53 protein-coding genes (1 of these 53 running past the window's edge) are annotated in these 56,291 nt (G+C 73.2%); 30 read left to right on the top strand and 23 right to left on the bottom strand.

The genetic code is table 11. The annotated features are described in order from the left end of the window. Both IF45_RS0125375 and IF45_RS0125370 read right to left on the bottom strand, forming a co-directional pair. Positions 1 to 1,300 carry the 5' portion of an acyclic terpene utilization AtuA family protein gene (locus IF45_RS0125375; RefSeq protein WP_030309777.1) on the bottom strand. Its footprint begins 425 nt before the window's first position, so the window shows 1,300 of its 1,725 coding nt (coding positions 1-1,300); the start codon lies at positions 1,298 to 1,300; its stop codon lies off the left edge, out of view. After that, positions 1,297 to 2,094: a TIGR03084 family metal-binding protein gene (locus IF45_RS0125370; RefSeq protein WP_030309775.1), complete on the bottom strand. Its 798-nt coding sequence runs from the start codon at positions 2,092 to 2,094 to the stop codon at positions 1,297 to 1,299. Before IF45_RS0125370 ends, IF45_RS0125375 begins: the two co-directional genes overlap by 4 nt. A gap of 283 nt (positions 2,095 to 2,377) precedes the next feature. Between IF45_RS0125370 and IF45_RS0125365 the strand changes: the two genes are divergently transcribed. Continuing rightward, positions 2,378 to 3,640, top strand: coding sequence for an RICIN domain-containing protein (locus tag IF45_RS0125365; protein ID WP_030309774.1), 1,263 nt, complete (start codon positions 2,378 to 2,380; stop codon positions 3,638 to 3,640). A gap of 28 nt (positions 3,641 to 3,668) precedes the next feature. Here the strand turns inward: IF45_RS0125365 and IF45_RS0125360 are convergent, their stop codons facing one another. Both IF45_RS0125360 and IF45_RS0125355 read right to left on the bottom strand, forming a co-directional pair. Next, positions 3,669 to 4,265 carry a TIGR03086 family metal-binding protein gene (locus IF45_RS0125360; protein WP_010643277.1) on the bottom strand — a complete coding sequence of 199 codons (597 nt, stop codon included), beginning with the start codon at positions 4,263 to 4,265 and terminating at the stop codon, positions 3,669 to 3,671. Positions 4,266 to 4,588: 323 nt separating this feature from the next. After that, positions 4,589 to 5,587, bottom strand: coding sequence for an EamA family transporter (locus IF45_RS0125355; protein ID WP_030309773.1), 999 nt, complete (start codon positions 5,585 to 5,587; stop codon positions 4,589 to 4,591). 187 nt (positions 5,588 to 5,774) lie between these two features. Between IF45_RS0125355 and IF45_RS0125350 the strand changes: the two genes are divergently transcribed. Together IF45_RS0125350 and IF45_RS0125345 are read left to right on the top strand one after the other, a co-directional pair. Further along, a complete protein-coding gene (locus IF45_RS0125350; RefSeq protein ID WP_008404051.1) occupies positions 5,775 to 6,653 on the top strand; it encodes a LysR family transcriptional regulator in 879 nt (292 codons plus the stop codon). 78 nt (positions 6,654 to 6,731) lie between these two features. Further along, entirely contained in the window at positions 6,732 to 7,187 is a 456-nt protein-coding gene (locus IF45_RS0125345; RefSeq protein ID WP_003950064.1) for a PH domain-containing protein, read from the top strand. 56 nt (positions 7,188 to 7,243) lie between these two features. Here the strand turns inward: IF45_RS0125345 and IF45_RS0125340 are convergent, their stop codons facing one another. Beyond that, a complete protein-coding gene (locus IF45_RS0125340) occupies positions 7,244 to 10,075 on the bottom strand; it encodes an FAD-binding and (Fe-S)-binding domain-containing protein (protein ID WP_030309771.1) in 2,832 nt (943 codons plus the stop codon). A 518-nt stretch (positions 10,076 to 10,593) separates the two neighbouring features. Between IF45_RS0125340 and IF45_RS0125335 the strand changes: the two genes are divergently transcribed. The 7 genes from IF45_RS0125335 (at position 10,594) to serC (ending at position 17,624) form a co-directional block, all read left to right on the top strand. Beyond that, the gene (locus IF45_RS0125335) at positions 10,594 to 12,234 is read left to right on the top strand and encodes a sensor histidine kinase (RefSeq protein WP_003950062.1); all 1,641 of its coding nucleotides are present in this window, start codon (positions 10,594 to 10,596) and stop codon (positions 12,232 to 12,234) included. Next, positions 12,231 to 12,647 (top strand): roadblock/LC7 domain-containing protein, encoded by a 417-nt coding sequence (locus IF45_RS0125330; RefSeq protein ID WP_003950061.1) that lies wholly within the window; start codon positions 12,231 to 12,233, stop codon positions 12,645 to 12,647. Before IF45_RS0125335 ends, IF45_RS0125330 begins: the two co-directional genes overlap by 4 nt. Then, complete coding sequence (locus tag IF45_RS0125325) at positions 12,647 to 13,000, top strand: DUF742 domain-containing protein (RefSeq protein WP_030309766.1); 354 nt, start codon at positions 12,647 to 12,649, stop codon at positions 12,998 to 13,000. Before IF45_RS0125330 ends, IF45_RS0125325 begins: the two co-directional genes overlap by 1 nt. Next, positions 12,981 to 13,640: a GTP-binding protein gene (locus IF45_RS0125320; protein WP_008404062.1), complete on the top strand. Its 660-nt coding sequence runs from the start codon at positions 12,981 to 12,983 to the stop codon at positions 13,638 to 13,640. The genes IF45_RS0125325 and IF45_RS0125320 overlap by 20 nt, the downstream gene beginning before the upstream one ends. Further along, positions 13,637 to 14,983 carry a cytochrome P450 gene (locus IF45_RS0125315; protein ID WP_030309764.1) on the top strand — a complete coding sequence of 449 codons (1,347 nt, stop codon included), beginning with the start codon at positions 13,637 to 13,639 and terminating at the stop codon, positions 14,981 to 14,983. Before IF45_RS0125320 ends, IF45_RS0125315 begins: the two co-directional genes overlap by 4 nt. Positions 14,984 to 15,080: 97 nt before the next feature. Continuing rightward, positions 15,081 to 16,382 carry a cytochrome P450 family protein gene (locus IF45_RS0125310; protein WP_030309762.1) on the top strand — a complete coding sequence of 434 codons (1,302 nt, stop codon included), beginning with the start codon at positions 15,081 to 15,083 and terminating at the stop codon, positions 16,380 to 16,382. Positions 16,383 to 16,505: 123 nt separating this feature from the next. After that, positions 16,506 to 17,624 (top strand): phosphoserine transaminase, encoded by a 1,119-nt coding sequence (serC, locus tag IF45_RS0125305; RefSeq protein WP_008404070.1) that lies wholly within the window; start codon positions 16,506 to 16,508, stop codon positions 17,622 to 17,624. 85 nt (positions 17,625 to 17,709) lie between these two features. On the opposite strand, the gene IF45_RS0125300 is transcribed toward serC, so the two are convergent. The 3 genes from IF45_RS0125300 to IF45_RS0125290 all read right to left on the bottom strand — a co-directional run bounded on the left by IF45_RS0125300 (position 17,710) and on the right by IF45_RS0125290 (position 20,754). Beyond that, positions 17,710 to 18,678 (bottom strand): pyridoxal-phosphate dependent enzyme, encoded by a 969-nt coding sequence (locus IF45_RS0125300; protein WP_003950055.1) that lies wholly within the window; start codon positions 18,676 to 18,678, stop codon positions 17,710 to 17,712. A gap of 103 nt (positions 18,679 to 18,781) precedes the next feature. Then, complete coding sequence (locus IF45_RS0125295; protein ID WP_010643292.1) at positions 18,782 to 19,666, bottom strand: ABC transporter permease; 885 nt, start codon at positions 19,664 to 19,666, stop codon at positions 18,782 to 18,784. Beyond that, positions 19,663 to 20,754: a daunorubicin resistance protein DrrA family ABC transporter ATP-binding protein gene (locus tag IF45_RS0125290; RefSeq protein WP_030309760.1), complete on the bottom strand. Its 1,092-nt coding sequence runs from the start codon at positions 20,752 to 20,754 to the stop codon at positions 19,663 to 19,665. Before IF45_RS0125290 ends, IF45_RS0125295 begins: the two co-directional genes overlap by 4 nt. A 122-nt stretch (positions 20,755 to 20,876) precedes the next feature. Between IF45_RS0125290 and IF45_RS0125285 the strand changes: the two genes are divergently transcribed. Then, positions 20,877 to 21,677, top strand: a complete 801-nt coding sequence (locus IF45_RS0125285) for a TetR/AcrR family transcriptional regulator (RefSeq protein WP_003950052.1) — start codon at positions 20,877 to 20,879, stop codon at positions 21,675 to 21,677. A 12-nt stretch (positions 21,678 to 21,689) separates the two neighbouring features. Here the strand turns inward: IF45_RS0125285 and IF45_RS0125280 are convergent, their stop codons facing one another. Continuing rightward, on the bottom strand, positions 21,690 to 22,736 hold the full coding sequence (locus tag IF45_RS0125280) for a hypothetical protein (protein ID WP_030309758.1): 1,047 nt from the start codon (positions 22,734 to 22,736) through the stop codon (positions 21,690 to 21,692). Positions 22,737 to 22,840: 104 nt separating this feature from the next. Here IF45_RS0125280 and IF45_RS0125275 point away from each other — a divergent pair, with 104 nt between their 5' ends. From IF45_RS0125275 to IF45_RS0125250, 6 genes are all read left to right on the top strand, one after another. Beyond that, the gene (locus IF45_RS0125275) at positions 22,841 to 23,530 is read left to right on the top strand and encodes a GDSL-type esterase/lipase family protein (RefSeq protein WP_003950050.1); all 690 of its coding nucleotides are present in this window, start codon (positions 22,841 to 22,843) and stop codon (positions 23,528 to 23,530) included. Positions 23,531 to 23,747: 217 nt separating this feature from the next. Beyond that, positions 23,748 to 24,623 carry a nitroreductase/quinone reductase family protein gene (locus IF45_RS0125270; protein WP_030309755.1) on the top strand — a complete coding sequence of 292 codons (876 nt, stop codon included), beginning with the start codon at positions 23,748 to 23,750 and terminating at the stop codon, positions 24,621 to 24,623. 197 nt (positions 24,624 to 24,820) lie between these two features. Then, entirely contained in the window at positions 24,821 to 25,162 is a 342-nt protein-coding gene (locus IF45_RS0125265) for a hypothetical protein (protein ID WP_018896247.1), read from the top strand. Continuing rightward, a complete protein-coding gene (locus IF45_RS0125260) occupies positions 25,162 to 26,658 on the top strand; it encodes a C2 family cysteine protease (protein WP_030309753.1) in 1,497 nt (498 codons plus the stop codon). Before IF45_RS0125265 ends, IF45_RS0125260 begins: the two co-directional genes overlap by 1 nt. Next, complete coding sequence (locus IF45_RS0125255) at positions 26,648 to 26,950, top strand: DUF6406 domain-containing protein (RefSeq protein ID WP_030309751.1); 303 nt, start codon at positions 26,648 to 26,650, stop codon at positions 26,948 to 26,950. Before IF45_RS0125260 ends, IF45_RS0125255 begins: the two co-directional genes overlap by 11 nt. Continuing rightward, positions 26,943 to 27,722 carry a hypothetical protein gene (locus IF45_RS0125250; protein ID WP_030309749.1) on the top strand — a complete coding sequence of 260 codons (780 nt, stop codon included), beginning with the start codon at positions 26,943 to 26,945 and terminating at the stop codon, positions 27,720 to 27,722. The genes IF45_RS0125255 and IF45_RS0125250 overlap by 8 nt, the downstream gene beginning before the upstream one ends. A 34-nt stretch (positions 27,723 to 27,756) precedes the next feature. Here IF45_RS0125250 and IF45_RS0125245 read toward each other — a convergent pair whose 3' ends face one another. Together IF45_RS0125245 and IF45_RS0125240 are read right to left on the bottom strand one after the other, a co-directional pair. Then, on the bottom strand, positions 27,757 to 28,755 hold the full coding sequence (locus IF45_RS0125245; RefSeq protein ID WP_370443961.1) for a hypothetical protein: 999 nt from the start codon (positions 28,753 to 28,755) through the stop codon (positions 27,757 to 27,759). A 23-nt stretch (positions 28,756 to 28,778) separates the two neighbouring features. Beyond that, positions 28,779 to 29,444 (bottom strand): hypothetical protein, encoded by a 666-nt coding sequence (locus tag IF45_RS0125240; RefSeq protein ID WP_030309745.1) that lies wholly within the window; start codon positions 29,442 to 29,444, stop codon positions 28,779 to 28,781. Positions 29,445 to 29,736: 292 nt separating this feature from the next. Here IF45_RS0125240 and IF45_RS0125235 point away from each other — a divergent pair, with 292 nt between their 5' ends. After that, positions 29,737 to 30,090 carry a hypothetical protein gene (locus IF45_RS0125235; RefSeq protein ID WP_165394051.1) on the top strand — a complete coding sequence of 118 codons (354 nt, stop codon included), beginning with the start codon at positions 29,737 to 29,739 and terminating at the stop codon, positions 30,088 to 30,090. Between the two features lie 66 nt (positions 30,091 to 30,156). Here the strand turns inward: IF45_RS0125235 and IF45_RS0125230 are convergent, their stop codons facing one another. Both IF45_RS0125230 and IF45_RS0125225 read right to left on the bottom strand, forming a co-directional pair. Then, positions 30,157 to 30,594 (bottom strand): hypothetical protein, encoded by a 438-nt coding sequence (locus tag IF45_RS0125230; RefSeq protein WP_008404102.1) that lies wholly within the window; start codon positions 30,592 to 30,594, stop codon positions 30,157 to 30,159. Positions 30,595 to 30,934: 340 nt separating this feature from the next. Then, positions 30,935 to 32,161, bottom strand: a complete 1,227-nt coding sequence (locus IF45_RS0125225) for an RNA-guided endonuclease InsQ/TnpB family protein (RefSeq protein WP_030309741.1) — start codon at positions 32,159 to 32,161, stop codon at positions 30,935 to 30,937. Between the two features lie 45 nt (positions 32,162 to 32,206). Between IF45_RS0125225 and IF45_RS32625 the strand changes: the two genes are divergently transcribed. Further along, complete coding sequence (locus tag IF45_RS32625; RefSeq protein WP_078503893.1) at positions 32,207 to 32,371, top strand: YlcI/YnfO family protein; 165 nt, start codon at positions 32,207 to 32,209, stop codon at positions 32,369 to 32,371. A 45-nt stretch (positions 32,372 to 32,416) separates the two neighbouring features. Here the strand turns inward: IF45_RS32625 and IF45_RS0125220 are convergent, their stop codons facing one another. After that, entirely contained in the window at positions 32,417 to 32,743 is a 327-nt protein-coding gene (locus tag IF45_RS0125220; RefSeq protein WP_008404106.1) for a YkvA family protein, read from the bottom strand. A gap of 31 nt (positions 32,744 to 32,774) precedes the next feature. After that, entirely contained in the window at positions 32,775 to 33,278 is a 504-nt protein-coding gene (locus IF45_RS0125215) for a hypothetical protein (protein WP_008404108.1), read from the bottom strand. A gap of 88 nt (positions 33,279 to 33,366) precedes the next feature. On the opposite strand from IF45_RS0125215, the gene IF45_RS0125210 reads away from it, so the two are divergent. Then, positions 33,367 to 34,362, top strand: a complete 996-nt coding sequence (locus IF45_RS0125210) for an aldo/keto reductase (RefSeq protein WP_008404110.1) — start codon at positions 33,367 to 33,369, stop codon at positions 34,360 to 34,362. 219 nt (positions 34,363 to 34,581) lie between these two features. Here IF45_RS0125210 and thpR read toward each other — a convergent pair whose 3' ends face one another. The 3 genes from thpR to IF45_RS0125190 form a co-directional block, all read right to left on the bottom strand. Further along, entirely contained in the window at positions 34,582 to 35,172 is a 591-nt protein-coding gene (gene thpR / locus IF45_RS0125200; protein WP_030309739.1) for an RNA 2',3'-cyclic phosphodiesterase, read from the bottom strand. Between the two features lie 78 nt (positions 35,173 to 35,250). Continuing rightward, the gene (locus IF45_RS0125195) at positions 35,251 to 36,597 is read right to left on the bottom strand and encodes an MFS transporter (protein WP_008404115.1); all 1,347 of its coding nucleotides are present in this window, start codon (positions 36,595 to 36,597) and stop codon (positions 35,251 to 35,253) included. A gap of 103 nt (positions 36,598 to 36,700) precedes the next feature. Further along, positions 36,701 to 37,138 (bottom strand): MarR family winged helix-turn-helix transcriptional regulator, encoded by a 438-nt coding sequence (locus IF45_RS0125190; protein ID WP_003950034.1) that lies wholly within the window; start codon positions 37,136 to 37,138, stop codon positions 36,701 to 36,703. A 198-nt stretch (positions 37,139 to 37,336) separates the two neighbouring features. Between IF45_RS0125190 and IF45_RS0125185 the strand changes: the two genes are divergently transcribed. Further along, entirely contained in the window at positions 37,337 to 37,600 is a 264-nt protein-coding gene (locus tag IF45_RS0125185) for a hypothetical protein (protein WP_008404117.1), read from the top strand. Positions 37,601 to 37,673: 73 nt separating this feature from the next. On the opposite strand, the gene IF45_RS0125180 is transcribed toward IF45_RS0125185, so the two are convergent. Next, positions 37,674 to 39,119 carry an NCS2 family permease gene (locus IF45_RS0125180; RefSeq protein WP_003950032.1) on the bottom strand — a complete coding sequence of 482 codons (1,446 nt, stop codon included), beginning with the start codon at positions 39,117 to 39,119 and terminating at the stop codon, positions 37,674 to 37,676. 357 nt (positions 39,120 to 39,476) lie between these two features. Between IF45_RS0125180 and IF45_RS0125175 the strand changes: the two genes are divergently transcribed. Both IF45_RS0125175 and IF45_RS0125170 read left to right on the top strand, forming a co-directional pair. Next, entirely contained in the window at positions 39,477 to 39,743 is a 267-nt protein-coding gene (locus IF45_RS0125175; protein WP_030309737.1) for a DUF2530 domain-containing protein, read from the top strand. Positions 39,744 to 39,911: 168 nt separating this feature from the next. Continuing rightward, positions 39,912 to 42,350 carry an HAD-IC family P-type ATPase gene (locus IF45_RS0125170; RefSeq protein WP_030309735.1) on the top strand — a complete coding sequence of 813 codons (2,439 nt, stop codon included), beginning with the start codon at positions 39,912 to 39,914 and terminating at the stop codon, positions 42,348 to 42,350. Positions 42,351 to 42,454: 104 nt separating this feature from the next. Here the strand turns inward: IF45_RS0125170 and IF45_RS0125165 are convergent, their stop codons facing one another. Then, positions 42,455 to 43,315 (bottom strand): hypothetical protein, encoded by an 861-nt coding sequence (locus tag IF45_RS0125165; protein ID WP_008404125.1) that lies wholly within the window; start codon positions 43,313 to 43,315, stop codon positions 42,455 to 42,457. Positions 43,316 to 43,660: 345 nt separating this feature from the next. On the opposite strand from IF45_RS0125165, the gene IF45_RS0125160 reads away from it, so the two are divergent. Then, on the top strand, positions 43,661 to 44,920 hold the full coding sequence (locus IF45_RS0125160) for a cytochrome P450 family protein (protein ID WP_030309734.1): 1,260 nt from the start codon (positions 43,661 to 43,663) through the stop codon (positions 44,918 to 44,920). A 594-nt stretch (positions 44,921 to 45,514) separates the two neighbouring features. Here IF45_RS0125160 and IF45_RS0125155 read toward each other — a convergent pair. Together IF45_RS0125155 and IF45_RS0125150 are read right to left on the bottom strand one after the other, a co-directional pair. Then, positions 45,515 to 48,733, bottom strand: coding sequence for a sacsin N-terminal ATP-binding-like domain-containing protein (locus tag IF45_RS0125155; protein WP_030309732.1), 3,219 nt, complete (start codon positions 48,731 to 48,733; stop codon positions 45,515 to 45,517). A gap of 635 nt (positions 48,734 to 49,368) precedes the next feature. After that, on the bottom strand, positions 49,369 to 50,229 hold the full coding sequence (locus IF45_RS0125150; protein WP_008406155.1) for a DUF3027 domain-containing protein: 861 nt from the start codon (positions 50,227 to 50,229) through the stop codon (positions 49,369 to 49,371). Positions 50,230 to 50,640: 411 nt separating this feature from the next. On the opposite strand from IF45_RS0125150, the gene IF45_RS0125145 reads away from it, so the two are divergent. From IF45_RS0125145 to IF45_RS0125130, 4 genes are all read left to right on the top strand, one after another. Then, the gene (locus tag IF45_RS0125145) at positions 50,641 to 52,098 is read left to right on the top strand and encodes an MFS transporter (protein WP_103487895.1); all 1,458 of its coding nucleotides are present in this window, start codon (positions 50,641 to 50,643) and stop codon (positions 52,096 to 52,098) included. Between the two features lie 29 nt (positions 52,099 to 52,127). Then, entirely contained in the window at positions 52,128 to 52,652 is a 525-nt protein-coding gene (locus tag IF45_RS0125140; protein ID WP_008415563.1) for a hypothetical protein, read from the top strand. 20 nt (positions 52,653 to 52,672) lie between these two features. After that, complete coding sequence (locus tag IF45_RS0125135; RefSeq protein WP_008415565.1) at positions 52,673 to 53,398, top strand: futalosine hydrolase; 726 nt, start codon at positions 52,673 to 52,675, stop codon at positions 53,396 to 53,398. A 67-nt stretch (positions 53,399 to 53,465) separates the two neighbouring features. Next, positions 53,466 to 54,362: a 1,4-dihydroxy-6-naphtoate synthase gene (locus IF45_RS0125130; RefSeq protein WP_018469941.1), complete on the top strand. Its 897-nt coding sequence runs from the start codon at positions 53,466 to 53,468 to the stop codon at positions 54,360 to 54,362. Between the two features lie 116 nt (positions 54,363 to 54,478). On the opposite strand, the gene IF45_RS34310 is transcribed toward IF45_RS0125130, so the two are convergent. After that, a complete protein-coding gene (locus IF45_RS34310) occupies positions 54,479 to 54,862 on the bottom strand; it encodes a cold-shock protein (protein ID WP_003950021.1) in 384 nt (127 codons plus the stop codon). Between the two features lie 141 nt (positions 54,863 to 55,003). On the opposite strand from IF45_RS34310, the gene IF45_RS0125120 reads away from it, so the two are divergent. Further along, on the top strand, positions 55,004 to 55,255 hold the full coding sequence (locus tag IF45_RS0125120; RefSeq protein WP_003950020.1) for a hypothetical protein: 252 nt from the start codon (positions 55,004 to 55,006) through the stop codon (positions 55,253 to 55,255). A gap of 275 nt (positions 55,256 to 55,530) precedes the next feature. Then, positions 55,531 to 56,274 (top strand): response regulator transcription factor, encoded by a 744-nt coding sequence (locus tag IF45_RS0125115; RefSeq protein ID WP_008415570.1) that lies wholly within the window; start codon positions 55,531 to 55,533, stop codon positions 56,272 to 56,274. The last annotated feature ends 17 nt before the right edge of the window (positions 56,275 to 56,291 follow it).

Below are 56,291 nucleotides of genomic sequence, written 5' to 3'. Positions count from 1 at the left end.
CGGTCACGCGCTCCCCGTCCGGCAGCACGGCGGTGTGCGTCACCTGGTCCCGCTCCACCGGAACCGCCTCGAACACCCCGTACGGGGAGCCCTTGCCGGGCGGCGCGGTGAGGTGGAACCCGGGGTACCCGGCGAGCGCCAGCTCCACGGCGGCCCCGCTCACGACCCGCCCCACCTTCTCCGCCTCCGGGTCCCGGACCACCAGCCGCAGCAGCGCGCTGGCGGTCTCCTCGGTGGCGGCGTCCTCGTGGTCGGTACGGGCCAGCTCCCAGCGGACCTCCTTGGGCCCCGCGGCGGCGAGGGCATCCCCCAGCTGCGCCTTGACCAGCTCCGCCTTGGCCTCGATGGCGAGCCCGGTCAGCACGAAGACGACCTCGTTGCGCCACCCGCCGAGCCGGGTCAGCCCGGCCTTGAGGGTGGGCGGCGGGGCCTCACCGCGTACGCCCTCGACGCGGACCCGGTCGGGGCCCTGTTGGCCGAGGCGGACGGTGTCGAGGCGGGCGGTGACGTCCGGGCCCGCGTACCGGGGGCCGCTCGTCTCGTAGAGGAGCTGGGCGGTGGCGGTGCCGACGGTGACGACGCCGCCGGTGCCGGGGTGTTTGGTGAGGACGCTGCTGCCGTCGGCGTGGATCTCGGCGAGCGGGAAGCCGGGGCGGCGCAGGAGGGCCGGGTCGTGGTCGGTGAAGAAGGCGTAGTTGCCGCCGGTGGCCTGGGTGCCGCACTCCAGCAGGTGCCCGGCGACGACGGCCCCGGCGAGCTGGTCGTGGTCGTCCGGGCTCCAGCCGAAGTGGGCGGCGGCGGGCCCGGAGACGAGGGCGGCGTCGGTGACCCGCCCGGTGACGACCACGTCGGCGCCCGCCTCCAGACAGGCGGCGATGCCGAACCCGCCGAGGTAGGCGTTGGCGGTCAGCACCCCCTCGCCCCAGCCGCCGGGCCGGTGCAGCAGATCGTCCCCCTCGACGTGCGCGACCCGCGTGGGCAGGCCGAGCGTCTTCGCCAGCTCCCTGATCCGGTCGGCCAGTCCGGCCGGGTTCAGGCCGCCCGCGTTGGTGACGACGCGCACCCCGCGCTCGTGGGCGAGGCCCAGGCACTGCTCCAGCTGGCGCAGGTGGGTGCGGGCGTAGCCGCGCTCCGGGTCGGCGAGGCGGTCGCGGCCGAGGATGAGGAGGGTGAGTTCGGCGAGGTAGTCGCCGGTCAGCACGTCGAGCGGCCCGTCGGACAGCATCTCGCGCAGCGCGTCGAACCGGTCGCCGTAGAACCCGGAGGCGTTGCCGATCCGCAGCGGCGCCGGGGCGCTCACGCCGCCTCCCCGCGCGGGGCGCGCGGCGTGCCGGGCGGCCCGGCGAACGCCTGCGCCAGGTCCAGCCACCGCTCCGCGTCCGGCCCTTCGGCCCGCACGGCGAGGTCGTCGCGGTGGGCACGGCGGGTGACGAGCAGGCAGAAGTCCAGCGCCGGGCCGGTGACCCGCTGGGGCGCGTCCTCGGGCCCGTACGTCCAGAGCACGCCCCCGTCCGGCGGCGTCAGCTCGATGCGGAACGGGACCTCGGGCGCCGCCGTCCCGTTCATCGCGTAGGCGAAGTCCCTTGTCCGCCAGCCGAGTCGGGCGATGTGGCGGAGCCGGGCGGTGGGCTCGCGGCGTACGCCGAGGGCGTCGGCCACGTCCTGGCCGTGCGCCCAGGTCTCCATCAGCCGGGCCGTCGCCATCGACGGCACACTCATCGGCGGCCCGTACCAGGGCACCCGGGTCCCCGGCCCGACCGCGCGCAGGGCGGCGTCCAGCGCGGCCCGGTCGGCGCGCCACCCGGCGAGCAGTGCGGCGGTCGGCTGCGCGGCCCCGGCCTCGGCGCCCTCGTCCACGAAGGTGAACGGCCGGGCAGCCGCCTCGGCCAGGTGGGCGTCGAAGGCGGCGGGGTCGGTGAGGGCGGTCAGCGCCGCCCGGTCGGTCCAGGCCAGATGGGCGATCTGGTGCGCGACGGCCCACCCTTCGGCAGGCGTCACCGCCTTCCACTCGGCATCACTCAACTCGGCCACCAGCGCGTCGAGTTCCTCACTCTCGGCAGCCAGGTCGTCCAGTACGGGCAGGGGATCGGACACGGCTCGTTCCTCCCGGGCACGGCGGGCAGTGCGGCGTGGTCGGAGCATGGCAGCGCGAGAAGAAACAAGCAAGCGTGCTTGCAGGTTTTTTCGCGGGGCAGCCACGGAGAACAGGCCATTCCGCCCTCCGCGACCACCCCTTGGCCGATTCGGCCGTCGCACCGCCCTGCCCACCCGCACTAGGTTCACTCGGGCTCACCACCGGACCGGCCGACCACCGGACCGGACCCGCGCCCGCACGCGGGTGACCTGTCCGAGCACCACACCGAGGGGGAAACGCACGATGCCGCACACCACACCCACCAGCCGCTTACGCAGAGGTCTCCTCGCCCTCACCGCCGCAGCCGTCTCCACGACCGCCGCCCTGGGCTTCGCCGCCGCACCGGCCGCCGCCGGGACGCCGTCGCCCGGCGTCGCAGCGGGCCAGGCCGAACTGGGCGAGACCTGTACCGCCGCCGACCTCGGCAAGCGCCACGCCTTCGTCAAGAGCGCCGAAGTCGCCCCGGCCATCACCCACTTCAAGGGCTGGTACGTCACCGACGGCTCGCTGGGCTCGCAGACCGTCGAAACCACCACGCAGACCGTCATCGAGGTGTCGGTCGGCCAGAAGACCTCCCTCAACGCCGGTTTCGACGTGGAGGCCCTCAATGAGGCGGGGGCCTCGGTGGGCCTGGAGGTGCAGATGAAGTCGACCTCCACCGGCACCACCGCGAAGAAGATCACCTGGGACTTCCAGAAGCCCGGCTACTACGGCCTCTACCAGGGCACGAAGAAGGTCACCGGGACCTACGGCAGCCTCAACTGCAACCGGGTCGACCTCGGCGACGGCACCTGGGGCCTGCGCTGGGTCGAGGCCGCCGACCGGGGCAGCTACACCACGTACACCACGCTCGAAGAGGGCGCGGTGCGCTGCGAGGACGTGGTGCCGGCCGACAGCATCATGCGCAAGGCGCAGGACCTCCTCGACTGCGACCCGGCCGCCACCGGGCCGCGCCGGGCACCGGCGGCGAAGGAGGCGGCGGCAGCCCTACCGGCGAAGGCCGCCCAGGAGCGGACGGACCGGACGGACCGCACCGCCGGCACCCGGGCGGCGCTCACCTGCGCCGAGGGCTACTACAAGATCGGCACGCCCGACGGGTCCCTCTTCTGGACCGCGCCGCCCCTCCTCCAGGGCGACACCGTCCAGCTGAAGCCCTCCACGATCTTCAGCCTCAACCTGGACCAGTGGCAGATGTGCGACGCGCCCGAGGAGAACGGCATCGTGGAGCGGGTCTTCGTCAACCGCTCCAGCAACAAGTGCCTGGCCGTCGCGGAACCGACCGCCGGCGACGAGGGCGCGCCCCTCGTGCAGACCGACTGCCGGACCGACAACCTCCAGCGCTTCCACCTCTACCGCGACGTCCCCGGCTCCGACCGGGTCGGCGTCCAGAACAAGCACACCGGCTACATGGCCGGCCACGACCGGCACGCCGAGAACCAGCCCGTCCGCCAGTACAGCAGCGGCCGGCAGGACGGCTCCGGCACGTACATCCTGGTGCGGGCCTGACCCACCGCCGGACGCGCCCGGCGCCGCCTCAGGGCGTCCACGCCGGGTCGCGTCCGCTCAGGCCGATGACCTGGTCCAGCAGGGACGCGTTCTCGTCCACCTCGACCGGCGGCCCGAACATGCCGCCGGCCTCCTCGCCGGACTCGGCGGCCGCCGACAGCATGGTGTACGCGACCTCCAGGTCCACCGGTTCGGGGGCGTAGGGCTGGCCGGTGGCGCGGGCCAGGTCCCAGCCGTGGACGACGAGTTCGTTGAGGGCGACCACCCCCGCGTCCGCGGCCGGGAAGGTCACCCCGCCCGCCTGCGTCATGCCGTCCCACGCGCCCGGGCTGCGCCAGGCGGCCGGCAGCTCGGTCAGCCGCGCGGCCAGCACCGGGCGCCAGTCCTCACCGATGTCCGGAAGGCTCGCCCCCGGGTCGGTGTCCGTGGTCGGCCCCACGTGCTTCAGGGCCGCGTCCCGGAAGGCGAGGCTGAGCCCGCTGAGATGGCCGAGCACGTTCCGTACCGCGTAGTCGGGGCAGGGCGTCGGGTCGTCGAGCTGCTCCGGGGTCACCCGGTCGACCAGGGCGGCGACCGCCATGGCGGCGGGTCCGAGGTCGGGGAGACTGTCATCGGTCGTGGTCATGGCGCACTTCCTCTCTCTCCTGTCCATGGTGACGGGGCGAAGGGCGGAGGCCGTCGGTGACGCGCGGGGGCCGCCTCTTCCGGTACCGACACGCCCAGGCTCCCGCAGCCGGACCCGCCGCGTACCCTCGCGCTTCCCGGCGAAGGCGCATCCCGCACCTCGGGGAATGTCCGATCCGTTCCATCCGCGTGGAAGGAGTTCGGTTTCACCGCGCCCGAGGTCGGCGTCGGGCGGGCGCTCGACATCGCCAGAGCCGAGGGAATTCCCTTGCCCGAGTAGTCGGAGCTTCTTCCGGTGCGCCTGTTCGCCGTCCGCTCCCGGCCTCAGGCGCCGCCCGAGGCCACCGGCTCGCCCTTCGCGGGCTTGGGGCGCCGCCCGACCTGGGTGCGGACCGCGCCGAAGCTGGCGCCGATGACCAGGGCGATGGCGACGGCCTGGACGGCGGTGAGGGCCTGGCTGAGGATGAGGAAGCCGGCGAGGGAGGCGATGGCCGGCTCCAGGCTCATCATGACGGCGAAGGTGGAGGCGGGGAGCCTGCGCAGGGCGATGAGTTCCAGGGTGTAGGGGAGCACCGAGGAGAGCAGGGCGACGCCCGCGCCGAGGGCGAGGGTGACCGGGTCGAGCAGGGCGCTCCCCGCGTCGGCCACCCCGAACGGCAGTACCAGCACGGCGGCGACGACCAGCGCCAGCGCCAGCCCGTCGGCCTGCGGGAAGCGGCGGCCCGTACCGGCGCTGAACAGGATGTACGCCGCCCAGCAGGCGCCCGCGCCGAGGGCGAAGGCGACCCCGGCGAGGTCCAGGCCGCCGAAGCCGCTGCCGCCGAGCAGGAAGACCCCGGCGAGGGCGAGCAGCGCCCACAGGACGTTGATCAGGCGGCGGGAGGCGAGGACGGAGAGGGCGAGCGGGCCCAGCACCTCCAGGGTGACGGCGGGGCCGAGCGGGATGCGGTCGACGGACTGGTAGAAGAGGGCGTTCATGCCGGCCATGGCCGTGCCGAAGGCGAGGACCGTGCCCCAGTCGGCGCGGGTGTAGCCGCGCACCGAGGGGCGGCAGACGGCCATCATGACGAGGGCGGCGACGGCGAGCCGGATCGAGACGACGCCGAGCGCGCCCGCCTTCGGCATCAGCGTCACCGCGAGCGCCCCGCCGAACTGCACGGAGAGCCCGCCGGCGAGGACCAGCCCGACCGGGCCGAGCGAGCCCCGGCCCCCGGCGCCCCGGCGGCGCTTCACGCCGACCGCTCCGGCCGCCTCCGGTGTGCTGACGGCGGCCCCCGCCGCCACCGCCTTGGCCGCGACCGCGTCCGTCCTCTGCCCGCTCACTGGCTGTTCCGCCTTCCGTCCGTCCGAACCCACGCCGCGACGACAGTACGCCGCACTGCACCGCCGGGTCCAAGGAGTTGTACCGCGCTCACGCCCGCTCCCTGGCGACCCGCGCACGCCACCCCACGCTACGCACCTCCGCGCGCCCGGTGAAATGCCTCCTGCACAGCCGTTATGCTCCCCAGGCATGAGCCCTGCGCGTACCCGTCGCGACCTGGAACTCCGTCACCTCCGCTGCTTCCTCGCCATCGCCGAGGAGCGCAACATCACCCGGGCCGCGGCCCGCCTCGGCCTCACCCAGCCCGCCGCCTCCCGCACCCTCGCCACCCTGGAGGCCGCCCTCGGCGTACGCCTCGTGGACCGCTCCACCCACCACCTCACGCTCACCGCGGCGGGCGAGACCTTCCGGGTGCGGGCCGCCGCGGCCGTCACCGCCTTCGGCGACGCCCTCGACGTCGGGCGCGCGGAGGCCCGCCCGCTGCGGCTGGGCCACTCCTGGTCGGCGGCGGGCCGGTTCACCACCCCGCTGCTGCGCCGCTGGCGCCGCGCCCACCCGGACGTACCGCTGGAACTCCTGCGCCACGACGACCGCACCGCCGGGATCGCCTCCGGCTCGACCGACGCGGCGCTGCTGCGCGGGCCCGTCGACTCCCCCGGCCTGGTCGCGGTCACCCTCTTCACCGAGGACCGGGTGGCGGCCGTGCCCTCGGACAGCCCGCTCGCGGACCGGCCCGCACTAGTCCTGGCCAACCTCGCCCCGTACCCGGTAGCCCTCAACCCGGTCTCCGGCACCACCACGCTCGCGCTCTGGCCCGCCGCCACCCGCCCGACCCGCGCCCTGACCGTCGCCAACACCGACGACTGGCTCGCCGTCATCGCCGCCGACCGCGCCGTGGGCGTCACCAGCGCCGCCACCCCGGGCATGCACCCCCACCCCGGCGTCACCTTCGTCCCCCTCACCGACGCACCCCCACTCCCGGTCAGCCTCGCCTGGCCGGACCGCACCACCCACCCGGCTCTCCCGGCACTGGTGAGGCTGGCGCAGGAGATCACGGCGGGGGCGTGAGGGAGCCGGACACCTCAGGCATGTGCGTCGTGCTGCCAGGCCGGTCGTGGTGTTCACGGACATGGCTAGCATCGCGTCGTGCCTGACATACGGATCGGCTACAACTCCGCGGACCGTCGGAGGCTGTGGTGGCGGAACGCCCTCGTGACGCTGGCGGTGGCCGGTGTGACGGCAGCGATCCTGACCACGCGCGGACCGGGCAGGTGGTGGTGGGCCGGCGGCCTCGGCGTCCTCGCCGTGGTCGCCTTCGTCAGCACGGCCAACCAGATCCATGGCCGGGTCCACCTGACCGCGAGGGGGCTGGAGTTCCGCACCTGGGTCAGCAGGCGGGTCGTCCCCTGGAACGAGGTCGCCGGCATCGAGACCCGGGAGCGAGTGACCCGGAGCGGAATCTGGTCCGAGCTACGGGTCGTCAGGGTGCGCGGCCGGACTCTCACGCTCCCGGGGACGGCCACCAACCGGCTACTGGATGCGGAACTCGACCGGAAGCTGGTGGCCGTCCGTGCGTGTTGGTCCCGCGCGGTCGGCGGCTGACAGGGCTCAGCGGGTACGGGCAGCCGATTCTGGGGACGCGCGGGGCCGGGCCGTGCTCAGGTGCGGCCCTCCACCCCCTCCGCCAGCACCTCCGCCAGATGCCTCGGCCGCGCCTCGCTCAACTGCGTGAGCTGCGTACGGCAGGAGTAGCCGTCGGTGAGGACAACGGCGTCGGTGGGGGCGGCGGCCAGGGCGGGGAGGAGTTGGTCCTCGGCGCAGGCGACGGAGACCTCGTAGTGGCCTTGTTCGTAGCCGAAGTTGCCGGCGAGGCCGCAGCAGCCGCCGGTGAGGGTGCCGGTGAGGCCGGCGCGTTCGCGCAGGGTGCGGTCGGCCTCGGTGTCGAGGACGGCGTGCTGGTGGCAGTGGGTCTGGCCGGTGACGGGGCGGTCGAGGCGGGGTGGCCGGTAGTCGGCGCCGAGGAGGGTCTGGGCGAAGGTGCGGACGCGGGCGGCGAGGCGGTGGGCGCGCGGGTCGTCCGGGTGGAGTTCGGGCAGGTCGGTGGCGAGGGCGGCGGCGCAGCTCGGTTCGAGGACGGTGAGCGGGGTGGTGTCGTCCGGGTCGAGGAGCCCTTCGCGTTCCAGGGTGTCGAGGGTGCGGCGCTGGATCTTGCGGGCGGCGTCGAGCTGGCCGGTGGAGACGTAGGTGAGGCCGCAGCAGACGCGGCCCTTCGGGGTGCGGGGGGTCAGTCCGGCGTCGTCGAGGACGCGGCGGGCGGCGGCCTCGACGGAGGGGGTGAGGTGGGTGGTGAAGGTGTCGGGGAAGAGGAGGACGGGGTCGCCGTCGCGCCGGCCGGGGGTGGTGCGGGCGCGGCGGCGCTCGGCGGGGCCGGCCAGCGGCGGGATGGGGCGTTGGGGGGCGATCCCGGCGAGGTACTTGGCGGCGGTGGCGAGCGGGCCGATCCTGGCGGCGGCGTTGAGGAGTGGGGCGGCGGGCGCGGCGAGGCGGAGCCAGCGGGGCAGGCGGCCCAGCGCGTAGTGGGCGCGGGGGCGCAGGCGGCCGTCGTAGTGGTGGTGGAGGAACTCGGCCTTGTAGGTGGCCATGTCGACGCCGACGGGGCAGTCGCTGCGGCAGCCCTTGCAGGAGAGGCAGAGGTCGAGGGCGTCGCGGACCTCGGGTGAGCGCCAGCCGTCGGTGACGAGGCCGCCGCGGGTGCCGGCCAGCATCTCGTGGAGGAGGCGGGCGCGGCCCCGGGTGGAGTGTTCCTCCTCGCCGGTGGCGCGGAAGGAGGGGCACATGACGGCGGGGCCGGAGACCGTCTCCGTACGGCATTTGGCGACGCCGACGCAGCGGCGGACGGCCGCCGAGAAGTCGCCGTCGTCGTGGGGGTAGGCGAAGGCGGTGTCGACGCGGGTGGTGGGGAGGACGGCGAAGCGGAGGTCGGCGTCGAGGGGGGCGGGGCGGACGAGGACGCCGGGGTTGAGGGCGCCGTCCGGGTCCCAGACGTCCTTGGCGTCGCCGAAGAGGCGGACCAGGTCGTCGCCGTAGAGGGCGGGGAGGAGTTCGGCGCGGGCCATGCCGTCGCCGTGCTCGCCGGAGAGGGAGCCGCCGTGCCGGACGACGAGCGCGGCCAGTTCCTCGGAGAAGCGCCGGAAGCGGCCGACGCCGTCGGGGGTGAGCAGGTCGAAGTCGATGCGGACGTGGATGCAGCCGTCGCCGAAGTGCCCGTACGGGGTGCCGCGCAGCCCGTGGTCGGCGAGCAGGGCACGGAAGTCGCGCAGGTACGCGCCGAGCCGGGCGGGCGGCACCGCGCAGTCCTCCCAGCCGGGCCACGCCTCGGAGCCGTCGGGCATCCGGGTGGCGGTGCCGGAGGCGTCCTCGCGGACCCGCCAGAGGGCGCGCTGGCCGGCGGGGTCGTCGACGACGAGGCTGTCGGTGGCGTCGGCGGCCCGCGCCAGCGCCTCGGCGTCGCGGCGGGCCTCGGCGCGGGTGGCGCCGCCGGTCTCCACGAAGAGCCAGGCGCCGCCCCGGGGCAGGCCGCGCGGGTCGGGGACGAGGTCGGCGGCCATCCCCTCGACGGTGAGCGGGGCGTAGGGCAGCAGGCCGGGGGCGGCTTCGGCGGCGGCGGACTCGTCGGCGTAGCCGAGGACGGCCAGCGCGCGGGCGGGCGGGGCCTCGACCAGGCGGACGGTGGCCTCGGTGACCAGGCCGAGGGTGCCCTCGGTGCCGCAGAAGAAGCGGGGCAGGTCGGCGCCGCGTTCGGGGAGCAGGGCGTCCAGGGCGTAGCCGGAGATGCGGCGCGGCAGTTCGGGGTAGCCGGTGCGGAGCAGGGCGAGGTGGCCGTGGACGAGGTCGCGCAGGCCGTCGGGGGCTCCGGTCCAGTCGCCCGGGGTGAGGTGGTGGGCGGTGCCCCGGTAGGTACGGACGTCGAGGGCGTGGACGTTGTCGGCGGTCGTCCCCCAGGCGACCGAGTGGGAGCCGCAGGAGTTGTTGCCGATCATCCCGCCGAGGGTGCAGCGGCTGTGCGTGGAGGGGTCGGGGCCGAAGGTGAGGCCGTGCGGGGCGGCGGCGTCGCGGAGCCGGTCGAGGATCAGGCCGGGCTGGACGCGGGCGGTGCGTGCCTCGGGGTCGAGGGCGAGCAGGCCGTTCATGTGCCGGGTGAAGTCGAGGACGACGCCGGTGCCGGTGGCCTGCCCGGCGATGGAGGTGCCCGCGCCCCGGGCGACCACGGGCACGCCGTACTCCCGGCAGACCGCGAGGGTGGCGGCCACGTCGTCGGCGTCGCGCGGGGCGACCGTGCCGAGCGGCACGCGCCGGTAGTTGGAGGCGTCCATGGTGTTCAGGGCGCGGGCGGTGACGGAGAAGTCGGCCTCGCCGGCGATCCCGGCGGCCAGCGCACGGGCCAGGTCGGTGCGGAGGACCTGTTCGGGGGTGGGGGCGGGGTGCGGCATGGGCGGTCCTCGGTCGGGTGCGGCCTGGGCGGGCGCGGGCGGGCGGTCCCGGAGGACCGTCACCCCCGCCCCCACGGTACGCACCGGGCCGCCGCGCGTCCGGGTGGCGTGACGCGGTGTCAGCGCCGGTTCCGGGCGGGTGGTTCGCCGCCGAGGAGGGGCGGCCGTTTCCGGCCGGGGCGTCCGGCGGCCGTCCCCAGGACGCGCGTCCGCGTGACCGACGTCACATCACGGAGCGCAAACGGAAACCCGCCCCCACGGTCCGAAAAACCGCCATACAGCGGAATTGATCATTCGCGAACCGTCACCATCCCGATCCCCGTCGCTCAAGATCTTCCCAAATCGCACACGAACCCTCTTATAGTTGCCGCGAGTTACGGGGAGTCAGCCATTCCGGGCAGCGTCGGACGCGTCCGGGCGGCCGTCACGCCCCGCAGCCGTACAGCCTGTTCGCATCGGCCCCGGGCGCTGACCACGTCCCAGGCCGCCGCCTCCACGCGTCCATGAGGACCCGATTGATGACAGCGACCACCCCCCTCACGCGTTCGGGGACGGAGCGGTTGCCGCTTCGTCCCGCCGTGCGGGCCCTGCTCGTCTCCGTGCTCGTCACCGGGGTGCTCGGCACCGCCTTCGTCCTCTCCGCGCCACCGTCGGTGCGCACGCCGCTGGCGTGGTGCACCGCGGCCGGGGCCCTGCTGCTCTGCGTCGCCGCGGTCACCGTCGCCCGGTACGTGCAGGTCGCCGAGGCGCTGCGCGAGCGGCTCGGCTCGCTCGGCGAGGAGGTGGCCCGGGGCGACCAGGAACGGGTCCGCCTGACCGGCGAGAACACCCGCCTCACCGAGGAGCGGCGCCGCGCGCTGGCCGAACGGGACGCCGCGCTGGCCTCGTTCGCCAACGCCGCCGGGCGCATGCAGGCCCTCTCCACCGGGATGCTCGCCGACCTGCGGGCCATGCAGGAGCGCCACAGCGACGAGGACGTCCTCGCCGACCTCTTCCACCTCGACCACCGCACCGCCCAGGCCGGCCGCCTCGCCGACTCCGTCGCCGTGCTCTCCGGCGCCCGTTCGGGCCGCCGCTGGGCCCGGCCGATCGTCATGGAGTCGATCCTGCGCGGCGCGCTCGGCCGGATCAGCGGCTACCAGCGGGTGCGCACCCACGCCGCCAGCGACGTCCACGTCGCCGGGCACGCCGCCGAGGGCGTCATGCACGTCCTCGCCGAACTCCTCGACAACGCCACGACGTTCTCGCCGCCCAACGCCGAGGTCCACGTCTACGCGGAGGAGGTCCCGGCCGGGCTCATCGTCTCCGTCGAGGACGCGGGCCTGGTCATGAGCGAGGTGCAGCTGCGCCGCGCCGAGTCCGCCGTCTCCGGCACCACCGATCTCGCCTCGCTCTCCGGCACCCGAATGGGCCTTGCCGTCGTCGGCCGCCTCGCCCGCAAGCACGGGCTGAAGGTCTCCTTCCGCCCCTCGGCCCGCGGCGGCACCGGCGTCCTGGTGCTCCTCCCGCAGGACCTCCTCTCCCGCCCCACGCAGGCGGCGGGCCCCACGGCCACCGTCGCCTCCCCCGAGGCACGCGAGCACCCCTTCGCCGGGCTCCCGGCCGCCCCGGCCCCGGCCGCGCCCCCCGTGCCCGCGCCCGCCGCCGAGGCCGAGACCGCCGTACTCCCGGCCGCGCCCGCCGCGAAGGAGCCGGCCACCGCCCCGGCCGGTGACCCGGACCCGTACGACTCCGGTACCTTCCGGACCGTGCCGTACGACCCGGCGGCGTACCGGGGCGGCCGTGAGGACGGGCCCGGCGCGCACACCCGTCCGGCCGCCGACGCGGAGCCCGGCGAGACGCCCGACGGGCACGCCCGCACCCCGCTGCCCTCCCGCCGCGAAGCCCGTACGGGCCGCACGGCCGAGGCGCGGCCCCGTACCGAGTCCCCCTCATCGGCCACCGGCACCACCCCCGGGGCCACCGGGTCCGGCCCCGCCGGACTCCCCAAGCGGCGGCGCGGCCAGACCCTGGCGGCGGCACACCCGGAGGGGGCCCCCGCCTCCCCGGGCGCGGCCCCCGACCCGGTCGACGCCCGACTGCGGGCTGCCCGGTTCAGCAGCTTCCGCAACGCCGTCCGCCCGACCGACCCGACCCCGGAAGGCAATGAGTCCCCATGACCGGCACCACCACCGACGAGAAGCTCAACTGGCTGCTGGAGAAGCTCCTTGAGCGCACTCCCGGCGCCCGCCACGCCCTCGTCCTCTCCCGCGACGGCCTGAAGCTGTGCCGTACGCCCGAACTCTCCGTCGACCAGGCCGACCAGCTCGCCGCCATCGCCGCGGGCATCCAGAGCCTGTCGCACGGCGCCTCCGTGGAGTTCGGCGACGGCTCCGGCGGGGTCCGGTCGGCGATGGCCGAGTTCTACGGCGGGGTGCTCTTCATCGTGGAGGCCGGTGACGGCGCGCACCTCGCGGTCGTCGCCGACGAGGACGGCGACCCCGGTCTGGTCGGGCACAACATGAGCGAACTGGTGGAGCAGCTCGGCGAGCATCTGGCCGCCGAACCGCGGGCCACCGAGGCCACCACCTGATGGGCAGGCCGGGCCGCGACGACGCCCCCGACCGGCTGTTCACCCTGACCGGCGGCCGCAGCCGCGCCGACAGCGACGCCTTCGACCTGGTGACGCTGGTGGTGACGGAGACCGAGCCGACCTCCGGCATGCAGTCCGAACACCGGGCGATCCTCACCACCTGCCGCCGCCCCACGGCGGTGGTGGAGCTCGCGGCCGACCTGAAGCTGCCGATCTCGATCGTGCGGGTGCTGCTGACGGACCTGCTCGACCAGGGCCGGATCAGCGCCCGCCACCCCCGTTCCGCCGCGTCCCCCGGCGCGGTGGACCCCCGACTTCTGGAGCAGGTGCTCGTTGGACTCCGCAATCTCTGACGCGGCCGCGGACCCGGCCGCCGCCGGCCGGCCCGAGCGCGCGGCCCTCGCCGGCACCGCCGACAACGGGCTGAAGATCGTCGTCGTCGGCGGGTTCGGTGTCGGCAAGACCACCCTGGTCCGCTCGGTCAGCGAGATCCGTCCCCTCAACACCGAGGAGACGATGACCCGGGCGGGCGAGGAGGTCGACGACACGGCGGGCGTCGCCGCCAAGACCGCGACCACCGTCGCCTTCGACTTCGGCCGCATCACCCTCGACGCCCGCAACGTCCTCTACCTCTTCGGCGCCCCCGGCCAGGAGCGGTTCTGGTTCCTGTGGGACCGGCTCTTCTCCGGCACCCTCGGCGCCGTCGTCCTCGTCGACACCCGGCGCATCGCCGACTCCTGGTACGCCATCGACCGGCTGGAGCACCACGGCACGCCGTTCATCGTGGCCTGCAACGACTTCGGCGGGCCGCGCCACCGCGAGGCCGACATCCGCGAGGCCCTCGACCTGCACCCGCGCGTCCCCCTCATCCACTGCGACGCCCGCTCCCGCGACTCCGCCCGGGACGTGCTGATCGCCCTGGTGGAACACCTGCGGACGCTGTACACGTCCGGCGCGCGCCCCGCCGCCCCGGCACAGGAGGCCGTATCGTGACCCCGCCCGACACCCCGTCGGCCACCACCGACGCCCCCGAGGCCGCCGCCCCGGCCGCCCCCGCCACCGGCGGCTGCCCCGTCGCCCACGGCGCCGGCGGCGCCGAGCCCGCGCCGCTGCTGCTGGGCGGCGACCGCTTCCAGTCCGACCCGATCGGGCTCTACCGCGACCTGCGCCGCGACCACGGCCCCGTCGCCCCGGTCGTGCTGCCCGGCAAGCTGCCCGCCTGGCTGGTCATCGGCTACCGCGAACTGCACCAGGTCACCAGCGACCCGGTCCTCTACAGCCGCGACTCCGACCTGTGGAACCAGTGGGACCGGGTGCCGGAGAACTGGCCGCTGCTGCCGATGATCGGCAAGCAGGAGTCGATCCTCTACACCGTCGGCGAGCGCCACCGGCGCCGCGCCGCCGTCATGGAGGGCGGCCTGGAGGCGGTCGAGGCGCACGAACTGCGCGCCACCACCGAGCGGCTCGCCGACTCCCTCATCGACGACTTCTGCGGCAGCGGCGAAGCCGACGTCATCGCCGACTACGCGATGATGCTGCCCGCCCTCGTCCTCTTCCAGCTCTTCGGCCTGCCCGAGAGCGAGGGCCGGGGCCTGGCCCACGCCATCAACGACATGATCAACGGCGGTGAGCGCGCCCTCGCCGGGCAGCAGCACATCCGCGAGTGCGTCGGCCGGATGGTCGCCGACCTGCACGTCCACCCCCGCGACCACGTCACCAGCCGGATGCTGCGGCTCGGCGGGCACCTGCCCGGCGAGGACCGCGCGGTGATCACCGACGAGTTCAGCGCCGCCGAGATCATCCAGGACGTCCTGGTCATGGTGGTCGCCGGCCACCAGCCGACCGCCGACTGGATCGGCAACACGCTGCGGCTGATGCTGACCGACACCCGGTTCGCCGCCTCCCTCTTCGGCGGCCGCCACTCCATCGCGGAGGCGATGAACGAGGTTCTCTGGGAGGACACCCCGAGCCAGAACATCGCCGGCCGCTGGGCCACCCGCGACACCCACATCGGCGGCCGCCGCATCCGCGAGGGCGACCTGCTGATCCTCAGCTTCGCCGGGGCCAACTACGACCCGCTGGTCCGCACCGACCAGTCCGCGCTGACCGGCGGCAACAACGCCTTCTTCTCCTTCGGCCACGGGGAGCACCGCTGCCCGTTCCCGGCCCGGGAGATCGCCGAGATCGTCGCCCGCACCGCCATCGAGGTCATCCTCGACCGGCTGCCCGACATCGACCTGGCCGTCGCCGCCGAGGAGCTGACCCGCCGCCCCTCGCCGTGGCTGCGCGGCCTCACCCGGCTCCCGGTGCGCTTCACCCCGGTGCCCGCCGGCTGAGAGGCCGGGCCCCGGGCCGTACGACGCCGTGGGGGCCGGCCTCCCCCAGACTCCACCCCCCGCGACGCCGACCGACCCCCGCCCCTGGAGGCACCGCATGTCCCTGTCCGAGACGTCCGCCACCCAGACGCCCGCCACACCGCCTCCGGGCTGCCCGGCCCACGCCCACGGCGGCGTCGACCCCGAGGCGTACATCGCGCTCGACCCGCTCGTCCGCGACCTGGACGGGGAGAGCGCCCGGCTGCGGGCGGCGGGGCCGCTGGCCAAGGTCATGCTGATCGGGGACGTGCCGGTCTACTCCGTCACCCACCACGCCGAGGCCCGCAAGCTGCTCACCGACAGCCGGCTGGTCAAGGACATCAACCACTGGAACGCCTGGAACAACGGCGAGATCCCGGCCGACTGGCCGCTGATGGGCCTCGCCAACCCGGGCCGCTCCATGCTCACCGCCGACGGCCCCGAGCACCGGCGGCTGCGCAACTTCGTCGCCCAGGCGCTCACCGTGCGCCGGGTGCAGAAGCTCCGCCCGGGCATCGAGGCCCTCTGCGCACGGATGCTCGACACCATGGAGCAGGCCGCCGACGAGAACGGCGTGGTCGACCTCAAGGCCCACTACGCCCACCCGGTGCCGATGACGGTCATCACCGAGCTGTTCGGGATGCCCTCGCACCACATCCCACGGCTCAAGGAACTCTTCGACATCTTCTTCTCGACGGTCGTCCCGCGCGAGCAGGTGCCGCCGATGATGGCCGAACTGGACGACATCTTCCAGGCGTTCGTCCAGTCGAAACGGGACGAGCCGGGCGACGACCTGACCAGCGGCCTGCTGGAGGCGGCGGCCGACGGCGACACCCTCACCAACGAGGAGATCGTCAACACGCTGAAGATCATCGTCACCGCCGGCCACGAGACGACGATCAGCCTCATCGTCAACGCCGTCCGCGCCCTCTCCGCCCACCCCGAGCAGCGCGCCCGCGTGCTGGCCGGCGAGATCCCCTGGTCCCAGGTGATCGAGGAGACCCTGCGGTACAACACCCCGACCTCGCACCTGCTGATCCGCTTCCCCACCGAGGACATCGAGGTCGGCGACCAGATCCTGCCCAAGGGCGAGGGCCTGATCGTCTCGTTCTCCGCCATCGGCCGCGACGAGAACCAGCACGGCCCGACCGCCGGCGCGTTCGACGCCACCCGCGACCCGATCCGCCACATCGCCTTCGGCCACGGCCCGCACGTCTGCCCCGGCGCCTCCCTCTCCCGCGTCGAGGCCGAGGTCGCCCTCCCGGCGCTCTACGCCCGCTTCCCCGAGCTGACCCTCGCGGTCGACGACTCCGAGCTGCGCAACAAGCCGATCCTCACCCAGAACGACCTCTTCGACCTCCCGGTCCGCCTCCACGGCTGACCGGGCGCGTACGCGCGGGGACCGGCCCCAGGCCACACCGGGGGCCGGTCCACACCCCGGATACCCCGTCTCAGTCGTCGGACATTTCGCCGCGCCGTCCGCCGACGGGCTAGGCTCGCGCCCGTGGCTGAGATCCGGATTCCCGCTGACATCAAGCCCGCCGACGGTCGATTCGGCGCTGGCCCCTCCAAGGTGCGCACGGAGGCGCTCGACGCGCTCGCCGCCACCGGTACCTCCCTGCTGGGCACGTCCCACCGCCAGGCCCCGGTCAAGAACCTGGTCGGCCGGGTCCGCGAGGGCGTACGCGACCTGTTCTCCCTCCCCGAGGGGTACGAGGTGATCCTGGGCAACGGCGGCTCCACCGCCTTCTGGGACATCGCCACCCACGGCCTGATCGAGAACAAGTCCCAGCACCTCTCCTTCGGCGAGTTCTCCTCGAAGTTCGCCAAGGCCGCCAAGCTCGCCCCGTGGCTGGCCGAGCCGACCGTCATCTCCTCCGAGCCGGGTACGCACCCCGAGCCGCGCGCCGAGGCCGGCGTCGACGTCTACGGCCTCACCCACAACGAGACCTCCACCGGCGTCGCCGCCCCCATCAAGCGGGTCGCGGGCGCCGACGAGGGCTCCCTCGTCCTGGTCGACGCCACCTCCGGCGCGGGCGGCCTCCCGGTCGACATCACCGAGACCGACGTCTACTACTTCGCCCCGCAGAAGTCCTTCGCCTCCGACGGCGGCCTGTGGATCGGCGTCTTCTCCCCCGCCGCCCTGGAGCGCGCCCGCCGCGTCCACGCCTCCGGCCGCCACGTCCCCGAGTTCTTCTCGCTGCCGACCGCGATCGACAACTCCCTGAAGAACCAGACGTACAACACCCCGGCGCTCGCCACCCTCTTCCTCCTGGCCGAGCAGCTCGACTGGTTCAACGGCCAGGGCGGCCTGGACTGGGCCACCGCCCGCACCGCCGAGTCGGCCCGCACGCTCTACGGCTGGGCCGAGGACGTCAAGTACGCCGACCCGTTCGTCACCGACCCGGCCAAGCGCTCCTCGGTCATCGGCACCATCGACTTCACCGACGACATCGACGCCGCCGCCGTCGCCAAGGTCCTCCGCGCCAACGGCATCGTCGACACCGAGCCCTACCGCAAGCTCGGCCGCAACCAGCTCCGCGTCGCCATGTTCCCGGCCGTCGACCCGGCGGACGTGGCCGCGCTGACGAAGTGCGTGGACTACGTCATCGAGCAGCTCTGAGACCGGGGGCGGACCCCCGCCCCCGACCGCGCCTGAGGCCCGCGCCGTACGAACCGGCGCGGGCCTCAGGCGTGTACGGGCGGCCTCAGCGGGCGCACAGCTCCGCGAACCGCTCCACCGACACGTTCCCCCCGGAGAGGATCACCCCGACCCGGGGCGGCAGCGGGCCGAGGCGGCCGGCCAGGAGGGCGGCGAGCCCCGTGGCGCCACTGGGCTCCAGGACCGTCTTCAGGCGTTCGAAGGCGAAGACCATGGCGGTGCGGATCTCGTCGTCGGTGACGGTCTCGACGGCGTCGGCGAGGAGGCGGTTGACCTCGAAGGTGAGGGCGCCGGGGGTGGTGAGGGCCTGGCCGTCGGCGATGGTGCGCGGGACGGGCACGGTGACGCGCTCGCCGGCCGCCAGCGAACGGCGGGTGTCGTCGCCCGCCTCGGGCTCGACGCCGACGATCCGGGTCGCCGGGTACAGCCCCTTCGCCGCCGTGGCCGAACCGGCCATCAGCCCGCCGCCGCCCACCGGCATCACCAGCGCGCCCAGCTCCCCGACCTCCTCGACCAGCTCCAGCGCCGCCGTCCCCTGCCCGGCCATCACGTCCGGGTGGTCGTACGGCGGGATCACCGGCAGCCCCCGTTCGGCGGCCAGGGCGGCGCCGATCGCCTCGCGGTCGCCGGTGTACCGATCGTAGGTGACGACCTCGGCTCCGTACCCCTCGGTCGCCGCCCGCTTGGAGGCGGGGGCGTCCTCGGGCATCAGGATGACGGCGGTGGTGCCCAGTTCACGGGCGGCGAGCGCCACGGCCTGGGCGTGGTTGCCCGAGGAGTAGGCGGCGATGCCGCGGGCCCGCACCTCGGGGTCGAGGCGGGAGGCCGCGTGGTAGGCGCCCCGGATCTTGAAGGCGCCGATCCGCTGGAGGTTCTCGGCCTTGAGGTGGACCTCGGCGCCGACCAGCGCGTCCAGGGTCCGGGAGCGCAGCACGGGGGTGCGGTGCACGACGCCCTTGATGCGGTCGGCGGCGGCGCGTACGTCGTCCAGGGTGATGGGAAGCGAGGGGGTCACGGCTCTCCTCGGGTGGGGCGGACCGGCCGGCCCGGTAGGGATCGCTGAAGCGGACTGACCCTTACTCTAGGCAGCCGGCCGCCCCGCCGCACACACTTTCCGCTCAGCGGCTGAGCCGCTGGAACCGCCGCACCGCCAGCGGCAGGAAGACCGCCGTGATGACCAGCGGCCAGACGAAGGCCATCAGTTGGGCGTTCTGGCTGATCCAGGTGGCGTCCGCGCCGACCGGGTTGCCGAAGAGTTCCCGGGTGGCGCTCGCGGTGGACGAGATCGGGTTCCAGGCGGCGACGGCGCCGAGCCAGTCAGGCATGGTCGAGGGCGCCACGAAGACGCTGGAGACCATCGTGAGCGGGAAGGCCACGCCGTAGAGCCCGCCGGCCGCCTCCGGGCTCGGCATGAGCAGGCCGAGCCAGACGCCGATCCAGATCAGCGCGAACCGCAGCCACAGCAGCAGCCCGACGGCGCCGAGGAAGGCGAGGAGGCCGCCGTCGGAGCGCCAGCCCATCGCCAGGGCGGTGAGCAGGAGGATGGTCAGTTCGGCCGCGGCGATGATGACGTCGGTGACGCCGCGCCCGTTGACGAAGGCGGAGGGCGCCATCGGCATCGAGCGGAAGCGGTCGACGACGCCCTTGGTGGTGTCGGTGACGACGCCGGTGGCGGTGTTCATGAAGCCCATCGCCATCGTCATGACGAACATGCCGGGCATCAGGAAGTCCCGGTAGTCGGCCGAGCCGCCGCCGCCCGGCGGCTTCATGGCGCCGCCGAAGACGTAGCCGTAGAGGAGGACGGAGACGATCGGGAAGCCGAGCTGCCACAGGATGAAGCTGGGGCGGCGGGTGAAGTGGGTGAGGGAGCGGCGGACGACGTTCCAGGTGTCGGCGGCGGCCCAGTAGAGGCGGCTGTGGCGGTCGTCGGTGACGGTCAGGTCGACGGGGGCGGGGCGGTCGGCCGGGGTGGCGGGGGCCGCCGGGGTCGCGGTGGTCGTCATGGGCGCAGCGCCTTCTCGTCGGAGGGAGTGGTCGGGTCGGCGTCGGTGTCGGCCTCGGCGGCGCCCCGGCCGGTCAGGCGGAGGAAGACGTCGTCGAGGCTGGGGCGGCGCAGGCCGATGTCCTCGATGGCCGTGCCGCTCTCCTGGAGGGCGCGGGCGGCGCCGGTGAGGGCGGCGACACCGTCGGTGCCGGGGCCGACGGGGGCGTGGACGCGGCGGTCGGCGTGGTCGGTGTGCGGGGTGGCGCCGGTGGCCCGGGCCAGCGCCTCGGCGACGGCCGCCAGTCCGGACGGCTCGGCGGCGACCGCCTCCAGCCGCTCGCCGCCGACGGTGCGCTTGAGCCCGTCGGGGGTGTCGTCGGCGATGGCGCGGCCCCGGTCGATGACGGTGACGCGGGAGGCGAGCTTGTCGGCCTCGTCGAGGTACTGGGTGGTGAGCAGCACCGTGGTGCCGTCGGCGACCAGCGCCCGGACGGCGTCCCAGACCTCGCCCCGGCCGCGCGGGTCCAGCCCGGTGGTGGGCTCGTCCAGGAAGAGCACGTCGGGGGCGAGGATCATCGAGGCGGCCAGGTCCAGGCGGCGCCGCATGCCGCCGCTGTAGCCGCTCACGCCCTGGTCGGCGGCGGCCTCCAGGTCGAAGGAGGCGAGGAGTTCGGCGGCGCGGCGGCGGGCGCGGGCGCCGCCGAGGTGGAAGAGGCGGCCGAACATCTCCAGGTTCTGGCGGCCGGTGAGCAGTTCGTCCACGGCGGCGTACTGCCCGGCCAGCCCGATCCGGCGCCGGACGCCGCGCGGGTCGCGCCGTACGTCGGTGCCGGCGACGACGGCGGCGCCGGAGTCGAAGCGGATGAGGGTGGTCAGGGCGCGGACGGCGGTGGTCTTGCCGGCGCCGTTGGGGCCGAGCAGGCCGTGCACGGTGCCCCGGCGCACGGCGAGGTCGAGCCCGTCCAGGGCGCGCTTCTCGCCGCCGCCCTTGAGCGCGTACCGCTTGACCATGGAGCGGGCGAGGACGGCGTGGTCCGCGTCACCGGCGGGGGCGGGTGGCGCGGTGGGGGCCGGTTGCGTGGGCGGGGCGACGGGCGGCGGGGCCATGGAGTCTCCTCGGGCAGGCAGGACGAACAGCGGGGAGCCACACGGCCGCACCCACTGGGTACACCGTACCCGATTGCGCGTACGGTGTACCCAGAATTGCGGGACGGGCCTATCCTGAACCCATGGCGACCAGCGAGAACGGCAGCGGCAACGGCAGCGAGACCCCCGGCGGGACGCCCGCGAAGGCGGCCGGCACCCAGCGCAGCATGGAGCTGCTCTGGCACACCCAGGAGCGCCCGGCGCGCGGCCCGAAGCCCGCCCTCACCCTGGAGCGGATCGTCACCGCCGCCGTCACCCTCGCCGACACCGAGGGGCTCGACGCCCTCTCCATGCGCCGCCTCGCCACCGATCTCGGCACCGGCACGATGTCCCTCTACCGCTACGTCCCCGGCAAGCCCGAGCTGCTCGACCTGATGGTCGACCGCGTCCAGGGCGAGGCCAACGACGCCTCCCCCGCCGCCCCCGACGACGACTGGCGCGCCGCCGTGGGCATCCTGGCCCACGCCTACCTGCACCAGCTGCGCACCCACCCCTGGCTGCTCCAGCTCAACCAGGCCCGCACCGCACTGGGCCCCAACGCCGTCCGCGGCCTCGAACTGGCCTTGCGCCCGCTGCGCACCATGGGCCTGAGCGACCCCGAGACCATGGCGGTGCTGATCACCGTCAACAGCTACGTCGAGGGCCTGGCCCGCATGCACGTCAACGAGGCGGAGGCGGCCCGCGCCTCGGGCCTCACCGAGGAGGAGTTCTGGGGCGCCCAGCTCCCCTACCTCGCCGCCGCGATGAACAGCGGCGCCTACCCCCTGATGGCCTCCCTCTCCGAGGACACCTTCGGCCCCGGCTTCGACCACTTCGCCTTCGGCCTGGAACGCCTCGTCGCCGGCTTCGAGGCCCTGGTGGACGCCCGCCGCGCCGGGAAGTGACCGGCTGCGCGGCTACTTCGCCCCGCGCCGCCCCTTGCGCAGCCCGAGCCACACCAGCACCACAGCGCCGACCACGACCAGGCCGGCCGTACCGGTCGGCTTCCCGTCGCCACCGTCCGCCTCACCACCGCCCCCGGCCCCGTCCGCATCCCCGGCTCCGGGGGACTTCGTCCCCTCCGGCTCCTTCCCGCCGTCCCCCTCCCCGTCCCGCTTCTCCACATCGACCCGGACGACCCGGCTCCGCGTCCCCTCGGCCCCGTACATGAGCCCCGTCCCGTCGGCGGTGTACGTCACCGACTCGGACTGGCCGAGCAGCGGCGCCGAGAGCCGGCGCGGCTCGCCGAGGCTGCCGTCGCCCTTCCAGTCGTACGCCTTGGCGCCCAGGTAGGAGCGGAGGACCAGCTCGGAGCCGTCCGGGGAGAAGGCGCCGTCGGTCACCCAGTCGACGTCGGCGCCGGTCGGGCGGAAGACGTTGACGCCCTGGGCGGAGAGCTTCTCGGGGCCCGCGTAGAGGCGGCCGCCGCTCTGCTTCTTGGAGGCGAGGTAGACCCGCCCGGTCTTCGGGTGGACCATCAGCGCCTCGGCGTCGCGCGGCCCGTCCTCGTACTGGACGGTGAACTGGGTGGCGGCCACCGTCTGGTCCCGCAGTTCGGCTGGCTCGGGCAGCCGGTAGATCCAGACGTGGTCCCAGGTGCCGCCGAGGTTGTCGCCGATGTCGCCGACGTAGAGGTTGCCGTCGGGGCCGAGCGAGATCGCCTCGACGTCGCGCGGCTCGCCGACGCCGGTCATCGTCACCGTCGCCACGGTCTTCCCGGTGCGCGAGTCGACGGCGTAGAGGAAGGCGCCGTCGTCGCTGTCGTTGTGCGTCCAGTACACGCCCGGGTGACGCTTGCTGGCCGCCAGGCCGCTGGACTCGGTGATCCGCGGGTCCTCGATGACGAAGTCCTGGTCGGCCCCCGACGCCGCCGAGGCGGGCACGGCCGGGAGCAGCACCGCCCCGGCGGCGAGGACGGCGGCGGCCACCGGCCGGCGGCGGGCAGTGCGGGTACGGCGGCTCATGTCCCCAGTCTGCTACGTGCGCGGCCCTCCGGTGTCCCCGGGCCGGTCCCGCCGTGGCCGGGCTCACGTCCCAGGCCCCGGCCCGCTGGGGGATGATGCTGCCCATGCGCTTCCTCTTCGTCGGCGACTCCATGACGGTCGGCCGGGCCGGGGACTTCACCTGGCGCCACCGCATGTGGCAGCACCTGGAGAGGACCCTGGGCCCCGGCGCGTACACCATCACCGGCCCCCGCACCGGCCTGTACGCGGGCGACGAGGCCGACGCCTCGCAGGCGTACGCCGACCCGGAGTTCCCGCGCGCCGCCCGCCGCCACCTCGCCGGGTGGGGCGAGGGGTGGCGGCACATGGCCCCGCTGATCCAGCCGGTCGTCGCCACCACCCGCGCCGACGTGCTGCTCATCTCCCTCGGCCTGATAGACCTCGGTTTCTACGCGCACGCCGAGGAGACCGCCGAGCACGCCCGCACCTTCCTGACCCGCGCCCGCGCCGCCAAACCGGACGTGCGCGCCGTGATCCTGCCGGTCATCCCCAACGTCCGCGCCCGCACCGACCCCTTCTTCGCCGACGACTGCGCGCGCTTCAACACCCTCCTCGCCAAGGCCGTCGCCGACCTCGACCGCCCCGGCTCCCCGCTCCTGCTCGCCTCCCACCCGCCGGGCTACACCCTGGACGCCGACACCTACGACGGCACCCACCCCGGCCCCTCCGGCGAACACCGCATCGCCGCGGCCTTCGCGGACGGGCTGCACCAGGCGTGGGGCGTCGGAGGCCCGTACCGCGACCTGCCGGAATAGCCCATTCCGGCACAACTCGGTTGCACCGGGCGGTCGTTGGGCTAGGCTTGACCCCATGACTGCCGGGTCGGCCTCGCGCCGTTCACGAGTAGGGCACCCGGCCTCCGCTTGACGCGGAGGCGGGGACGAGCCCCGCCCTTCACCTTTCTCCACCCCGCCCGCCGCCGCGCACTCCCGCGCCGCGCGCCAGCTGAGCCAGGAGAAAGGCCCACCCTTCTTGACCACCACCACGACCACCGGCCCCGCCACGCCCGAACCCCACCCGGTCCACGCCTTCAACCAGGGCGTGATCGAGGAGTTCCGCGCCAACCAGGGCAAGGTCGGCGGCCCCTTCGAGGGCGGCCGCCTGCTCCTCATCACCACCACCGGCGCCCGCTCGGGCCGCCCGCACACCAACCCGGTCGGCTACCTGCCCGACGGGGACCGCCTCCTGATCATCGCCTCGGCGGGCGGCGGCCCGCACCACCCCGCCTGGTACCACAACCTTCTCGCGCACCCCGTCCTCACCGTCGAGGACGGCACCTTCACCTACGAGGCCCGCGCCGAGATCCTCACCGGCGAGGAACGCGACCGCCTCTACGCCCGCGCCGCCGAGGCCGACCCTGGCTGGGCCGAGTACCAGCGCAAGACCACCCGCACCATCCCCGTGGTCGCCCTCACCCGGACCGACGCCGGCCCGCCCGCCGACGGCGACCCGGCCGCCATGCTGCTCGCCGTCCACGACGCCTTCCGACGCGAACTGGGCATCGTACGAAGCGAGTTCGCCGCATCCGGCCCAACCCTCACGGCCCAGCTCAAGGTCAACTGCCTCACCGCCTGCGACGGCCTCCACTTCCACCACACCATGGAGGACCGGGGCCTGTTCCCCGCCATGGCCCAGCAGCACCCCGACCTGGCCCCGGCCCTCGACCGCCTCCGCGAGGAACACGAGACCGTCGCCACCCTGCTGACCACCCTCCGCACCACCCTCGACCGCACCGACACCACCCCGGCCGACCTCCTCCCGGACATCGACCGCCTCATCACCGACCTGGAGGCCCACCTGACATACGAGGAGAACATCCTGCTCCCCCTCCTCAGACCCACCACCTGACCAACCCACGCCACTCCCCGCCCCCACCCTCCCGGGACGGGGAGTGTGCCGGTTGTGTGCCCCCGGTGGAGACGCCCGGCTCTCCGTAGGAGCCACAGGCGCCCGGCCGTATGCTGCACGCGCGGTGCTCAGGGTCCGCCCCGGCGACCCGACGGAAGCACGGCACGCAGAGCGCCGACGGGGGAGAGGAACCGCACGTGGGGCCGAAGGACGCGGACGGCGAGGCCGAGTTGAAGAAACGCGCCGAGAAGCTGCGGGAGTGCGCCCGCGAGGCCCGCACCCTCGCGCGCCGCCTCGGACCGTACCTGGACGACCCGGTGAAGAAGGCCACCCCGCGCGCCGCCACCGGCGACGGCAAGGGCGCCATCTGGCAGGGCCCGTTCGCCGACGAGTGCACCGCCAAGCTCCAGGGCCACCAGCGCACCCTGAACGGCATGGGCACCGCCCTGCTCGCCGACGCCACCCGCTGGGAGGGCCAGGCCGACGAGCTGGACCGGCAGGCCAAGGAGAAGGCCAAGAGCCAGGCGGGCGGCAACTGATGACCTTCCGCGGATTCGACGCCGCCCGGATACGGGCCCTCGCGGGCGACCTGGACCGCCTCGCCGGCGACTCGGGACGCCTCCACTCCCAGCTCGCCACCCTGCTCACCACCGCCCAGCAGAACCTGCCCGCCGGCCAGAGCGCCTCCCGCGACCCCGGCCTCCAGGGCCTGGTCGGCGACCTGATCCCCATGCCCTCTCTCTTCGGCGGCCGCCGACGCCTGCCCGGCTCCCTCCAGGGCGAACTGGGCGACATGCAGGGCTCGATGAAGCGCCGCGTGAAGCAGATGGAGGGCCTGGCCGAACTGGAGAAGCTCGGCTACCCCGTCCGCGACGGCAGCGTCTTCCTCGACGAGAAACCGCCGGACGCGGAGAAGATCGACGCCGCCCGCCGCCACTTCCAGGACCTGCGCACCACCGACTTCGGCACCAACGGCAACCGGGACGACCTGGAGAGGATCGCCGCCGAACTGGACGGCCTGACCGCCGCCGAACTGGACGTCTTCTTCTCGAAGTCCTCCCCACGGGACCTCGCGTTCTACAACGAACTGCTCACCAACACCGACGACTCCGGCTGGAACCCGTTCGACAAGAACGGCCTGCCCGAGGCCGAACGCCGGGACACGCTCAGCCTGATGCTGTCCAGGATCAGCCCGGAGAACGTGGCCAAGTTCCAGACCGCCTTCCCCGACATGCAGCCCACCTTCACCAACACGGGCGCGTACGAGGAAGGCGGGAACAACCAGAACGGCCAGACCAACAACGGCATCCACTGGGCGCCGCCCTCCGACCCGCTCTTCCGCGACGGGGTCTCCGCCGACGACGTCAGCCAGAACCAGTTCGGCGACTGCTGGTACGTCGCCTCGCTGGCCGGGCTCTCCCAGCAGAACCCCCGGTTCATCGAGGAGGGCATCAAGGAGAACCCCAACGGCACCGTCAGCGTCCGCGTCTGGGACAAGGAGGGCAACCACCACTGGGTGACCATGACCGCCGACCTCCCGACCGACCAGAACGGCAACCCGATCAGCACGTACGGCAACGGCGAGACCTGGCCCGCGTACTACGAGAAGGCGTTCGCGATGGTCTACTCCGAGGACGGTGAGGGCGAACGCGGCTACGGCGGCATCGAGGGCGACGACCCCAAGAAGTCCGCCCCGTACCTGACCGGCCAGGAAGGCGAGGACCTGGAGACCGGCGGCTTCCTCGGCATCGGCCAGAGCCAGGACAAGGACATCGACCGGCTGCGCGAGGCGTACGAGTCCGGCCAGGTCGTCACCCTCTCCACCCCGGACGACGAGAGCCTCGACAAGGACCACCCCAAGGAGTGGGGCAGCACCTACCACACTAACCACGCCTACTACGTGCGCGGCTTCACCGACGACGGCAAGGTCATCCTCGGCAACCCCTGGGGTGTGCAGGGCTACGCGCCGATCACCGTGAGCCAGGACCAGCTCGACAAGTACTTCCACTACCCCGAGGCGTTCGATGTCCCCTGACGACGCGGCAGCACCGCAGGTCAAGTACCCCTTCGAGTTCGACGGGCGCTGGGTGCTGCGCTACCACGTCCCGTACTCCGTCGAGCACGAGGGCCACACCCACCGCATCGTGGCGACGATCTTCGCCCAGCCCTCGGTGCACGGCCGCATCCAGATCAGCAGCGCCGGCCGGCCCCTCGTCGAGCACGACGACCTGACCCCCGGCGACACCGTCGAGATCACCGGCGACGCCTGGCGCGTCGCCGAGGTCGACTACCGCACCCGGATCGTCCTGGAGCGCGCCCATGCGTAGGTACGGCGCGGGCGCGGCAACGGCTGCCGCCCTGACCCTGCTGGCGCTCGCCGGGTGCGGTACGTCCCCCGACCCCGGCGGCGAGGGCGGCGGCGACACCGGCAAGCCGACCCCGGCCGCCCGCGACAAGGGCCCCGCCTGCGTCGGTGAGGACCCCGGCGCCACCGTCCACGTCCTGCGCGGCGGCGGCTTCAAGCTTCCCGGCGGGGGCGGCGTGCAGTACGCGGACGCCACCGCCGACGGCACGCGGCGCACGGCCACCCTGCGCGACGGCGCCACGTACGCCTCCGGCCAGGAGGAGTGGAAGGTGGCACCCGGCGCCGAGGTCACCGTCTCCGGCCACGCCTACACCGTCCGGCAGGTCTGCGCCCACCGCGTCGTCCTGGAACCGGAGTCCGCCGAGGACCGCGCCGCCCTCGCCGCCGAACCCGCCTCACTCGAACCCCGCCAGGGCGCCGCCGACGACACCCTCTGCTTCACCACCAACCCCGCCGTCCGCAAGGCCGCCGCCCAGGGCTTCCCGGCCAAGGGCGACACCCTCGCCCTCCTCGCCAACGGCGGCGTCCAGCGCTTCCCCACCGGCCTCTCCGTCACGGTCGCCTACGTCCACCCGGACACCGGCACCGCCGGCCTCGACGCCAACTGCGCCACCGTCCCCGTCGCCGGCTACGAGGACGTACGGGCCGGGGACACCGTGGAGTTCGCCGGGGTGGAGTTCGAGGTGGCGACCCTGACCGACAAGGCCGTACGCCTCACCCGGACCAGCGACTAGGGAGGAGCGGGCCCCCGCCCCTCCCCGGACCCCGTCACCGGTTGATCGACTGAATCTCCTCGACCTCGACCGCCTGCTCGTTCCCGAACGTCCCGTCCGGCAGCGCCTGCGGTGCTGCCACACCGGTCCCGGTCCAGCTGATCTCCCAGGTCACGGTCGCCTCCATGGCGTACGACCCGTCACCGGACGAGCGCAGGTAGGTCACCCCGCACGGCGGCTCCTGGTCCGCCTTCCCCTTGGCGTACGGCTCCCCGATCGAGCCGTCATCGTTGATGGTGCACTCCCCCGACGCCGGGTGCAGCCGCGCGTCCTTCGTGCCCGGCTCGATCCGCAGGGACTTGGGCGTCGCCGTCGTCGTCGCCGACATGTCCAGCCCACCCACCGCCAACGAGGCCGTCACGGCCACCGGCTTGAACTCCCCACCGTCCAGCCACGCCCACGTCGGCAGATTCACCTTGCTCTTCCCACCGGGCGCAAGGGTCACCTCGGTCCCGGGCACCTTGATCTGCTCGTAGGCCAGCCCGGCGAGAATCTCGGGGGTGATGATGTTCTCGACATCGGGGGTTTCACCGTTGTCGGCCCAGAAGGGGACTCGTTCGCAGGCAAATTGTTCGTCCAGGGGTGCGTTGGGGTTCTGAACGGCACCCCACCACATCCCTTCGCCGTCCTTCTCCCGGTTGAAGTCCTCGTATTCCCCGTCGATGTAGTTGCGCCGCTCCTCGCTCCATTCGTTGATCGCCTCGGGCGGCATACCGGGATCGTGATGGATCGCTTCGTGGCCCCGCTGGTAGTAGTCGCGGAGTTCGTCCGGGGTCCACTTGGGCGCATACCAGCAGGGCGGCGGCGTCCAGTCTGAGGGAACTCTTGACACTGCCCCCGCCGAAGGCCCGCTTCCATTCTTGGAAGTGTCGTACGTGATCACCTCGACCTCTGCGGTCAGAGTGTCGCCCTCCCGGCCACCGGCGCCCTCAGCATTGTCGAGCGGAACCGCCAAGGCAGGGCTTACGGCACTGACCAGGCAGAGCGACGAAATTCCCGCCACGAGGACGGTGGTCCTCAGCCGGCGCACTGCGAGCCACCCCTCTCCGTCTTGACCTTGCTGGCACGCCACAAGCCCTTCTGCGACTTCGCCTGCTTCATCAGCACTTCGAAGGAGATGTACGGGCTCCCAAAGTCCTTGTCGGGGACCTTCTTTCCCGTCTTCGCTTCCTTACCGGCGGCCTTGGACTCGTCGGAGCAGAACGAGACGACTCGGACTCCTTCAGTCTTCGGTTCGGAAACCTTGACGTTCGACTGCCGCAACTCTCCCGTGAGAACCCAACCGTGTTCCACGTACTGCGTGACCTGGAACTTGGCGTACTCGTGGGCCTCGCTCATCGGGTCGATGTAGAACTTGTACACAGCACTTTCGGGGTCACCCTCAAAGATGGCGTGCTGGATCGATTTCATGAAGTTCTCTGCATCAGCAGATGCCGCCGCACCATCGGCGTCAGTCCCCTTGACCTCTTCGAACGTCATCTTGAAGTCATCCGGGAATTCGATCTCCGGCCGATCGATCCCGTCATCCCCCTTCTCACTCGGCGAAGCCGAAGCCTCAGCCGAGCTCTCCCCCGCTCCCGGAATCTTCTCGTCCGCCTCCGGTGACTCCCCGCCGCACGCGGTCAGGAGGAGGGTGGTCGCCGTGGCGAGGGCGGTGAGGGCGGGCAACGTTCGGCGGTTCACGTGTGACTCCCGGTGGGGGCGAAAGTGCGGACTGTAGGAACTGACGCTATCGCCGGGGCAATTGGTTTCGCCAGGCGGCTCGGGGGAGCGATGCGCCACAGGGGCCGGAAGTGTTCGGCGATACGGCGACAGCCGTGCCGTACGGCCGAATTGGCGCGCGCCGAACGACCGATATGCCGCTGGCGATCACCGGCGCTCCCCGGCAGATTCTCCAGGGCAACGCCAACCTCGAAACGTCCTCGTGATGAAAGGGTTTGACGTGAGAAGAGCACGCACCTTGGGCGCCGTGGCCATGACCCTGGCCATGGCGGGCGGCGTGTCGGTCGCCGCCCAGACGGCCGCCTCCGCCTCCGCCTCCACGCCCGCGCCCGTCCGGGCCGCGGCTGACACCTGTTCGTACCCGTACGTCTGTCTGTTCAAGAACGGTACGAGGATCGGGCAGTTCCAGGACGTCACCAGTGGGTTCCAGGACCTGCCGTCCCGGCCGTCCGGACCGAACCTGGTCGTCCAGAACACCCGCAACGACGATGTCGCCTACATCCGCCGGGCGAACGGCATCACCACCTGCCTTCCGCCGAAGACGAGTATCGGGATCGTCAGCGGAACGCTGACCGGCATACGCATCGACAGCCGCTCGACCTGCTGATCCACGTCGTACCGCTGGACGCGGGGCTCCTGGCGGTCCCGCCGGGAGCCTCGTTCGTGCGAGGGCTCAGGTGGTCCGCTCGTAGGTCCCCGGCCCCCGCTTCCCTTCGCCGGTGACCGTCAGCGTCCGGGCCGGTTCGGCGTCGGGGAGGGTCAGGGTGAGGGTGCGGTCGGGGCCCGAGGTGCAGGTGAGGGCGGCGGTGTACGCGGTGCGGCCGGCGCGCTGGGCCTCGCCGTTGCAGGTGGCGTCCTCGGCCGTGAGGGTGACGGCCCCGTCGTCGCTGACGGTGAGGGTGGCCGGGGCTTCCGGGTCGGCCTTGTCCCAGACGCCGGTGAGCGGACCGGCGGGGCCGGTGGTGGCGGGGCTGGGCGCGGGCTCGGCGGAGGTGCCGGTGGGCGTGGGGGCCGGGGCGTCGTCGCCGGAGCCGCAGGCGGCGGTGAGGGCGAGCAGGGGGGCGCACAGGAGGAGGGCGGCGGTCCGGCCTCGCGGTGTTCGCTTGGGCACGGGTTCCCCCGATGGTCTGCGGTGACGGCGACGGATGTCGCTGGGCACGCTGCCAGCAGCTTCGTCCCACGTCAAGCATGCCGCCACCGCCGCGCCGCACTCCGGTGCCCCGGCAGCATCCTCGGGGCCGCCTTGGCCTTCGGCCAGAGCCTGGCCGCCAGCAACACCTCGGCCGCCGCACCGGCGGGCAAGCACTTCACTCCGACTGCGCCCTACCACCACCCGTTCCCGCACCTGAGGCTGCGCGACGCAGGTCCACCAGGCGTCCAGTAGTCAGTCGGCGTGGTTCACCTTCGACATCTTGACGTCCTCCCCGCCTAAAGCTCATCGGCTGGGATTCCTACTGCCCGCGTCGCGGGGCTCGGTGGGTTCCTGCTTCACCGCGCCTCGCGGGCATGTATGCCCGTCTAACTGGCGCTCCACAGGCGTTTGGTGTCTCCGCCCGTCCGGCGGCGACGATGCGACGTCCTTCGAGAAGCACGTTGCGTGATGCGTTGTGGTCGCGGTTGTGGATGGTGGCGCACTTGCCGCACGTCCACTCGCGGATGTGCAGGGGCTTGGGGCCGTCCCGAAGCCCGCAGACCGAGCAGACCTGGGAGGACGGGAAGGCTCGGCCCACCTTGGCGAAGGTCCGGCCGTACAGGGCCGCCTTGTACTCCAGCATCGTCAGGAACTGTGCCCATCCGGCGTCGTGCACTGATTTGGCGAGCCGGGTACGTCCGAGGCCGGACACCAGGAGATCTTCCACGTACACCGCTTGGTTCTCACGGATGACCCTGGTGGATTCCTTGTGGTGCCAGTCCCTGCGCCGGTCCCCAACCTTGGCGTGCTGGCGTGCAACCTTGGCGCGGGCCTTCGCCCGGTTCTTCGAACCCTTCTCCTTGCGCGAAAGTGATCGCTGCATCCTCCCGAGCTTCTTCTCCGCGCGGCGGAGGAACTTCGGGGACTCGATCTTGCGACCGTCGGAGAGCACTGCGAAGTAAGTAAGCCCGAGGTCGATACCCACTTCCGTGTCCAGCTCGGGCAGGACGTCGCGCTCAGTGTCCACGACGAAGCTGGCCCAGTAGCGGTTCGAGGCGTCCTTGGTGACGGTGACGCTGGTCGGCGCCGCAGGAAGCTGACGCGACCAGCGCACGTACAGGTCTCCGACTTTGGCGATGTACAGACGGCCGTCCGACCGGAGCGAAAAGCCATTCACCGTGAGCCGGATGGCCTGCCGGTTGTCGTGCTTGGACTTGAATCGAGGCGGAGCGACCTTAGGCCCCTTGCGCTTACCGCTGACCGAGTTGAAGAAGTTCCGGTACGCGGTATGCAGATCCCGAAGAGACTGCACCAGCACCACCGAGGAGACTTCGCCAAGCCATTCCCGCCCCTCCGTTCGCTTGGCGGCGGTGACAACCTGCTTCTGGAGGTCAGCGTCCTTGATATACGGCAGCCCCGCCGCGTGCGCTTCCTGCCGAGCGCGAAGCCCGTCGTTGAAGACCACGCGCGCACACCCGAACGCCTTCGACAACGCGCCGCGCTGACCGGCGCTCGGGTACACACGGAAGTTGTACCGAAGCTGCATGGCTACATTTTAGCACCACAATGATGCTGGCTACATAATGGCATCATGACCAAGAATGTCAATGTGCGCTTCCCCGACGACGTCCACAAGGCCGCCGTTGCCGCCGCGGCCGCAGACGACCGCTCCCTGAACTCATGGCTGGTCGCCGTAGTGCGACGCGCCACCGAAACAAGGAAGGACACAGGGGGCGCTTCACCTACGCGCGGCTGAAACAGAGGAGGGGCCGACGAGGTGAACCCCTACGGACGTCCTGATCTAAGAGGTGGCGCCGGGCACCTTCGTCGTCCCGTCCGCCTGCTTCTCCCGGCGGGCGGCGACGGCGTGGGCGCCGGCCGAGTGCAGGGAGCGCAGGGCCAGCATGAGGAAGCCGATGTCGTCGAGGTAGATGGGGTCGGGGAGCAGGTCTACGGGGGAGATGGTGTAGACGACGGCGCTCCAGAACAGGGCCTTGTTCTGGAGCGGGATTCCGGCGTCCGCGAGGAGTTTGCGGGCGCGGAAGACGCGTACCAGCAGGACGAGGACGGCCGCCAGTCCCGCCAGGGCGAGGACCACGGCGAGGGCGATCCATTCACCGGTGCTCATGCGGCTACGCCTACCCCGTCGGGCCGCCGGTTCACGGGTACTCCTCGCCGCATCGCGAGCAGTAGACGGGGGCCGGGTCCTCGGAGACGCGGCCGCAGCCGGGGCAGACCCGGTCCATGAAGCAGGGCGGCTCCCCGCCGGCCGGTTCGGCGGCGCGGACGGTGCCGGGCGGGGCGGAGCCGACGGTGAGGCCGGGGCGGCGGCGGTGGACGGTGAGGTAGGCGAGGCCGTGCGGGCCCGCCGTGAAGGAGCGGTGGGAGCCGCGCGGCAGCCACAGCACGGCGGACTCCTCCAGCGCCAGGCCCTCCGGCTCGACCCGGCCGCTTCCGGCCACGACCACCAGCAGCACGTCGAGAACCGACTCGCGGTGTTCGCCGACGACCGCGCCGGGCGCCAGCCGGACCAGGTTGGCGTCGAGTTCCCGCCCGTCCTCGGCGAGGCGCCACAGCGCGCCGCGCTCCTCGTCCCCGGCCGCGGCGAGCCGCTCCCGCAGCAGCGCCAGCAGGTGGGGCCGGGCCCCGGTCGTCTCGGTCATGGCTCCGAGCCTGCCACAGCGCCTTGGCGAAGCCACGCCGTCCGGTGCTCTTGCCTGGAGCCCACTCGAAGGGCTTGGCTGTGGAGTCATGAAGTACACGCAGCTCGGACGTACGGGCCTCAAGGTCAGCCGCCTCGTGCTCGGCACGATGAACTTCGGGCCGAAGACCGGCGAGGCCGAGAGCCACGCCCTCATGGATACGGCTCTCGACGACGGCATCAACTTCTTCGACACGGCCAACGTGTATGGCTGGGGCGAGAACAAGGGGCGCACCGAGGAGATCCTCGGCACCTGGTTCGCCCAGGGCGGCGACCGCCGCGACAAGGTGGTCCTCGCCACCAAGGTCTACGGGAACATGGGCGCGGACGGCGCCGCCTGGCCCAACCACGACCGGCTCTCCGCCCTCAACATCCGCCGCGCGGTCGACGCGAGCCTGCGCAGGCTCCAGACCGACCACATCGACCTGTACCAGTTCCACCACGTCGACCGGCGCACCCCGTTCGACGAGATCTGGCAGGCCATGGACACCCTGGTCCAGCAGGGCAAGATCCTGTACGCCGGTTCCTCCAACTTCCCCGGCTACAAGATCGCCCAGGCCAACGAGGCGGCCGCCCGGCGCGGCAGCCTCGGCCTCGTCAGCGAGCAGTGCCTCTACAACCTCGCGGAGCGCCGCGCGGAGATGGAGGTCATCCCGGCCGCCGAGGAGTACGGCCTCGGCGTCATCGCCTGGTCGCCGCTGCACGGCGGGCTGCTCGGCGGCGCCATCCGCAAGGAGCGCGAGGGCGGCGGGTCGCGCACCAACGACGGCCGCTCGGGCGACGCGCTGGCCAACTCCACGATCCGCGCGCAGGTCCAGGCGTACGAGGACCTGCTGGAGAAGCACGGTCTGGAGCCGGGCGAGGTGGCGCTGGCCTGGCTGCTGACGCGGCCGGGGCTGACCGGGCCGATCGTCGGCCCGCGCACCGACGAGCAGCTGGCCTCGGCGGTCCGTGCCGTGGAGCTGGAGCTGCCGCAGGAGCTGCTGACGGCGCTCGACGAGATCTTCCCGGGCCCGGGGCCGTCCCCGGAGGCGTTCGCCTGGTGAGGCGGTAGCCGCAGCAAAGCGCCCCCGGAGTACGGCTCCGGGGGCGCTCCCGCGCGTACGGTCAGGCGCCGACGGCCGCCGAGACGGCGATGACGGCGAACATCAGTACAAGCACACCGGCCATGATCCGGTTCCTGGTCTTGGGGTCCACGCCTACGAGGTTAACGGCCTGGCGGCCGGCGACGGCCCCGGGGTGACACACCCCACGCGCCCCGACCGTCACCCGCCGAGCGGCCATCGCCCCTCCGTCGCGTACGTGGGCCGGGCCCCCGGTACGCCCCCGGGCGGCGGCACGCTGCGGACCAGCCGGACCTCGTCGGCCTGCCAGGGCCCGGCCGCCAGCTGGGCCAGTGCCTCGGCGAAGGGGGCGAGCCGGAGGGGCGGTCCGGGGCGGACGCGGGCCAGGGTCAGGTGCGGCCGGAAGGCGTGCTCGGCGTCGGGCGGCAGTCCGGCCCGGGTGGCGGCGGCGCGGACGCGGTCGGCGAGGCGGGCGAGGGCGTCGAGGTCGCCGTCGGGGCGGGCCCACAGGACGCGGTCGCCGAAGTGGCCGGCGCCGCGCAGGGCGAGCGGGAAGGGCGCGGTGCGGTGTGCGGCGCGGGCGAGCCGTGCGGCGAGGCCGTCCAGGCGGCCGGGGTCGCAGGCGCCGAGGAAGGCCAGGGTGACGTGGCGCCCGCCCGCCTCGGTGGGCCGCAGCCGGCCGGCGCCGGGCAGGGCGTCCAGCGCGGCGGTGGCGCGGCGCAGCTCGGCGAGGACCGCGTCGGGCGGGACGACGGCGACGAAGAGGCGGGGTCGGGGCGCGGGGCTGGCCATGGGTGCAGTCTGCCGGGCCGGGTACGGCGACGGCCGCTCCCCCGGCGTGGGGAGCGGCCGTGTGCGGTCCGGGTGCGGTCAGGCGGCGGGCGCCAGCCGCTTCTCGTCGGGCACGAACCTTATGTGCTTGCGGCCCCGGCGCAGGTCGACCTTGACCTTCAGCCCGCCGACGCGGGCCAGGATCAGGCCGACGGCGAGGGCGGCCAGCAGCGAGATGGCGCCGCCGACGGCGAAGCCGGTGCGGGCGCCGTACTCGTCGGTGATCCAGCCGAGCAGGGGCGCGCCCAGCGGCGTACCGCCGGTGAAGACCATCATGAAGAGGGCCATGACGCGTCCGCGCATCTGCGGTTCGGTGGCCATCTGCACGTAGGAGTTGGCCGTGACGTTGACAGTCAGGCCGAACATGCCGGTCAGCACCATGAGGACGGCGAAGATCCAGACCGACGGCGCGAAGGCGGCGACGATCTCCAGGACACCGAAGGCGGCGGCGGCCGCGACCAGCAGGCGGAGCCGTCCCGCGCCGCGCCGGGCGGCGAGCAGGGCACCGGCCAGGGAGCCGGCGGCGATCAGCGTGTTGAGCGTGCCGTACATGCCGGGGCCGCCGTCGAAGACCTTGTCGGCGAAGGCGGAGAGCCAGATCGGGAAGTTGAACCCGAAGGTGCCGATGAAGCCGACCAGCACGATCGGCCAGATCAGGTCGGGCCGCCCGGCGACGTACCGCAGGCCCTCGCGGAGCTGGCCCTTGCCGCGCGGGGTGCGCGGGGCCTTGTGCAGGTCGCCCATCCGCATCATCAGGAGCCCGGCGATGGGCGCGGCGAAGGAGAGGCCGTTGATGAGGAAGGCGTAGCCGGAGCCGACGGCGCTGATCAGCACGGCGGCGACGGCCGGGCCGACGAGGCGGGCGGACTGGAAGTTGGCCGAGTTGAGGGAGACCGCGTTGGCGAGCTGACGGGGTCCGACCATCTCGCTGACGAAGGTCTGCCGGGCCGGGTTGTCGACGACGGTGACGAGGCCGAGGACGAACGCGGTGACGTAGACGTGCCAGACCTGAACGTGGCCGGTGAGGGTCAGCGCGGCGAGGGCGAGGCCGGTGAGGCCCATGGCGCTCTGGGTGAAGAGGAGCAGCGGCCGCTTGGGCAGCCGGTCGACGAGGACACCGCCGTAGAGGCCGAAGAGGAGCATCGGCAGGAACTGGAGGGCGGTGGTGACACCGACGGCGGCCGACGACCCGGTGAGGGTGAGGACCAGCCAGTCCTGGGCGATGCGCTGCATCCAGGTGCCGGTGTTGGAGATGACCTGTCCGGTGAAGAAGAGCCGGTAGTTGTGGATCTTCAACGAGCTGAACATGGACTGCTTGGGGGCGGGCGGGGTGGAGTCGTGGGCGGCTGGTGCGGGGGCGGAGTCTGCTCCGGGTCCCGTACTCAAAGGACGTCGCCTCCTCGTGGCGGGGGTGTCTGGCCTGTCTTCGTCGATCGGTGCTGCTGGGTGCTGCTGGTACTGGTGTGCTGCTGCCCGGCCGGGGCGCGGGTCAGAGGTGGGCGAGCTTCTCCAGGACGGGGGCGGCGGCGCGGACCTTGGCCCACTCCTCCTCGTCCAGCTCGGCGGCGAGGGAGGCGAGCCAGGCGTTCCGCTTGCTGCGGCTCTCCTCGAGCATCGCCTCGGCCTCCTCGGTCTGGGTGACCACCTTCTGGCGGCGGTCCTCGGGGTGCGGCTCCAGCCGGACCAGGCCCTTGGCCTCCAGGAGCGCCACGATCCGCGTCATCGACGGGGGCTGCACGTGCTCCTTGCGGGCCAGTTCGCCGGGGGTGGCGGTACCGCAGCGGGCGAGGGTCCCGAGCACCGACATCTCGGTGGGACTCAGCGACTCGTCGACCCGCTGGTGCTTGAGTCGGCGGGAGAGGCGCATGACGGAGGAGCGCAGTGCGTTCACGGCGTCGGCGTCTTCGCCATGGGTGAGGTCCGGCATAGTCGTTAGAGTAACTCATTACTATGTCTAAAGACCACTCGTGGTGGCGGGCGTCACGGGCCCGGTCCGGACACCCTCCGCAGGAGTGACCAGCCTCGCCCGGGGGCTGCCGTGCGGGCACGTGGTCGTCACCCGAAAGAGTGAGGCGGGCGGGAAAAGCGGCACGATCGCGCCAGACGTGCGGGGACCCTGACAGGTATGGACACCCACGTACTCAGCCTGCGCATGGACTCAGAGCTGTTCGAACGTCTTCGGGGTCACGCGGCCAGACGCGGCATGAGCGTCCAGGACTACGTCGTGCGGACGATGATCCGGGACGACTTCGACCAGCGGTTCCAGACGGCGGTGGAGGAGACCGAGAAGTTCTACGGGGACGAGGACGGCGGCGCGCCCGGAGCCGGGGAGGTCGCGGAGGAGCCCGCGCGGGACGGGGCCGTGAACGGCGCGGCCCGGCCCACCTGACCTCCGCGGTGAGCGGGGGCCGGGCGGACCGGGCCGGTGCCGTACGGCCGCGCGGGGCGCGGGCCGGGGCCTGTCAGGTGAGGCCGAGGGCAGGCATCAGGTAGTAGAAGGCGAAGACACCCGAGACCACGTACATCGCCGCGGGGACCGAGCGGCCGCGGCCGGCGGCGAGGCGCAGCACGCAGAAGCTGATGAAGCCCATGCCGATGCCGTTGGTGATGGAGTACGTGAACGGCATCATCATGAAGGTGATGAAGGCCGGGATCGCGATGGTGAAGTCCGTCCAGTCGATCGCGCCGATCGAGCCGGAGAGGATCAGGAAGCCGACCGCGACCAGGGCCGGGGTGGCCGCCTGCGAGGGGACCATCGTCACGACCGGCGTCAGGAAGAGGCCGATGGCGAAGAGGCCGCCGGTCACGATGTTGGCGAAGCCGGTCCGGGCGCCTTCGCCGACACCGGCGGTGGACTCCACGAAGCAGGTGGTGGCGGAGGAGGACGAGGCGCCGCCCGCCGCGACGGCGATGCCGTCGACGAAGAGGACCTTGTTGATGCCGGGCATGTTGCCCTGGGCGTCGGTCAGCTCGGCCTCGTCGCCGACCGCCATGATCGTGCCCATCGCGTCGAAGAAGCACGACAGCAGCACGGTGAAGACGAAGAGGATGCCGGTGAGCAGCCCCACCTTGGCGAATCCGCCGAAGAGGCTGACCTGTCCGATCAGGCCGAAGTCCGGGGTGGCCACCGGGTTGCCGGGCCACTCGGGCGTGGTCAGGCCCCAGGACGGGATGTCGGCGACGGCGTTGATGATCAGGGCCAGCACGGTCATCGCCACGATGGAGATGAGGATGGCGCCGGGCACCTTGCGCACCATGAGAGCCAGCGTCAGCAGCACGCCGAGGACGAAGACCAGCACGGTCCAGCCGTTGAGGTGACCGTCGGCGCCGAGCTGGAGCGGGACGGTGGTCTGCGCGGCGTCCGGGATGCGGGAGACGAAACCGGCGTCGACCAGGCCGATCAGCATGATGAACAGGCCGATACCGATGGCGATGCCCTTGCGCAGGCCGAGCGGCACCGCGCTCATGACCCGCTCGCGCAGCCCCGTGGCGACCAGCAGCATGACGACGAAACCGGCGAGGACGACCATGCCCATCGCGTCCGGCCAGCTCATCCGGGGGGCGAGCTGGAGGGCGACCACCGTGTTGACGCCGAGTCCGGCGGCCAGGGCCACCGGCACGTTGCCGATGACGCCCATGAGCAGCGTGGTGAGGGCCGCGGTCAGCACGGTGGCGGTGACCAGCTGGCCGTTGTCCAGCTGGTGGCCGTACATGTCCTTGGCGCTGCCGAGGATGATCGGGTTCAGCACGATGATGTACGCCATCGCAAAGAACGTGGCGAAACCGCCGCGCACCTCGCGAGAGAGCGTGGAACCGCGCTCAGTGATCTTGAAGTAGCGGTCGAGCGCGCCGGACGGCGGGTTCGGCTGCTCGGACGTGGCGTCCTGGGCAGGGGCCGAGGTGGGCATGGAAACCTCAGGGGTGCGAGGCGTACGGGCTCTTTGGCGGGAGGTCCGTACGAAGGGACGGGGGTACGTGGTGACCGCACAGAATCAGCCAGGCATGACCTCCGGATCACGATCATGTGACCGGCGGATCAACCCGTCCGAGGGCGGAAACCTACCGATACTTGCGGCCCTTGTGTCTTCTTACGAAAGAAAACGGTCAGCCTCAAGCTGTTTCAGTATGAATACATGAACCCGAAATTGCTATCTCCGCGCGTAGAGGCATAAGCCACAGGGCCGGAGGGCCTTGCCGGGGGCGGCCGGAAGGGTGCGGGCGGGCGCGCCGCCGGGGGCCGGGCGGGACGGTCGTAAGCTGGGGGCATGAAGAAGTGGACGCCCCGGCACGAGGCACCGGAACCCCTGGAAGGGCCCGTGGTGGCCACCATCACCGGCGGCACGATCCTCTGGTTCGTCCTCTTCCTCGCCCAGCTCCCCTTCTACGGCTGGTACGACGACCACGGCCACACCTGGTGGATCTGGACCTGCCTGGCCGGCGCGGGCCTCGGCTGCCTCGGCGTCTGGTACGTCCGCCGCCGCGAGGCCGCGCTGAAGCGGGCCGCCGCGGCCGCCCCGCAGCCCGGCTCCTGAGCCGATTGCGGCACCCCGTGTAGCACCCCTCCCGTAGGGGGCGGGGCTACCTCGGTCGGGGATGCGGCGGCCCACCCCCTACGGCGGTGCCACCCCCGTCTCGTACCCGGGACGGATCTTTGGACCCTCGGGCGGTGAAGTGCGAGCGCGGGCCTTAACGTCTGTGTCATGACGCAGCGGGGACAGGTGGACACCGGGGGTTCGGACTCCGGGAACAGCCGGATCGACACGGGGGCGGAGCCGGACGCCGCCCCTCCCGCCGTGCCGCCCGAGCCCGGACTGTCCTCGGCCGAGGTCGCCGAGGCGGTCGCACGCGGCGAGGTCAACGACGTCCCCGTCCGCAGCTCCCGCTCGCTGGCCGAGATCGCCCGCGCCAACATCTTCACCCGGTTCAACGCCATCATCGGCGTCCTCTGGGTGATCATGCTCTTCGTCGCGCCGATCCAGGACAGCCTCTTCGGCTTCGTCATCGTCGCCAACACCGGCATCGGCATCTTCCAGGAGTGGCGCGCCAAGCGGACCCTGGACGGCCTCGCGGTGATCGGCGAGGCCAAGCCGACCGTGCGCCGGGACGGCAGACCGGGCGAGGTCTCCACCTCCGAGATCGTCCTCGGCGACCTCATCGAGATCGGTCCCGGCGACAAGATCGTGGTCGACGGCGAGGTCCGCGAGGCGGACGGCCTGGAGGTCGACGAGTCCCTGCTCACCGGCGAGGCCGACCCGGTCGTCAAGCGCCCGGGCGACGAGGTGATGTCCGGCTCCTTCGTCACCGCCGGCGGCGGCGCCTTCCGCGCCACCAAGGTCGGCCGCGAGGCGTACGCGGCGCAGCTCGCCGAGGAGGCGTCCCGGTTCACCCTGGTCCACTCCGAGCTGCGCTCGGGGATCAGCACCATCCTCAAGTACGTCACGTGGATGATGGTGCCGACCGCGATCGGCCTCGTCGTCAGCCAGCTGGTCGTCCGCGACAACGACTTCAAGAACGCGGTGGCCCGCACCGTCGGCGGCATCGTCCCGATGGTCCCCGAGGGCCTGGTGCTGCTCACCTCGGTCGCCTTCGCGATAGGCGTGATCCGGCTGGGCCGCAAGCAGTGCCTCGTCCAGGAGCTGCCCGCCATCGAGGGGCTCGCCCGCGTCGACACGGTCTGCCTCGACAAGACCGGCACCCTCACCGAGGGCGGCATGGACGTCCAGGCGATCCGCCCGCTCGGCGGCGCCGACGAGGCGTACGTCCGGCGGGTGCTCGGCGCGCTCGGGGCCGGCGACCCCCGGCCCAACGCCAGCCTCCAGGCCGTCATCGACGCCTGCCCGGCCCCCGAGGGCTGGCGCACCACCGGCACGCTGCCCTTCTCCTCCGCCCGCAAGTACAGCGGCGCCTCCCTGGACGAGGGCGACGCCACCCACCGCACCTGGCTGCTCGGCGCCCCGGACGTCCTGCTGCGCCCCGGCGCCGAGGCGCTCGCCGAGACCGACGCGCTCAACGAGCGGGGCCTGCGGGTCCTCCTCCTCTCCCGGACCGCGGGCGGGCTGGACGGGCCCGACCCGGGCGCCGGGGCCGAGCCGACCGCCCTCGTCGTCCTGGAGCAGCGGCTCCGCCCGGACGCCGCCGACACCCTGCGCTACTTCGAGGACCAGCACGTCGCGGCCAAGGTCATCTCCGGGGACAACGCCGTCTCGGTGGGCGCGGTCGCCGGGAAGCTGGGGCTGCCCGGCGCGGAGCGGACGTACGACGCGCGCAAGCTCCCCAAGGAGCCGGAGGCCCTCGCCGACACGCTCGACGAGAACACGGTCTTCGGCCGGGTCACCCCGCAGCAGAAGCGGGACATGGTCGGCGCCCTCCAGGCGCACGGCCACACGGTCGCCATGACCGGCGACGGGGTCAACGACGTCCTCGCCCTCAAGGACGCGGACATCGGCGTCAGCATGGGCTCGGGCTCGGAGGCCACCCGGGCCGTCGCCCAGATCGTCCTGCTGAACAACAGCTTCTCCACGCTGCCGTCGGTGGTCGCCGAGGGCCGCCGCGTCATCGGCAACATCACCCGCGTCGCCACGCTCTTCCTGGTCAAAACGGTCTACTCGGTCCTGCTCGCCATCCTCGTCGTCCTCTCCCAGACCGAGTACCCCTTCCTCCCCCGCCACCTCACCCTGCTCTCCACCCTGACCATCGGCGTCCCCGCCTTCTTCCTCGCCCTCGCCCCCAACAAGGAGCGCGCCCAGCCGCACTTCGTGAAACGCGTGATGCGGTACGCGATCCCCGGCGGCGTGATCGCCGCCCTCGCCACCTTCACCACGTACATGACGGCCCGGGCGTACTACACCGGCCCCGACTCCCTCCCCGCGGAGACGAGCGCGGCGACGCTGACCCTCTTCCTGGTCTCCCTCTGGGTGCTGGCGATCATCGCCCGCCCCTACACCTGGTGGCGGGTCGGCCTGGTCGCCACGATGGCCGGCGCCTTCCTCGTCGTCCTCGCCGTCCCGTGGCTCCAGGACTTCTTCGCCCTGCGGCTGGTCGGCTCGGTGATGCCGTGGGCGGCGGTCGGTATCGCGGTGATCGCGGCAGCCCTCATCGAGGTGGTCTGGCGGCTGGTCGACCGGCGCCTGCCGGTCTGACCCACCCGAAGCGCCTTACGCGGAAACGGCCGAGGGCCGCTCCCCCTGACGGTGACGTCGGGGAGAGCGGCCCTCGGTGTTCCAGGCGTTCCGGCTTGCTTCGCCTACTTCACGTCCACGAAGTCGGCCGTGGAGTTGATGGCCGGGGTGGTGGAGGTGCCGGCGAAGCTCCAGCGCCAGTAGCCGTCCGAGGCGGCCTTGACGGTGGTCTTCAGCGCGCCCTTGGAGCCGCTCTTGACCGTCTTGACGGTCGTGTAGCTGGCGGCGCCCTTCTTCTTGAACTGGAGCTTCACCGACTGCTGGGTGTAACCGGCGTACTTCCAGGTGTCCCAGTTGGCGCGGGACAGGGTGCCGTTGACCGTGAGGGTCTTGCCCTTCTTGACCGGCTCCGGCGTGGCGTTCACGACCAGCTTGGAGTAGCGCTGGACGCGGGTCTTGCTGTGCTTGTCGTTCCAGGCGAAGTCGGAGTCGTCGGCGGCCAGGGCACCGACCCCGACGTTCCAGCTGCCCGCCAGGTCGTTGATGAGCTCCCACTGCGGGTCGACCGTGAAGGTCAGCTTGCAGGTGGAGGTGGTGGCGCTGGACGCCTTGCAGGAGGCGTACTCCTCGTTCGGGATGAAGACGCCGTCGGCGGTCTCGTAGGTGGAGCCGTGCCAGAAGTAGGCGTAGGCGTCCCCGATGTTGCTGGCGTGCGAGGCGGTGATGCTGACCGAGAAGGTCTTCGCCTTGGTGGTGCCGAGGACGATGTCCTTGCCGCCGTTGACGGTGACCTTCGAGATCTTCGGCACGGCGGCGGCCTTGAAGCCCTTGCCCTTCGCCGTCGCCTGCTTGCCGAACACCGACTCCGCGGTGGGCACCTGGATCCGCTCGCGGTCGGGTCCCGGGGCGGCCTGGGCGGCGGCGCCGGTGAGAGCGGACAGGGCCAGGGCGCCGCTGACGACGGCAACAGTGGCACGAATACGCATGTGTGTTTCCCCAGTGGAGAAGGGCCCCCCGTGGAGGCCGTCCCCAGACCGCGGCGGTACGGGCCCGCCCGGCCTGTCGAGTCCCATGACTCGACAGACAAGACCACCGGGACATGTGAAGGGTTGTAGGACAGTTCGACTTTTCTGTGAACAGAGGGGGAACGGGGGTTACGCCCCTCCCTGGACCCGGCCCGGCCGCGCACGACGGGCGCACGCCTCGCCCCCGAACGCCCGCCCCCGCGCCCGGAACCGCCACCACCTGCTCTCCGTGCCCCCTGCCCGCGCACCCGAGCCGCCCCCAACTCTGGGGAGCAGCCACGTCGTCCGGCCAAGGAGCTGACCACCATGCCGTCCTCCGCCCCACCGGAACAGGAACCCCTCGTCCTCGACCCCACGGGGGCCGACCTGCACGCCGAACACCGCGCCCTGCACGCCCGAGGCCCGGCCACCCGCGTCGACGTCCTCGGCGTCCCGGCCTGGTCGGTCAGCGACCCGGTCCTCCTCAGAGCCCTGCTGACCAGCCCGGACGTCTCCAAGGACGGGCGGGCCCACTGGCCGGCCTTCGCCGAGACCGTGCAGAGCTGGCCGCTGGCACTCTGGGTCGCGGTACGCAACATGTTCACCTCGTACGGCGCCGACCACCGGCGGCTGCGCCGCATCATCGCGCCCGCGTTCAGCGCCCGGCGGGTCGAGGCGGTGCGGCCCGTGGTGGAGCGGATCACCGCCGGACTGCTCGACGATCTGGCCGCGCTGCCGCCGGACGCGCCCGTCGACCTGCGCGAGAAGCTGGCGTACCCGTTGCCGGTCGCCGTCATCGGCCACCTCATGGGAGTGCCCGAGGAGCGGTATGCCCACTTCCGCGCCGTGGTCGACGGTGTCTTCGACACCACCCTCGGCCGCGAGGAGGCAGCGGCCAACACCGGTGCCCTCTACGTCGTCCTCGACCAGCTCATCGCCACGCGCCGCGCCGAACCCGGCGACGACGCCACCTCGCTGCTGCTCGCCACCCCGGACGAGGAGGGCGCCGAACCGGCCCTCTCCCACGAGGAGTTGCGGGACACGCTGCTGCTGGTGATCAGCGCCGGGTGCGAGACCACGGTCAACGTCATCGACCAGGCCGTGCACGCGCTGCTCACCGTCGACGGCCAGCTCGACCTGGTCCGCTCCGGGCAGGTCGGCTGGGGCGACGTGGTCGAGGAGACCCTGCGTCACGAGAGCGCCGTCAAACACCTGCCCCTGCGGTACGCCGTCCGCGACATCCCGCTCCCCGACGGCCGGACCATCGCCCGCGGCGAGGCCATCCTCGCCTCCTACGCCGCGGCCAACCGGCACCCCGGCTGGCACGATGACGCCGACGTCTTCGACGCCGGGCGCCTCAGCAAGGAGCATCTCGCCTTCGGGCACGGGGTGCACTTCTGTGTGGGGGCGCCGCTGGCGCGGCTGGAGGTCGAGGTGTGCCTGCGCCTGCTCTTCGCCCGCTTTCCAGGGCTTGCCCTGGATTTGCCCGCCGAAGGTCTGCCTCCCTTCCCCTCCCTCATCTCCAACGGGCACCGGAACTTGCCCGTGTGGCTCCACGGGGGCGCCCTCGGCGAGGGGCCTGGCTGATCTGCGGCTGCGCCGCGGCTGGGGGGTGGCTGCGCCGCGGCTTGGCTGTGGCTGCGCCACGGCTTGGCTGTGGCTGCGCCACGGCTTGGGGTGCCAGTTGCTGCCCGTGCCGGTCACGAACTGGCCTCAATCGCCGGCCGGGCTGGGAGGTGGCTGCGCCGCGACTGGGGGTGCCGGTCGTTGCCCGTGCCCGGTCAGGGGTACCTCCTCACAAACTGCCAGGTGCGGGGTCAGTCGCTTCAAGGCGGCCGAGCACGGCAGTTTGCTGCGGGGGCACCCCGGCACGACCCCACACACGGCCGCCTTGAAGCGACTGACCCCGCACCATGCAGTTTGTGAGGAGGTACCCCGGCACGGCCCCACCCCACCCACGCACCGGAGAAACCGCGAACCTGACAGCCCGGCCGGCGATTGAGGCCAGTCAGTGACCGGGCACGGGCAACGACCGGCACCCCCAGACGCGGCGCAGACACGCCCCAGCCCGGCCGGCGTTTGAGGCCAGTCGGGGACCAGGCACAGGCGAAGGCACCCCCAGTCGCGGCGCAGCCGCATCCCGGTCGGAGGCGAGCCGAGCTGAATGGGTGGCGGGTGGGCTCAGTCGAACCAGCGGTCACGCGAGAGTTCGGCCCTACGGGACGGGTCCTCCAGGAGTGCGGCCACCTCGAACCGGCGGGGCCACTGCCCCGCCCCCCAGGCGAGCCCCGCGGCAACCCCCTCCAGGGTGGCGGCATGCAGAACCCCGGAGGCCGTGAGGTGCCAGTCCAGTTCGACCCCGTCGGCGAGGAGTTCGTCGTGCTCCCGGTAGGAGGCGGGAACCCCGTCCCCGAGCAGCTCACGCACAGCCTCCGGCACGGGATGCTCCACCCCCTCCCCGGCCGGGGTGACCCGTACCGCCTCCGACAGCCGCCCCACCTGGAGCAGCTCGGCGAGCCGCGCGGCCAGCGCCGGGGCGACCGGCAGCAGGGGGCGCCCGGCGGCGAAGGGCAGCAGATCGGGAGCGTCGGCGACCAGCGCGTCACGAGCGTCCACGACCGTCACGACGCCGTCGGCCACGGCCCGCAGTTCGTCGGGGAGCGTGACCTCCTCGGGGTCTAGCTCGGCCAGCAGGCCGTAGAGGGCGTGCAGTTGGCGGGCGGAGACCTCGCGGTCCGGGTCGGCGAGGCGGTCCAGGAGTTCGGCAGCGCCGCCGGGCTCGTCGAGCAGGGCGGCGGCAGTGGTGCGTACCCCGAGGGCGCGCAGCACCAGCGCGTCGTCGAAACCGGCGGCGTCCACCTCGTCGTAGAGCCCGGCGAGCAGCGCGTCCCCGGAAGCGGCGCGCAGCCCCGCCGGGCGGCGGCCGTCGAGGACGGGGTGGCCGCGCAGCCACCAGGCGGTGTACGGCCGGACCGACTCGGTGGTGCCGTCGGGGAGCAGGACGCGCACCGGCTGGGTGAGCGCGTCGCGCAGCGGCGGCCGGGAGAGCAGCGCCAGCGCCTCGGGCCAGCGGTCGTCGTCGACGAGGTCGAGGTCGCGGACGGCGGTGATCTCGGTGGCGACCGGCGGGACGGGCCCGTCCGGCAGCTGGTCCAGGACGTCCTCGCACCAGACGTCGACGGCGTCGAGCAGCCCCACGTCGTCCGGTTCGGCGAAGTCGGTGTCGCGCGGCTCCAGTTCGTCCGGGTCGAGGACGACGTCGGTGGCGCGGACCAGGGTGAAGCGGGCCAGGACACCGCAGGCGGCGAGCGGCTGCTCGCCCCAGCGCCCGGCCCACTCCTCGTCCACCGCCGCGAGCTCACCCTCCCGCATGACGGAGGCGAACTCGCCGCCGGGCAGAACCAGTTCACCGGCGGGCGACAGTTCGCCGTCCTCGTCGGGGAGGGCGAGCGCCCCGAGCCAGGGTTCGTCGCCGGGGGCCAGTTCGGCGTCGCGGGCCAGCGTCAGGACCAGCTCCGCCAGCTCCTCGGCGTCGGGGGCGTCGTCGCGCAGCGCGTACCCGTCGCCCTCCAGCGACTCGGCGACGGCCGCGCGCACCTGCGGCGTACGGAGCACGGCGCGCGGCGTCGCGGGCAGCGCGCCCAGCTTCTCCAGCAGCGGGTGGGCGGCCTCCGGATGGGCGACCTTCAGGCCGAGGCGGGCCAGCGCGGCGGGCCGGGGCCCGTCCTCGGCCGGGCCGGGCAGCAGCACCTGGCGCGGGCTGCCCGCCGTGGACCCGGCCGCGAGCGGCACCGGCAGCCCCTGGAGCCGGTCCGGGTCGACCCCGGCGAGGCTGTCGTACAGCCGGTACCACCAGGCCGGCGAACGCTCCACGCCGGCCAGCCGGTCGATCGCCTCTCCCAGCGACAGCCGGCCCACCCCGAGGGTGCGCAGCTCGGCGCGGCGCTCCAGCCCGGCGGGCAGCAGCGTCGGCAGCACCTCGGCGAGGACCCGTACCGTCGCCTCGCCCGCCCCCTCCACCAGCTCCGCCTCGATCGGACGCAGCGCCTCCGGGCGGTCGGCGCGCAGGAGGGGTACGTCGGTGTCGGGCTCCTCGTCCGGCCCGGCCGGGGGCAGGGCTGGCGGGAGGAAGGCCGTACGCGGCAGCAGGTCCAGGACGGCGGCGCGTACGGCCCCGTCGACGGCGGCCAGACCCAGCGGTCCCGGGACCAGGCCGACGGCGGCCGGGCCGACCGGGCGCCAGGCGCCGAGCAGCCCGGCGTACGCCTCGGCGGCGCGGGCCACCAGGAAGTCGGTGAGCGGGCCCGGGGCGACGTGCCGTCGGGCGGTGTCCAGCGGGAACGAGGCGATGAGCAGCGCGGGCACGCCCAGCGGCTCGTCACTGGGCGTGGGGGCGTGGACGACCGGGGCGGTCGCCGGGCGGACCGGGGCGCCCTCGGCATCGACCGGGACTGCCCACACCACCGACCAGTACGGCCGCAGCCGCTCCTCGACCGGGCGGTCGGCCAGGAGGGGGGCGTCCAGGGGGCCGCCGGAGGTCGCGGTACGCCAGCGGCGGGTCTCGGCCGGGGCGCCCGTCGCTCCGCTGCCGCCTGTCGACTCCTCGATGACGACGTACGGCTCTTCGTCGCGGCGGCGCAGGACGCGGGTCGACTCCGGGGTCTCCACCACGATCTCGGTCAGCCCCGGCAGGGCGAGCAGCAGGGCGTCGTCGACGCCCGCCAGCAGGCGTTCGGCCAGGTCCTGGGCGGCCGCGTCGCGCAGGGGGAGGACGACCACCGTGTCGTACCCCTCGGGCGGGATGCCCTCGGCGGGGAACGGGAGCCGCAGCAGGGGGACATGGTCGTCGCGGCGGATCAGCTCGTCGCCGAGGCCGGGGCTGTGGCGGGCCACCTCGCGGGCGGCCTCGCGGGCCTGGGCCAGGTCCCAGCGGACGCCGCCGGTGCGGCTCAGTACGGCCGGTTCGTCGCTGACCGCGAGGACGGCGGCGAAGCCGACGCCGAAGCGGCCGACGCTCGGGCCGGCCCCGGGGGCGGCACCGGTGGCGGTGCCGGTGGCCGGGCGCTTGGCGGACGCCCTGAGCGTCGACAGGGATTCGACGCCGGTGGCGTCGAGGGGGGCGCCCGTGTTGGCGGCGGCCAGGACGTGGGTGCCGGCGCTCTCGTGCAGGGTCAGGCGGAGGCGGCCGTCGGTGCCCGCGCGGGATGCCGCGTCGGCGGCGTTCTGGGCCAGTTCCACGATGAGGCGGTCGCGGTAGCCGCCCAGGGCCAGGTCCTCCTCGGCGTTGGCGTCCTCGCGGAACCTGGCCGGGGAGGCGGCCCATGAGTCCAGCACGGTCCGCCTGCGGCGGGCGGTGCCGAAGGGGTCCTTGCCCTCCTGGGCGGGGGTGGGGTGGGTCACCGTTGCTCCTCGGGAACTTGGCTGCGCCTGCTGATCGGGGGCAAGCCTGCCTCGGGAGCGCGGAGCGCTCCAAATGGGGGCCGCCTTCTGCGGGGCCGTCTGTCCGGCAGGGCCGCTTTTCGGCTGGGCCCGGCTTGCCTGTACCGACTGCATGGTGCGGGGTCAGTCGCTTCAAGGCGGCCGTGTGTGCAGTTTGCTGCGGGGGCACCCCGACCCGTCCCCACCCCACGGTCTCGTACGCGGCGCAGCAAACTGCCGTGCTCGGCCGCCTTGAAGCGACTGACCCCGCACCTGGCAGTTTGTGAGGAGGTACCCCGGTGCGGCCCCGCCCGACCCAACCGGCGAACGCACCGCGAACCCCAATAGCCCGGCCGGCGTTTGAGGCCAATCGGTGACCGGCACGGTCGAGACGGAGCCCGGCAACCAACAGCCCGGCCGGCGATTGAGGCCATCAGTGACCCACAGGGTCACGACGGGCACGCAGGGGCGGAGCCCAGCCACACCGCATCCCAGCCCGGCCGGCGATTGAGGCCAGTCCGTGACCGGGCACGGACACAAGGCACCCCAAGTCGCGGCACAGCCACACCCCAGCCCGGCCGGAGGCCGATGAGCCGGGCCGGCGAGTGAGGCCAGGGCTAGTCGAGCGGCAGCGGGTCGAGGCGGGTTTCGTCGAGGGCGGGGTCCGGGGGGCGGGGAGGCGTAGGCATGACGGCCGCCTCGGAGTGGCCGCCGCAGCCGTAGGCGAGGGAGACGACATGGCCGTCGGCCGGAGAGTAGGCGTTGGCGCAGATCCCGAAGGCCTGCCGAAGCGACCCGGCCAGCGGCAGAAGGAACCCGCAGCTGACACAGGGCGCCGGCGCAGCCTGCGCCATCGCCGACTCGGCCCCGAACTGCGCCTCCCACCGCTCGGCCGCGTCGAGCAGCCCGTACCGCGAGAGCACCCGGGAGCGGCGTAGCCCCAGCTCTTCGGCGACGGAGGCGACGGACCCCCGCTCGGGTGCGAGGGGCAGGTCGGCGGGCGGCCCGGCGGAGAGGGAGGCGTCCTCGGCCTCGACCAGCTCGGCCATGTCGGCGGAGACGGCCGAGTTGGGCGGCGGCTCCTCGTCGGCGATCCAGCCGGGCTCCAGGCGCAGGTCGTCGGCCTCGGTGGGGAGCAGGTCCCCGGGGCCGAGGTCCCCGGGACGGAGCCGCTCGCTCCACGGCACCCACTCGGGTGCGAGAAGGGCGTCGGGCCCGGGCAGCAGCACGGACTCGTCGACGGTGACGTACTTGGCGCGGGAGGCCCGGGCGACGGTGACGGCCCAGCGCCAGCCCCGGTAGCCGGGGTCGTGGCAGGCGAAGTAGTGGGTGGCTACGCGGTCGCCGTCGGCGGTGACGGCGAGGTGCTCGCCGACCACCCCGGGGGCGGCGGTCTCCTCGGCCACACTGCGGGCGAGGTCGACCGCCTCGGCGCACAAGCGGTCGGGGGTGCGGCTTCGCGTTGTCGCTGCGCTCACAGGTATCGCTTCTCTCCTACGCCGTCTCACGAGTCGCATGCGACGGGGACGGGCAGCGGACGGAGCGGACCGATGGGCCGCGTCGACGTCCGCGCCCGATCGTCCAGGGCACGCCTACGCGAACCATTCTGGGGGATCGCGAAGAGGCGCGCGGCCGGGAGTACCGTCGCAGGCGCGTGAGTGCACGCTACCCTCTCGCGGCCCCGTCTCCCACACCGACGTGGGAAGCCGGGCCGCTCAGGGGCGTCGGCGGCGCGTCGTACGGGTGCGGGCGGCCACCCCGGCGAGGGGTGGCGCGGCCCCGCTTCGGCCACAGGGGTTGCTCAGGACACTTCGGGTCATACTCGGCCCGCCAGGGGGCACTATCACCACGTGACCGCCTCAGGCTCGCCGCGCGTGGAGCGCAGCCCGGTGCGCAGGGCCGCCCGGGTTGTGGGCCGCGCGCTGCGGACTCCCGTGACGGGCCCGGCGCGCGGTATCCGCAAGGTGACGCACGCGCAGGGCGCGGGCGAGTCGGGGCTCGGGCGGCTGATCGAGCTGCACGGGGTGAACGGCGCCGGCGACGTGATGATCACGGTGGCGCTGGCCTCGACGGTCTTCTTCTCGGTGCCGACGGACGAGGCACGGGGGCGGGTGGCGCTCTACCTGGCCGTGACGATGCTGCCGTTCACCCTGCTGGCGCCGGTGGTGGGTCCGCTGCTGGACCGGCTGCCGCACGGCCGACGGGCGGCGATGGCCGGGTCGATGCTGGCCCGGGCGGTACTGGCGCTGGTGCTGTCGGGGGCGGTGGCGACGGGAAGCCTGGAGATGTACCCGGCCGCGCTCGGCGTCCTGGTGGCCTCGAAGGCGTACGGGGTGGTGCGCAGTGCCGTGGTGCCCCGGCTCTTGCCGCAAGGGTTCTCGCTGGTCAAAGCCAATTCGCGGGTGACGCTCGGCGGCCTCCTGGCGACCGGGGTGGCGGCGCCGGTCGGGGCGGGGCTCCAGATGATCGGCCCGGGGTGGCCGTTGTACGGGGCGTGTCTCCTCTTCCTCGGCGGCGCGTTCCTCTCGTTCCGGCTGCCGCCGAAGGTCGACTCGGCGCGCGGCGAGCGGCGGGCACTGCTGGCGGCGGACGAGCAGCACCTCGCCGCGGCGGTGGACGCCCGCTGGGACCCGGTGACGACAGACGACAAAACAGACGACAAGACAGACAGCACAGACAACAAGGAGGAAGAGAAGGACAGGGACGGGGAGAGGGGGGAGGGGAAGGGGAAGGAGCGGCGGCGGAAGGGGCCGGGGCTCAGGACGGTCGGGCCGGCGGTGACGCATGCGCTGGCGGCCAATGCCTGTGTGCGGTGCCAGAGCGGGTTCCTCATCTTCTTCCTGGCGTTCCTGCTGCGTGAGCATCCGCTGACGGGGCAGAGCGCGGCGGTGTCGCTGGCGGTGGTCGGTGTGGCGGCGGGGGCGGGGAACGCGCTGGGGACGGCGGTCGGGGCGTGGCTGCGGGCCCGGGCGCCGGAGGTGATCATCGTGACGGTGGTGGGGGCGCTGGTGGCGGTCGCGGTGTCGGCGGCGGTGTTCTTCGGCGCGGCGGTGGTGGCGGTGCTGGGGGCGGTGGCCGGGTTCACCCAGGCGCTGGCCAAGCTGTCGCTGGACGCGCTGATCCAGCGTGATGTCCCGGAGCTGGTGCGGACGTCGGCGTTCGCCCGTTCGGAGACCTTGTTGCAGATGGCGTGGGTGGTGGGCGGCGCGATCGGGATCGCGCTGCCGCTGCGCGGGCCGCTGGGGCTGAGCGTGGGCGCGCTGATCGTGGCACTCGGCTGGCTGACGACCGTACGGGCGCTCCTGGCGTCGGCCAGACGCGGCGCGTCGCACCCCCGCGTGGCGTGACGCTCCAACGGGCCCGATAGCCTTCGCCCATGACATCCCTGCCCCGCGGCGGAGCCGCACGTCAGTTCAGCCCGGCCACGCGCCGCGGGTTCGCCGTCCTCGGCGCGGTGTCCGCCGGCCTGCTCGTCCTGTCCGCCTGCGACAAGCCGACGGCGGTCGCCACCGTCACCATCGGCTCCGACTCGGTGAACTCCGAGGCGACGTGCTGGAACGGCGGCTCCAAGATCGACGAGAAGAAGCTCCAGCAGTGCCTCCAGGACAAGGGTGAGGGCGACTCCGGCGACGGCGCCGAGGTGAAGACCGTGAAGGTCGACACCGAGGCCGACGTCCACATCGGCGTCGACCCGAAGATCGCCGACAAGGGCTGGACGATCCTCATGAACGGCCAGCCGCTGACCGACGCGTCCAACAAGACCTTCCGGACGATCCCCGGCAGCGTCTTCTTCAACCAGCAGTACGGCGCCTCCGGCGACTCCACCGTCCTCTCCATCCTGGAGAACGACGGCAGCTCCGCCACCGGCCTGTGGTCGTTCAAGCTGGAGAAGGAGTCCTGACCCGCCTGCCCACGCCCGCCGTGCGGCTGCTCGTCGCCACCGCTGTCCCGCCCGAGCGGGACGCGGTGGCGCGCGCTTTCGGGGCGCCGGACACTCCGGAGGAGACGGCCCTGCCCGGCGCGGTGCTGCTGCGCACCCCGGGCGCCGACGTACTGGCCGCCGGGGTCGGCCCGGCCGCCGCCGCGAGCGCCACCTCGGCGGCGCTGACGGCGGCCCGGCTCGCGGGCAACCCGTACGACCTCGTCGTCTCGGCCGGGATCGGCGGCGGTTTCGCCGAGCGGGCGCCGGTGGGCGCGGTGGTGGTCGCGGACCGGATCGTCGCGGCCGACCTGGGCGCGGAGACACCGGACGGTTTCGTTCCGGTGACCGGGCTCGGGTTCGGTACGGACGTGCACGTGCCGCCCGCCGCGCTGGTCGAGGCGGCCCGCGAGGCGGGGCTCGTGCCCGGCGCGGTCCTCACCGTCTCCACGGTGACGGGCAGCGCCGACCGCACGGCCGAGCTGCTGGCCCGCCACCCGTCGGCGGTGGCCGAGGCGATGGAGGGCTTCGGTGTGGCGGAGGCGGCCGCCGCGCACGGCGTGCCGGTGCTGGAGATCCGCGCGATCTCCAACGCCATCGGCCCGCGCGACCGTGACGCCTGGCGGATTCCCGCCGCCCTCACCGCGCTGACCTCGGCCTTCGTCCGCCTCGCCCCCGCCGAGGCGGGGAGCCCCTTCGCCCTGGCCCGCGCCCGGCTCGTACCGTGAGCGGTGGCAGGACGCGCGGCACAGGCGGCGCGAGCAGTGACAGCAGCGGCGAAGGCGAGGCGGCGACATGAGTGAGAGCGGTACGGGCGGCGGCGTACAGGGGACGGCCGACGAGGCCGGGCGGCTGAGCATCGCCTACTCCCCCTGCCCCAACGACACCTTCGTCTTCGACGCGGTCGCCCACGGCCGCGTCCCGGGCGCGCCCGCGCTCGACGTGACCTTCGCCGACATCGACCTCACCAACGGCATGGCGGAGCGCGGCGCGTACGACGTCCTCAAGGTCTCGTACGCGGCGCTGCCCTGGCTGCTCGACGAGTACGCCCTGCTGCCGTGCGGCGGGGCGCTCGGCCGGGGGTGCGGCCCGCTGGTGCTGACCCGCGAGGCGTCCCTGCCGGGGGCGCTGGCCGGGCGGACGGTGGCGGTGCCGAGCGAGCGGTCGACGGCGTACCTGCTGTTCCGGCTCTGGGCGGCGGACCAGGTGCCGGGCGGGGTCGGGGAGATCGTGGTGATGCCGTTCCACGAGATCATGCCGGCGGTCCGGGACGGCAAGGTCGACGCGGGCCTGGTCATCCACGAGGCGCGCTTCACCTACCAGAACTACGGCCTTCACAAGCTGGCCGACATGGGCGAGCACTGGGAGGCCACGACGGGCCTGCCGATCCCGCTCGGCGCGATCATCGCCCGCCGCTCACTCGGCGCCGAGCGCCTGACCGCGCTGGCCCAGGCGCTGCGCACCTCGGTCCGGATGGCGTGGGACGACCCCGCCGCCTCCCGCCCGTACGTCCTGGCGCACGCCCAGGAGATGGACGCGGACGTCGCCGACCAGCACATCGGCCTGTACGTCAACGAGTTCACCGCCGACCTCGGGGAGGACGGGTACGCGGCCGTACGCGGCCTGCTGACCCGGGCGGCGGCCGAGGGCCTGGTCCCGCCGCTCGCCCCGGACGCCCTGCGTTTCCCGTAACCGGAACGGAACGGAACTACGGAACGGCTGGAGCACGTACGTCACCACGTACGACGAGACCGCCGGAACATGCTGTTCCGGCGGTCTCGTCGTACGTGGTGAAGGGGGTCGCCCGCTCAGACGTCGAGCTGGTCGGCGACGGCGCGGAGCATGCCGGCGACCTTGGCGCCGGAGGCCCTGTCCGGGTAGCGGCCGCGCTCCAGGCTCCGGCTGACGTTCTCCAGGACGGTGGTGAGGTCCTGGACGATGGAGGCCAGTTCGTCGGGCTTGCGGCGCTGGGCGGCGGCGACCGAGGGCGCCGGGTCGAGGAGCACCACGGAAAGTGCCTGGTCACCGCGTTGCCCGGCGACCACGCCGAACTCCACCCGCTGGCCGGGCTTGAGCGCTTCGACGCCGGCGGGCAGCACGGACGAGTGCACGAAGACGTCGCCGCCGTCGTCGCGGGAGAGGAAGCCGAAGCCCTTCTCGCTGTTGAACCACTTGACCTTGCCAGTCGGCAAAGCACTGTCCCTTCTCGCCCTGCCGCCGTCCGGCCGCAGTGTCCTGGTCACATATCAGGGGGGATGTACCCACGGCGAAGCTATCCCATCCGCTCCACCCCGGCGCGGAGATTACGGGGGCCGGGGAACTACGCTGGACCCGTGTCCGACACCACCCAGCAGACCCCGGCCCCCGGCGACCGCCTCGTGAAGACCGGCGGCATCGTCTTCATCATCGGCGCCCTGGCGACCCTCGTCACCGTCGCGCCCCTCTTCCTCGGCTCCGACCCGTTCCCGACCGCCGCCTACCTGGTCTCCATGCTGATGGGCGTCGGCTTCCTCATCGCGGGAGCCGGGCTGGTCCGCCAGATCGCCGCGCAGCGGCGCGAGACGCGGGCCGCCGTCGAGGGCTGAGCGCCACGTCCCGCCCGGCACGCTCCGGCTCACTTCCGAACGTTCCGGGCGCCCCGCGCGCCCCCTTCCGCGCCCTCCCCCGCTCTCCGGCTCCCGCCGATGATGGGCCCGCCGCCGATCTGCGGCGACCACGGACGCCGCCCGCTCCGCTGGCGGAACCGTTTCGCCTCCCGGACGGCGACGCCCGTCGGCCAAGGCTGAACAGTGACGGCGCCGCGGTTCCGACCCCGGAGCGCGACGCCCCGCTGAGTCTCCGGAAAGCGGAAGGCGGAACGATGTCTCGCGCACAAACGACGGCTCGCGTACAGGTGATCCACAGCTCGGGTGTCCTGCGATCGGCCCTGGTGGCCCTGCTGGAACGCGAAAGGTTCCAGGTCACGGGCGCCCCCGGCTTCACAAGAGCCTCGTCCGGCCCCACCGGCGCACCCGGCACGACCGGCGCTCCCGCCACGGTGACCGTCGTCGACGGCTCCTGTCCCGTGGGAGCGGCCCACCTCGAACGCCGATCCCTGCAAGGCTCCGCCAAGGAACCCACCCACGCCACCCCCGCCCTCGCCGCCGCCCGCCCGGGACTGGGCCTCGCCGGGGCGGGCGCAGAGCGCGCCGGAATCGGCCTCGCCGGAGCGAGCCGGGGGCGCGCGGCCCTGGTGGTGCTGGCCGGCGCGGAACACCCTGGCGTACTCCGGCTCGCCTACGCGGCCGGCGCACTCGGCCTGGTCGACCGCGACGGGCCGGCCAACCACCTGGCCACCGCGATACGGCTGGCCGCCGGGGGCGGGCGGTACGTGGACGACGGGCTCGCGATGAGCCTGCTCCGAGCGATGGACATGCCGCTCTCACCACGCGAGGTGCGGGTGCTGAGCAGGGCCGCGCAGGGGGACTCGGTGGCGGAGATCGCCCGGGGGTTGTGCCTGTCGCACGGGACGGTGCGGAACTACATCGCTTCGGCTACGCGGAAGGTGGGGGCGAGGAACCGGGTGGATGCGATTCGGATCAGCCGGGCGGCGGGGTGGGTTTGAGGGGCTGGGGTTGAGGG

It is taken from the genome of Streptomyces albidoflavus (assembly GCF_000719955.1).
GTDB lineage: Bacteria > Actinomycetota > Actinomycetes > Streptomycetales > Streptomycetaceae > Streptomyces > Streptomyces albidoflavus.
This window is presented reverse-complemented; position numbering and strand designations above follow the sequence as displayed.

Coding starts and splice junctions, on each gene's coding strand:
- IF45_RS0125365 (WP_030309774.1), top strand. CDS start 2,378: ATGCCGCACACCACACCCACCAGCCGCTTACGCAGAGGTCTCCTCGCC.
- IF45_RS0125360 (WP_010643277.1), bottom strand. CDS start 4,265: ATGACCACGACCGATGACAGTCTCCCCGACCTCGGACCCGCCGCCATG.
- IF45_RS0125350 (WP_008404051.1), top strand. CDS start 5,775: ATGAGCCCTGCGCGTACCCGTCGCGACCTGGAACTCCGTCACCTCCGC.
- IF45_RS0125340 (WP_030309771.1), bottom strand. CDS start 10,075: ATGCCGCACCCCGCCCCCACCCCCGAACAGGTCCTCCGCACCGACCTG.
- IF45_RS0125335 (WP_003950062.1), top strand. CDS start 10,594: ATGACAGCGACCACCCCCCTCACGCGTTCGGGGACGGAGCGGTTGCCG.
- IF45_RS0125330 (WP_003950061.1), top strand. CDS start 12,231: ATGACCGGCACCACCACCGACGAGAAGCTCAACTGGCTGCTGGAGAAG.
- IF45_RS0125325 (WP_030309766.1), top strand. CDS start 12,647: ATGGGCAGGCCGGGCCGCGACGACGCCCCCGACCGGCTGTTCACCCTG.
- IF45_RS0125310 (WP_030309762.1), top strand. CDS start 15,081: ATGTCCCTGTCCGAGACGTCCGCCACCCAGACGCCCGCCACACCGCCT.
- IF45_RS0125295 (WP_010643292.1), bottom strand. CDS start 19,666: ATGACGACCACCGCGACCCCGGCGGCCCCCGCCACCCCGGCCGACCGC.
- IF45_RS0125290 (WP_030309760.1), bottom strand. CDS start 20,754: ATGGCCCCGCCGCCCGTCGCCCCGCCCACGCAACCGGCCCCCACCGCG.
- IF45_RS0125285 (WP_003950052.1), top strand. CDS start 20,877: ATGGCGACCAGCGAGAACGGCAGCGGCAACGGCAGCGAGACCCCCGGC.
- IF45_RS0125280 (WP_030309758.1), bottom strand. CDS start 22,736: ATGAGCCGCCGTACCCGCACTGCCCGCCGCCGGCCGGTGGCCGCCGCC.
- IF45_RS0125275 (WP_003950050.1), top strand. CDS start 22,841: ATGCGCTTCCTCTTCGTCGGCGACTCCATGACGGTCGGCCGGGCCGGG.
- IF45_RS0125260 (WP_030309753.1), top strand. CDS start 25,162: ATGACCTTCCGCGGATTCGACGCCGCCCGGATACGGGCCCTCGCGGGC.
- IF45_RS0125255 (WP_030309751.1), top strand. CDS start 26,648: ATGTCCCCTGACGACGCGGCAGCACCGCAGGTCAAGTACCCCTTCGAG.
- IF45_RS0125250 (WP_030309749.1), top strand. CDS start 26,943: ATGCGTAGGTACGGCGCGGGCGCGGCAACGGCTGCCGCCCTGACCCTG.
- IF45_RS0125235 (WP_165394051.1), top strand. CDS start 29,737: ATGACCCTGGCCATGGCGGGCGGCGTGTCGGTCGCCGCCCAGACGGCC.
- IF45_RS0125225 (WP_030309741.1), bottom strand. CDS start 32,161: ATGCAGCTTCGGTACAACTTCCGTGTGTACCCGAGCGCCGGTCAGCGC.
- IF45_RS32625 (WP_078503893.1), top strand. CDS start 32,207: ATGACCAAGAATGTCAATGTGCGCTTCCCCGACGACGTCCACAAGGCC.
- IF45_RS0125220 (WP_008404106.1), bottom strand. CDS start 32,743: ATGAGCACCGGTGAATGGATCGCCCTCGCCGTGGTCCTCGCCCTGGCG.
- IF45_RS0125215 (WP_008404108.1), bottom strand. CDS start 33,278: ATGACCGAGACGACCGGGGCCCGGCCCCACCTGCTGGCGCTGCTGCGG.
- IF45_RS0125210 (WP_008404110.1), top strand. CDS start 33,367: ATGAAGTACACGCAGCTCGGACGTACGGGCCTCAAGGTCAGCCGCCTC.
- thpR (WP_030309739.1), bottom strand. CDS start 35,172: ATGGCCAGCCCCGCGCCCCGACCCCGCCTCTTCGTCGCCGTCGTCCCG.
- IF45_RS0125190 (WP_003950034.1), bottom strand. CDS start 37,138: ATGCCGGACCTCACCCATGGCGAAGACGCCGACGCCGTGAACGCACTG.
- IF45_RS0125185 (WP_008404117.1), top strand. CDS start 37,337: ATGGACACCCACGTACTCAGCCTGCGCATGGACTCAGAGCTGTTCGAA.
- IF45_RS0125180 (WP_003950032.1), bottom strand. CDS start 39,119: ATGCCCACCTCGGCCCCTGCCCAGGACGCCACGTCCGAGCAGCCGAAC.
- IF45_RS0125175 (WP_030309737.1), top strand. CDS start 39,477: ATGAAGAAGTGGACGCCCCGGCACGAGGCACCGGAACCCCTGGAAGGG.
- IF45_RS0125170 (WP_030309735.1), top strand. CDS start 39,912: ATGACGCAGCGGGGACAGGTGGACACCGGGGGTTCGGACTCCGGGAAC.
- IF45_RS0125165 (WP_008404125.1), bottom strand. CDS start 43,315: ATGCGTATTCGTGCCACTGTTGCCGTCGTCAGCGGCGCCCTGGCCCTG.
- IF45_RS0125160 (WP_030309734.1), top strand. CDS start 43,661: ATGCCGTCCTCCGCCCCACCGGAACAGGAACCCCTCGTCCTCGACCCC.
- IF45_RS0125140 (WP_008415563.1), top strand. CDS start 52,128: ATGACATCCCTGCCCCGCGGCGGAGCCGCACGTCAGTTCAGCCCGGCC.
- IF45_RS0125130 (WP_018469941.1), top strand. CDS start 53,466: ATGAGTGAGAGCGGTACGGGCGGCGGCGTACAGGGGACGGCCGACGAG.
- IF45_RS0125115 (WP_008415570.1), top strand. CDS start 55,531: ATGTCTCGCGCACAAACGACGGCTCGCGTACAGGTGATCCACAGCTCG.